Annotated in this window: 50 protein-coding genes, 1 pseudogene and 1 riboswitch; of the genes and pseudogenes, 24 read left to right on the top strand and 27 right to left on the bottom strand. The window is 70.2% G+C overall.

Annotated features, from left to right (window positions below; genetic code table 11):
• The coding region (locus tag CW359_RS46955) for a hypothetical protein (protein WP_232838810.1) at nt 1-185 on the top strand (185 nt) is incomplete at its 5' end.
• A gap of 168 nt (nt 186-353) precedes the next feature.
• Here CW359_RS46955 and CW359_RS40020 read toward each other — a convergent pair.
• The 4 genes from CW359_RS40020 to CW359_RS40035 all read right to left on the bottom strand — a co-directional run bounded on the left by CW359_RS40020 (nt 354) and on the right by CW359_RS40035 (nt 3,287).
• A complete protein-coding gene (locus CW359_RS40020) occupies nt 354-854 on the bottom strand; it encodes a hypothetical protein (RefSeq protein WP_105975166.1) in 501 nt (166 codons plus the stop codon).
• Nucleotides 855-916: 62 nt separating this feature from the next.
• Nucleotides 917-1,834 (bottom strand): SgcJ/EcaC family oxidoreductase, encoded by a 918-nt coding sequence (locus CW359_RS40025; RefSeq protein WP_105975167.1) that lies wholly within the window; start codon nt 1,832-1,834, stop codon nt 917-919.
• Between the two features lie 5 nt (nt 1,835-1,839).
• Complete coding sequence (locus CW359_RS40030) at nt 1,840-2,481, bottom strand: MPN domain-containing protein (protein WP_105975168.1); 642 nt, start codon at nt 2,479-2,481, stop codon at nt 1,840-1,842.
• Nucleotides 2,482-2,711: 230 nt separating this feature from the next.
• The gene (locus CW359_RS40035; RefSeq protein ID WP_105975169.1) at nt 2,712-3,287 is read right to left on the bottom strand and encodes a TerD family protein; all 576 of its coding nucleotides are present in this window, start codon (nt 3,285-3,287) and stop codon (nt 2,712-2,714) included.
• A 195-nt stretch (nt 3,288-3,482) separates the two neighbouring features.
• Here CW359_RS40035 and arfB point away from each other — a divergent pair, with 195 nt between their 5' ends.
• Nucleotides 3,483-3,920 (top strand): alternative ribosome rescue aminoacyl-tRNA hydrolase ArfB, encoded by a 438-nt coding sequence (gene arfB, locus CW359_RS40040; protein WP_105975170.1) that lies wholly within the window; start codon nt 3,483-3,485, stop codon nt 3,918-3,920.
• Nucleotides 3,921-3,939: 19 nt separating this feature from the next.
• On the opposite strand, the gene CW359_RS40045 is transcribed toward arfB, so the two are convergent.
• Together CW359_RS40045 and CW359_RS40050 are read right to left on the bottom strand one after the other, a co-directional pair.
• Nucleotides 3,940-4,431 carry a GNAT family N-acetyltransferase gene (locus CW359_RS40045; protein WP_105975171.1) on the bottom strand — a complete coding sequence of 164 codons (492 nt, stop codon included), beginning with the start codon at nt 4,429-4,431 and terminating at the stop codon, nt 3,940-3,942.
• A 59-nt stretch (nt 4,432-4,490) separates the two neighbouring features.
• The gene (locus CW359_RS40050) at nt 4,491-4,982 is read right to left on the bottom strand and encodes a flavin reductase family protein (RefSeq protein WP_408647575.1); all 492 of its coding nucleotides are present in this window, start codon (nt 4,980-4,982) and stop codon (nt 4,491-4,493) included.
• Between the two features lie 488 nt (nt 4,983-5,470).
• Here CW359_RS40050 and cdgB point away from each other — a divergent pair, with 488 nt between their 5' ends.
• Both cdgB and CW359_RS40060 read left to right on the top strand, forming a co-directional pair.
• On the top strand, nt 5,471-7,219 hold the full coding sequence (gene cdgB, locus CW359_RS40055) for a diguanylate cyclase CdgB (protein WP_105975172.1): 1,749 nt from the start codon (nt 5,471-5,473) through the stop codon (nt 7,217-7,219).
• A 201-nt stretch (nt 7,220-7,420) separates the two neighbouring features.
• The gene (locus tag CW359_RS40060; protein WP_105975173.1) at nt 7,421-8,416 is read left to right on the top strand and encodes a CBM35 domain-containing protein; all 996 of its coding nucleotides are present in this window, start codon (nt 7,421-7,423) and stop codon (nt 8,414-8,416) included.
• An 88-nt stretch (nt 8,417-8,504) separates the two neighbouring features.
• Here CW359_RS40060 and CW359_RS40065 read toward each other — a convergent pair whose 3' ends face one another.
• The 3 genes from CW359_RS40065 to CW359_RS40075 form a co-directional block, all read right to left on the bottom strand.
• Nucleotides 8,505-9,449, bottom strand: a complete 945-nt coding sequence (locus CW359_RS40065) for a 1-phosphofructokinase family hexose kinase (RefSeq protein ID WP_105975174.1) — start codon at nt 9,447-9,449, stop codon at nt 8,505-8,507.
• Nucleotides 9,450-9,484: 35 nt separating this feature from the next.
• Nucleotides 9,485-10,615 carry an N-acetylglucosamine-6-phosphate deacetylase gene (nagA, locus tag CW359_RS40070; protein ID WP_232838811.1) on the bottom strand — a complete coding sequence of 377 codons (1,131 nt, stop codon included), beginning with the start codon at nt 10,613-10,615 and terminating at the stop codon, nt 9,485-9,487.
• Between the two features lie 134 nt (nt 10,616-10,749).
• The gene (locus tag CW359_RS40075) at nt 10,750-11,697 is read right to left on the bottom strand and encodes an ROK family protein (RefSeq protein ID WP_105975176.1); all 948 of its coding nucleotides are present in this window, start codon (nt 11,695-11,697) and stop codon (nt 10,750-10,752) included.
• Between the two features lie 219 nt (nt 11,698-11,916).
• On the opposite strand from CW359_RS40075, the gene CW359_RS40080 reads away from it, so the two are divergent.
• The 4 genes from CW359_RS40080 to otsB all read left to right on the top strand — a co-directional run bounded on the left by CW359_RS40080 (nt 11,917) and on the right by otsB (nt 15,991).
• A complete protein-coding gene (locus CW359_RS40080) occupies nt 11,917-13,167 on the top strand; it encodes an extracellular solute-binding protein (RefSeq protein ID WP_105975207.1) in 1,251 nt (416 codons plus the stop codon).
• Nucleotides 13,168-13,285: 118 nt separating this feature from the next.
• Nucleotides 13,286-14,599 (top strand): extracellular solute-binding protein, encoded by a 1,314-nt coding sequence (locus CW359_RS40085; RefSeq protein WP_232838812.1) that lies wholly within the window; start codon nt 13,286-13,288, stop codon nt 14,597-14,599.
• Nucleotides 14,600-14,647: 48 nt separating this feature from the next.
• Entirely contained in the window at nt 14,648-14,911 is a 264-nt protein-coding gene (locus tag CW359_RS40090; protein WP_105975209.1) for a DUF3263 domain-containing protein, read from the top strand.
• A gap of 234 nt (nt 14,912-15,145) precedes the next feature.
• Nucleotides 15,146-15,991: a trehalose-phosphatase gene (gene otsB / locus CW359_RS40095; RefSeq protein ID WP_105975177.1), complete on the top strand. Its 846-nt coding sequence runs from the start codon at nt 15,146-15,148 to the stop codon at nt 15,989-15,991.
• Here otsB and CW359_RS40100 read toward each other — a convergent pair.
• Both CW359_RS40100 and CW359_RS40105 read right to left on the bottom strand, forming a co-directional pair.
• Nucleotides 15,981-17,477, bottom strand: a complete 1,497-nt coding sequence (locus CW359_RS40100) for an alpha,alpha-trehalose-phosphate synthase (UDP-forming) (RefSeq protein WP_105975178.1) — start codon at nt 17,475-17,477, stop codon at nt 15,981-15,983. The two genes, otsB and CW359_RS40100, sit on opposite strands and share 11 nt — an antisense overlap.
• 89 nt (nt 17,478-17,566) lie before the next feature.
• Nucleotides 17,567-18,511 (bottom strand): glucosyl-3-phosphoglycerate synthase, encoded by a 945-nt coding sequence (locus CW359_RS40105; RefSeq protein WP_105975179.1) that lies wholly within the window; start codon nt 18,509-18,511, stop codon nt 17,567-17,569.
• Nucleotides 18,512-18,672: 161 nt separating this feature from the next.
• A riboswitch (SAM riboswitch) is annotated at nt 18,673-18,821 on the top strand.
• A 17-nt stretch (nt 18,822-18,838) separates the two neighbouring features.
• Between CW359_RS40105 and thrC the strand changes: the two genes are divergently transcribed.
• The 4 genes from thrC (at nt 18,839) to groL (ending at nt 23,173) form a co-directional block, all read left to right on the top strand.
• Entirely contained in the window at nt 18,839-20,146 is a 1,308-nt protein-coding gene (gene thrC, locus CW359_RS40110; protein WP_105975180.1) for a threonine synthase, read from the top strand.
• A gap of 116 nt (nt 20,147-20,262) precedes the next feature.
• Nucleotides 20,263-20,538 (top strand): MoaD/ThiS family protein, encoded by a 276-nt coding sequence (locus tag CW359_RS40115; RefSeq protein ID WP_105975181.1) that lies wholly within the window; start codon nt 20,263-20,265, stop codon nt 20,536-20,538.
• Nucleotides 20,539-20,980: 442 nt separating this feature from the next.
• Nucleotides 20,981-21,187 (top strand): cold-shock protein, encoded by a 207-nt coding sequence (locus tag CW359_RS40120; RefSeq protein ID WP_019057200.1) that lies wholly within the window; start codon nt 20,981-20,983, stop codon nt 21,185-21,187.
• 363 nt (nt 21,188-21,550) lie between these two features.
• Nucleotides 21,551-23,173 carry a chaperonin GroEL gene (groL, locus tag CW359_RS40125; protein WP_105975182.1) on the top strand — a complete coding sequence of 541 codons (1,623 nt, stop codon included), beginning with the start codon at nt 21,551-21,553 and terminating at the stop codon, nt 23,171-23,173.
• 113 nt (nt 23,174-23,286) lie between these two features.
• Here the strand turns inward: groL and CW359_RS40130 are convergent, their stop codons facing one another.
• A complete protein-coding gene (locus tag CW359_RS40130; RefSeq protein ID WP_105975183.1) occupies nt 23,287-25,608 on the bottom strand; it encodes a coiled-coil domain-containing protein in 2,322 nt (773 codons plus the stop codon).
• Nucleotides 25,609-25,788: 180 nt separating this feature from the next.
• Between CW359_RS40130 and CW359_RS45615 the strand changes: the two genes are divergently transcribed.
• The 3 genes from CW359_RS45615 to CW359_RS40145 all read left to right on the top strand — a co-directional run bounded on the left by CW359_RS45615 (nt 25,789) and on the right by CW359_RS40145 (nt 29,363).
• The gene (locus CW359_RS45615) at nt 25,789-25,935 is read left to right on the top strand and encodes a hypothetical protein (protein WP_157968733.1); all 147 of its coding nucleotides are present in this window, start codon (nt 25,789-25,791) and stop codon (nt 25,933-25,935) included.
• Nucleotides 25,936-26,497: 562 nt separating this feature from the next.
• The gene (locus CW359_RS40140; protein ID WP_105975185.1) at nt 26,498-27,628 is read left to right on the top strand and encodes an NADH:flavin oxidoreductase; all 1,131 of its coding nucleotides are present in this window, start codon (nt 26,498-26,500) and stop codon (nt 27,626-27,628) included.
• A gap of 238 nt (nt 27,629-27,866) precedes the next feature.
• Nucleotides 27,867-29,363: a subtype B tannase gene (locus CW359_RS40145; RefSeq protein ID WP_332875049.1), complete on the top strand. Its 1,497-nt coding sequence runs from the start codon at nt 27,867-27,869 to the stop codon at nt 29,361-29,363.
• Here the strand turns inward: CW359_RS40145 and CW359_RS40150 are convergent.
• The 5 genes from CW359_RS40150 to CW359_RS40170 all read right to left on the bottom strand — a co-directional run bounded on the left by CW359_RS40150 (nt 29,351) and on the right by CW359_RS40170 (nt 32,948).
• Entirely contained in the window at nt 29,351-30,031 is a 681-nt protein-coding gene (locus CW359_RS40150) for a Uma2 family endonuclease (RefSeq protein ID WP_232838813.1), read from the bottom strand. The two genes, CW359_RS40145 and CW359_RS40150, sit on opposite strands and share 13 nt — an antisense overlap.
• Nucleotides 30,032-30,089: 58 nt before the next feature.
• A complete protein-coding gene (locus CW359_RS40155) occupies nt 30,090-30,917 on the bottom strand; it encodes a helix-turn-helix domain-containing protein (RefSeq protein WP_105975187.1) in 828 nt (275 codons plus the stop codon).
• 281 nt (nt 30,918-31,198) lie between these two features.
• Nucleotides 31,199-31,801, bottom strand: a complete 603-nt coding sequence (locus CW359_RS40160; RefSeq protein WP_105975188.1) for a hypothetical protein — start codon at nt 31,799-31,801, stop codon at nt 31,199-31,201.
• A gap of 114 nt (nt 31,802-31,915) precedes the next feature.
• On the bottom strand, nt 31,916-32,125 hold the full coding sequence (locus CW359_RS40165) for a DUF397 domain-containing protein (protein ID WP_105975189.1): 210 nt from the start codon (nt 32,123-32,125) through the stop codon (nt 31,916-31,918).
• On the bottom strand, nt 32,106-32,948 hold the full coding sequence (locus CW359_RS40170; protein ID WP_105975190.1) for a helix-turn-helix domain-containing protein: 843 nt from the start codon (nt 32,946-32,948) through the stop codon (nt 32,106-32,108). The genes CW359_RS40165 and CW359_RS40170 overlap by 20 nt, the downstream gene beginning before the upstream one ends.
• A gap of 119 nt (nt 32,949-33,067) precedes the next feature.
• Between CW359_RS40170 and CW359_RS40175 the strand changes: the two genes are divergently transcribed.
• From CW359_RS40175 to CW359_RS40190, 4 genes are all read left to right on the top strand, one after another.
• On the top strand, nt 33,068-33,280 hold the full coding sequence (locus CW359_RS40175; RefSeq protein ID WP_105975191.1) for a hypothetical protein: 213 nt from the start codon (nt 33,068-33,070) through the stop codon (nt 33,278-33,280).
• Nucleotide 33,281: 1 nt separating this feature from the next.
• Nucleotides 33,282-33,476 (top strand): hypothetical protein, encoded by a 195-nt coding sequence (locus CW359_RS40180; RefSeq protein ID WP_105975192.1) that lies wholly within the window; start codon nt 33,282-33,284, stop codon nt 33,474-33,476.
• A 71-nt stretch (nt 33,477-33,547) separates the two neighbouring features.
• Nucleotides 33,548-33,754 (top strand): type II toxin-antitoxin system VapB family antitoxin, encoded by a 207-nt coding sequence (locus CW359_RS40185; RefSeq protein WP_105975193.1) that lies wholly within the window; start codon nt 33,548-33,550, stop codon nt 33,752-33,754.
• Nucleotides 33,745-34,164: a PIN domain nuclease gene (locus tag CW359_RS40190; protein WP_105975194.1), complete on the top strand. Its 420-nt coding sequence runs from the start codon at nt 33,745-33,747 to the stop codon at nt 34,162-34,164. The genes CW359_RS40185 and CW359_RS40190 overlap by 10 nt, the downstream gene beginning before the upstream one ends.
• Before the next feature lie 26 nt (nt 34,165-34,190).
• Here the strand turns inward: CW359_RS40190 and CW359_RS40195 are convergent, their stop codons facing one another.
• Entirely contained in the window at nt 34,191-34,940 is a 750-nt protein-coding gene (locus tag CW359_RS40195) for a TetR/AcrR family transcriptional regulator (RefSeq protein ID WP_105975195.1), read from the bottom strand.
• Nucleotides 34,941-35,050: 110 nt separating this feature from the next.
• Between CW359_RS40195 and CW359_RS40200 the strand changes: the two genes are divergently transcribed.
• Nucleotides 35,051-37,330: an MMPL family transporter gene (locus CW359_RS40200; protein ID WP_105975196.1), complete on the top strand. Its 2,280-nt coding sequence runs from the start codon at nt 35,051-35,053 to the stop codon at nt 37,328-37,330.
• 86 nt (nt 37,331-37,416) lie between these two features.
• Here CW359_RS40200 and CW359_RS40205 read toward each other — a convergent pair whose 3' ends face one another.
• From CW359_RS40205 to CW359_RS40225, 5 genes are all read right to left on the bottom strand, one after another.
• The gene (locus CW359_RS40205; RefSeq protein ID WP_105975211.1) at nt 37,417-38,250 is read right to left on the bottom strand and encodes an aldo/keto reductase; all 834 of its coding nucleotides are present in this window, start codon (nt 38,248-38,250) and stop codon (nt 37,417-37,419) included.
• 92 nt (nt 38,251-38,342) lie between these two features.
• The gene (locus tag CW359_RS40210; RefSeq protein ID WP_105975197.1) at nt 38,343-38,933 is read right to left on the bottom strand and encodes a hypothetical protein; all 591 of its coding nucleotides are present in this window, start codon (nt 38,931-38,933) and stop codon (nt 38,343-38,345) included.
• Between the two features lie 84 nt (nt 38,934-39,017).
• On the bottom strand, nt 39,018-39,551 hold the full coding sequence (locus CW359_RS40215) for a GNAT family N-acetyltransferase (RefSeq protein ID WP_105975198.1): 534 nt from the start codon (nt 39,549-39,551) through the stop codon (nt 39,018-39,020).
• A gap of 38 nt (nt 39,552-39,589) precedes the next feature.
• Nucleotides 39,590-40,558, bottom strand: a complete 969-nt coding sequence (murQ, locus tag CW359_RS40220) for an N-acetylmuramic acid 6-phosphate etherase (RefSeq protein ID WP_105975199.1) — start codon at nt 40,556-40,558, stop codon at nt 39,590-39,592.
• A 133-nt stretch (nt 40,559-40,691) separates the two neighbouring features.
• Entirely contained in the window at nt 40,692-41,657 is a 966-nt protein-coding gene (locus tag CW359_RS40225; RefSeq protein ID WP_198655564.1) for a MurR/RpiR family transcriptional regulator, read from the bottom strand.
• Nucleotides 41,658-41,713: 56 nt separating this feature from the next.
• On the opposite strand from CW359_RS40225, the gene CW359_RS40230 reads away from it, so the two are divergent.
• Nucleotides 41,714-42,112: a hypothetical protein gene (locus tag CW359_RS40230; protein WP_105975200.1), complete on the top strand. Its 399-nt coding sequence runs from the start codon at nt 41,714-41,716 to the stop codon at nt 42,110-42,112.
• Nucleotides 42,109-42,381, top strand: coding sequence for a DUF4031 domain-containing protein (locus CW359_RS40235; RefSeq protein ID WP_105975201.1), 273 nt, complete (start codon nt 42,109-42,111; stop codon nt 42,379-42,381). The genes CW359_RS40230 and CW359_RS40235 overlap by 4 nt, the downstream gene beginning before the upstream one ends.
• 22 nt (nt 42,382-42,403) lie before the next feature.
• Here CW359_RS40235 and CW359_RS40240 read toward each other — a convergent pair whose 3' ends face one another.
• Together CW359_RS40240 and CW359_RS40245 are read right to left on the bottom strand one after the other, a co-directional pair.
• Nucleotides 42,404-43,498, bottom strand: a complete 1,095-nt coding sequence (locus tag CW359_RS40240; RefSeq protein ID WP_105975202.1) for a GNAT family N-acetyltransferase — start codon at nt 43,496-43,498, stop codon at nt 42,404-42,406.
• 40 nt (nt 43,499-43,538) lie between these two features.
• Complete coding sequence (locus tag CW359_RS40245) at nt 43,539-44,261, bottom strand: HD domain-containing protein (RefSeq protein ID WP_105975203.1); 723 nt, start codon at nt 44,259-44,261, stop codon at nt 43,539-43,541.
• 46 nt (nt 44,262-44,307) lie between these two features.
• On the opposite strand from CW359_RS40245, the gene CW359_RS40250 reads away from it, so the two are divergent.
• Together CW359_RS40250 and CW359_RS40255 are read left to right on the top strand one after the other, a co-directional pair.
• Complete coding sequence (locus CW359_RS40250; protein ID WP_105975204.1) at nt 44,308-45,039, top strand: maleylpyruvate isomerase family mycothiol-dependent enzyme; 732 nt, start codon at nt 44,308-44,310, stop codon at nt 45,037-45,039.
• A 95-nt stretch (nt 45,040-45,134) separates the two neighbouring features.
• Nucleotides 45,135-45,827, top strand: coding sequence for a copper homeostasis protein CutC (locus CW359_RS40255; RefSeq protein WP_105975213.1), 693 nt, complete (start codon nt 45,135-45,137; stop codon nt 45,825-45,827).
• 412 nt (nt 45,828-46,239) lie between these two features.
• Here CW359_RS40255 and CW359_RS40265 read toward each other — a convergent pair whose 3' ends face one another.
• Together CW359_RS40265 and CW359_RS40270 are read right to left on the bottom strand one after the other, a co-directional pair.
• Nucleotides 46,240-48,321, bottom strand: a complete 2,082-nt coding sequence (locus CW359_RS40265) for a HelD family protein (RefSeq protein ID WP_105975205.1) — start codon at nt 48,319-48,321, stop codon at nt 46,240-46,242.
• 251 nt (nt 48,322-48,572) lie between these two features.
• Nucleotides 48,573-48,680, bottom strand: a pseudogene (locus CW359_RS40270) (IS5/IS1182 family transposase); the annotation flags it as partial.

The following is a 48,680-nucleotide window of genomic DNA, read 5'->3' on the forward strand; positions in this document are numbered from 1 at the left end:
CTTTTCTTCGCCCCCGCCGCCCCTCCCCGTCCCACCCCCGGGGGCTGCCGCCCCCGGACCCCCGCTTTGTCCTCAAACGCCGGACGGGCTGGTGGGTGGGCGCCTGGGGCGGGTGGGCAAAGCGAGGACGCGCAGGTGTGCAGACCGCGCTGAACGCGCTCGTCCTCAAACGCCGGACGGGCTGAGCAATGCCGACCTGGGCTGCATGGCGCCAGCCAACGCTTGACTTACCAGCCCGCCCGAGGCCTGGCTTTTTAGCCCGTCCGGCGTTTGAGGACGAGCGGGGGGTCTGGGGGCGGCAGCCCCCAGGGATGGGTATGGGTAGGGGCGGCGGGGGCGAGGGGCTGTTCTGGTTACGGGATTCTTGGGAAGCGGGACTGGAGGGTCCAGATCGCTGGGTTTTCCGCCAGGGGTTCGTGCAGGTCCGTCAGGTCTGCCAGGACGTCGTGGAGGAAGTCCCTTGCCTCTCTGCGGAGTTCGGTGTGGGAGAAGCTCAGTGGGGGCTCCTCCGCCGACATCCAGTCCGACTCGATGTCCACCCAACCGAAGCGCCGCTCGAACAGCATGCGGTCGGTGGACTCGGTGAAGTCCAGTTCCGCGTACTGGGGGCGGGCGGCGCGGGAGCCCGCGGGGTCCTGGTCCAGTTGCTCCACGATGTCGCACAGGGCCCACGCGAAGTCCAGCACCGGCACCCATCCCCAGGCTGTGGACAACTCCCGGTCCGCCTTGGTGTCCGCGAGGTACACGTCGCCGCAGAACAGGTCGTGGCGGAGGGCGTGGACGTCCGCGCGACGGTAGTCGGTCTGCGGGGGGTCCGGGAAGCGGTTGGAGAGGGCGTAGCCGATATCGAGCACGGGGGTGATGGTGTCACGGCGGGATCGCCGCCCGTGAACCCGGTTTCGACCTGCCTCCGGGCCTAGGCGTCGGCGGGTGGGCGTGGGCCTCCGAAGCCGTGTTCCGAGAGGTCGAACCAGTTGCCCTCCGGGTCCATCGCGCGGTACTCCGCGAAGGGGCGGTTCGTGAAGCGTTCCGCCGGTTTGTCGGCGCCTCTTTCGACCAGTGCCGCCGACGTGGCCGCCGTATCGGCTATGTGGAAGCCGAAGTGGTTCATGCCGAGGGGGGTGTCGCCGTCCAGCCGGTGCTTGATGAGGGCCAGGGAGAGGTGGCCGTCGGAGAGGAAGCAGCTGCCGTCGGGGTCACGGTGGAACAGTTCCATCGAGAAGACGGAGCTGTAGAACTCGGCGAGGTTCTCCGGGTCGCGGGCCACGATTGCGAGGTGCCGCAGCTTGGGGTGAGCCGGGTGGGTGGGGTGAGCGGGGTGAGTGGGGTGGGTGGGTTGCGTGGGGGTGCCTGCCGTCTCCTTGGCGGGCTCGGTCGGGGCTTCCGGTTCGGGCTTCGGTGTTGGTGTCGGGTTTTGTGTCGGTGTGAGCATGTTGTTGTGGAAGGCGATTATCTGCCACAGGTCCGGGCCGTTGTGTGTGCCCGTTCGTTCCGCGATCGCCAGGGCGTGGGTCGATGCCAGCGGTGTGCCGTCCGTTGCGTGGATCGTGGACTCCGCCTCCACCGTCGCCAGGCCCGGGCGCAGGTGGCGGATCGCCGTCACCCGGGCGTCCAGGCGGGTTCCGGCGTACTGGGTGCGGAAGAGGGTGGCGTGGCCTGCCTCGATGCCCGCGCGGCCCGGCGGCTTGTCGCCGCGTACGGTCGTGAAGTCGCAGTCCTCCGCGAAGCTCGCGGCGAACAGGGCCGCGTCGCCCGCCGCCCAGCCGCGGGCCATCGTCTCCCACAGGGCGCGGATCGCTTCCTCGGCCGTCGCGCTGCTGGTGTGTGTCGTCATCGTGGTTACACCCCGACCTTGGTTCGTGTGCGTGCGCGTGTGCGGATGCGTAGGGGGAGTTCCGTGCAGTTCGAGTCCGGGGCCCAGGCGGCCAAGGCGTGGTAGAAGACGTCTTCCCGGCGTTCCAGGTAGCAGACGATGTTGATGGGCCAGGCCGTGTTGCGGAACGTGTGTTCGTCCATCGGGGTGGGGCGTTCGCTGAGGACGAGGGTGCGTTCGTGCGGCGGGCCTATCCGGTGCCAGTCGGGGTGCATGTGGATGGAGCCGAGCAGCTCCAGGCCGAGCGCCTCGGCCTCGTGGGCGGCCTTGAGGAGGTCGCGCGAGTCGATCCACCAGCCGCGGTGCTCGTTCTCGTACGCCGGTCCGAACCGGGGGACGATCGTCTCGCTGAACTCCAGGCGGGCCGCCGGGTCGGAGGCGCGGGCGTTGCGGCCGAAGGCGACGCGTTCGACGTGGAGGGTGCCGGGGCCTGGGGTGCCGAGGAGGAGGGCGAAGCAGGGGAGCGGGGCCTCGGGGGTGAGCAGCTGGTACTCGCCCACCGCTGCGGTGAGGAACTCGTCGAGGGCCTGGTTGTCCATCAGGACGGTGGGGGGAGCACTGCCGGGGCTGATTCCGGGCTGACAGTGTTCGTCCGATAAGGACGGCATGGGTGGCTTTTCTCCGTTCTCGTGCGAGTGTTCCGTACGGGACACTCGTTCGGGGGCTTACGAGTTCGGAGCGTAGGGGGGCTGTTCTTGAAGTTTCTAGCAGCTGTTCCCTAATCTGGGGTTATCCCTATGTGCGAGCCGTGTCCGGGCATGCGAAAGCCCCCGGACCAAGCGCCAACTCGCGCTCGGCCGGGGGCTTTTCAGCCGCAGTGTGCGACGGCTCGGACGACTCAGACGTTGACGCCGAAGTCCTGGGCGATGCCCACCAGGCCCGAGGCGTAGCCCTGGCCGACCGCGCGGAACTTCCACTCCGCGCCGTTGCGGTACAGCTCGCCGAAGACCATCGCCGTCTCCGTCGCCGCGTCCTCGGAGAGGTCGTAGCGGGCGATCTCGGCGCCGCCCGCCTCGTTCAGGATGCGGATGTACGCGTTGCGGACCTGGCCGAAGTTCTGCGAGCGGTTCTCCGCGTCGTAGATCGAGACCGGGAAGACGATCTTCTCGACGTCGGCCGGGAGGCCGGCGAGGTTGACCTTGATCGCCTCGTCGTCGCCCGCGCCCTCGCCCGTGCGGTTGTCGCCGGTGTGGACGATGGTGCTGTCCGGGGTCTGCTTGTTGTTGAAGAAGACGAAGTGGCCGTCCGAATAGACCTTGCCCTGCGGGTTGACCGCGATCGCCGAGGCGTCGAGGTCGAAGTCCGTGCCGGTGGTGGTGCGGACGTCCCAGCCGAGGCCCACGGTGACGGCGGTCAGGCCCGGAGCCTCCTTGGTGAGCGAGACGTTGCCACCCTTGGACAGGCTTACAGCCATTGTTGGGAGTCCTTCCCTCGTATTTGGCGTACGTGCGAGCGTGCGGTGCGGAGCTTCGTACGGGACGAAGCTACCCTCACCCCCTTGAACGCCGACCACGGTCCCAAAGGTTCCGCGCGCCTTTACTTTCTTTACCTGAGCCGATGACGCGTCGTGGCGAAAACGGGGTGACGTGGACCGGACAGCCGCGCGACCATGGTGGGCATGTCCGGTCCCTACCTCATCCGTGGCTCCGTCTCGCTCCCCGAGGCCGAGCTGATGTGGCGTTTCTCGCGGTCCGGCGGGCCGGGCGGGCAGCACGTCAACACCAGTGACTCCAGGGTCGAGCTGAGCCTCGACCTCGCGAACACCGAGGCGCTGCCCGACGTCTGGAAGCGCCGCGCGCTGGAGCGCCTCGCCGGACGGCTCGTCGACGGCGTCGTCACCGTCCGCTCCTCCGAACACCGCTCGCAGTGGCGCAACCGGGAGGCAGCCGCCGTACGCCTGGCCGCGCTGCTCGCCGAGGCCACCGCGCCGCCGCCCAAGCCGCGCACGCCCACCCGTATCCCGCGCGGAATCAACGAACGCCGTTTGCGACAGAAAAAGGCCCGCGCGGATGTGAAGCGCGGCCGTACGGGACGGGACTGGGGTTAGGGGTCCGGGAGCCCGGCGCTCACGTCAGTTTCAGTACCCCGACCGTCTGGCCGCCGCTCGTCTCGCCGGTGGGGGTGAAGCCCAGGGCCAGGTAGAAGGGTTCGGGGCCGGTCGGGCCCGGGTGCCAGGTGACGTAGAGGTCGGTGCCGCCGCGGCGGCGGATCTCCTTGGCCACGGACTCGACGGCGAAGCGGCCGTAGCCCTTGCCCTGTTCGTCGGCCGCGATGTTCAGGCGCCAGAGGCCGGAGCGCAGGTCGGCGCCGGTGCCGTCCCAGGCGATGTCGAAGAAGGCCATCAGGAAGCCGACCGGCCGCTCGCCGTCGAGGATCAGGCGGGGCCAGGCGGTGCGCGCGTGGACGTATGCCTCGGCCAGGGATTTCACGACCGGGTCGACCGCCTCCTCCTGGTCCGGGCGGACCCGGACGGCGACCGCCGCGTCGAAGTTCTCGGAGCTGATCCGCTCCAGCCTGAGCGAGGCGTTCGTCACGTTCGGCTTCGGCGCGTTCGTCATACGGGCAACCTAAGCCGCCCGACACCACCGTGACCAGCGAGTTTCGCGTCAGCCGGGCTTCAGCCCAACTGGCGGTAGCGGCCCCGGAAGTACGCCAGCGGGCCGCCGTCCGCGCTCGGGGTCGTCGACGTCAGGACGCGGCCGATCACCAGGGTGTGGTCGCCCGCCGGGACCCGTTGCTCGGTACGGCACTCCAGGGTCGCCAGGGCGCCGCCCACCAGGGGAGCGCCGGACGCCTGGCCCCTGACGTACGGGATGTCCGCGAAGAGGAGGCGGTCGCTGATGCGGCCCTTCATCGCGAAGCGGCCCGCGATGTGGCGCTGGCTCTCGGCCAGGACGGAGACCGCCCACAGGGGCTGTTCGGCGAGCAGGTCGTCCATCCGGGAGCCCTCGCGGACGCTGACCATGACCAGCGGCGGGTCCAGGGAGACCGACAGGAAGGAGGTCGCCGTCATGCCCACGTCCTCGCCGCCGGGGGCGTGCGGGTCGTCCGGGTCGAGGGACGCCTCCTGTGCGGTCACCAGCACCACCCCCGAGGCCAGGCGGGACATCGCGGCGCGGAAGTCGTCGTTGCTCACGCCCCCAGGATGCCCGCCGGGCACGGAGACGGGGGCGACTGGGGTGGCGGAGGCGACTGGGGTGGCGGGGGTGGCTGGAGAGACCGGGGTGGCTGGGGGAGTCGGCACATGGGGAACGTATGCGTCGGCCGTGCCCCGCCGCATCGGGCCAGAGCCCGAACCGGGACCTAGGACTCCCGACGGACCGCCGCTCGCCGTCCGGCCGGTGGTGTCAAAGGGTGGTAATGATCGGGAACGGCCCCGCCGACTTCCGCGCCCCCGTATCCTCGCTCGTAGTATCCGCACAGATACAAAGATTTCGTTCAGTAAACGCATAGGAAGAACCCAGAAACTCCACTCAATTGCTCATCTTTCGCTGTGACTTGAGTCACAGGAGCCCCTTTTTGTTGACCCTGTGTACCGAGTGGGCAGCGCGCTGTGATTCAGTGGCGGGGATGGTGGGACCGGCGGAGGGAGGGCGAATGGAGACCGACCAGGAGCCGTACGTCCGTCTCGCGACCTTGCGGCAGCTGCACCAGGTCATGGCGGACATGAACACCGCGCGCAGTCTGGCGGACACCCTCCAGACCGTCGCCGACGGAGTCGTGAACGGCCTCGGTTACGAGCTGGCGTGCGTCAATCTCGTCCGCCCCGACGGCGACCTCGTCGTCGCCGCCTTCGCCGGGAACTCCGCCGCCGAGGCCCTGATCACCGGCCGCGTCGGCTCCCGCGACTCCTGGGAGCGCCGGCTCGCGATGGGCGAGACCTGGGGCGACCTGATCTTCATACCGCACACCGAGGGCTGGGTCCTCGACGACGACGACGTCCCGCAGTGGTACACCGACGGCCCTGCCCCCCGCTTCGAGGACGAGTGGCATCCGTCGGACCGGCTCTTCGCGCCCATGTTCACGCCGGGCGTGCCCGGCGGCAGCTGCGGCGAACTGATCGGCGTCCTGTCCGTGGACCGGCCGCGCAACGGCCGCCGGCCGGGCGCCTGGGGCAAGGAAGCGCTCCAGATGTACGCGTTTCAGGCGGCCATAGCCATCAGCAACGCACGTCTACGCGCGAATATGCAGCGGGCACTGGTCAGACTCGAACGCGAGCAGCAGGCGCTGCGCGCCAGCGAGGAAAGCTTCCGGCAGGCCTTCGAGTACGCCCCCTCCGGCATGGCCATCGCCGAGATGGGCGGCGACCAGCACGGGCGAATACTCCGGAGCAACGACGCCCTGTGCCGCCTCCTGGGCCGCACCGCCTCCACGATGCGCCGGTACGCCTTCTCCGACCTCGTGCACCCCGAGGACATCGGCACCCTGCTGCGCACCTCCGCCGAGGGCGGACGCGCCGAACTCCGGCTCGGCCGCCGCGACGGCTCGTACCTGTGGGTGTCGCTGCGCAACTCCGTCGTCGCGGACGCCACCGACGGCCCGCGCTTCCTGCTCACCCACGTCGAGGACATAGAGGAGCGCAAGCGCCGCGAGCTGCAGCTCGCCCACCGCGCCTCCCACGACTCCCTGACCGGCCTGCCCAACTCCGCCGAGCTGCGCGCCCGGCTCAGCTCCCGCCTGTGCCAGCGCCCGCAGTCGACGGTGCCCGGGGCGGCCCCCGGCCTGGTCGAGTCGGTCGACGCGGCCTACGGCCACGCCCAGGTGGACGCCTACGGCACGCACGACCAGTACTCGGCGGCCCCCGTGCCGGTGCCGGTGGCGGACAGCGGGATCCAGCCGTACGACGTGAACGGCCACGGGTTCGACTTCCGCGGCGTCCCCGAGGCGTACGGCGCCTACGACCACCATGTCCACGCCGTGGCCCCCGAGGGCGACCACGACGACGGGACGAAGGGGCTCGCGGTGCTCTTCTGCGACCTCGACGGCTTCAAGTCGATCAACGACCGCTTCGGGCACAACGCCGGGGACGCGGTGCTGATCGAGGTGGCCCGGCGGCTCGGCCGCGCCGTGCGCGACGGTGACACGGTGGCCCGGCTCGGCGGCGACGAGTTCGTGGTCCTCGCCGACGGCCTCGGCCGCGCCGACGCCCAGGATCTGGCCGTACGCCTGCGCAACGAGATCATCCAGCCCGTCCGGGTCGACGGCCGCGCGATGCGGGTCGGCGCGAGCTTCGGCATCGGGTGGGCGCAGTGCGGGATGACGGCGGACGAGGTACTGAAGTCGGCGGACGAGCGGATGTACGTCGAGAAGCGGTCGCGTCCCAAGCAGCACCGCCGCGCCGGCTGACCACCGGCTGACCACCGACCGAGCACCGGGTAAGCGCCCTGTAGCGATCTTGTAGCCGCTCTGTGCCACCGGAGTCACCCGTTTGGGTCAGTGGGAGCGGGTAGGCTCGTTATTCGCATTGCATGTTTTGCAGGACCGCGCAAGATCTCGCGGTCCTGCCCCCGCACCAGTCCCACCCGTACCTGTTGAGGAGACCAAGGGATGACGCCCGGCAACAGCGGCGCGAGCACGCCCGAGGACGACGATCCGTTCGGCTACCTGTACGAAGACGGCCGGGCCAACGGCGCCCAGCCGCCGAGCAGCGGCTACGGCTACCCGAACTCGGTCGGCCGGACGCGGCCGGTCGGCGAGCGCCAGTACAGCCCGCCGGCGGCCCCGGCCCAGCAGCAGCCCGCGTACGGCCAGACCGCCCCGACCGCGCAGTACGGCCAGGCGGTCCCGCAGCAGCAGGGGGTGTACGGCGGCCCGAACGCCCACTACCAGGCCCCCGAGAACTTTGGCGGCCCCGGCGGCCCCACGGCTCCCCAGCAGCACGCGTACAGCGGTGGCAACGGCGGCGGCAGAGGCGGGCGGGGCAGCGGCCCCAACACGAAGGGGCTGCTGATCGGTGCCATCGCGGTCGTCGCGGCGGTCGTCATCGGCATCGGCGTGGCCATGATGGGCGGCGACGACGCCAAGGACACGGGCGCCGACGCCAGCGCGTCCCCGTCGACGGGTCAGAGCGCGTCACCGTCCGCGTCGGCCAGCGCGTCGGCACCCGCCGAGGGGGAGCTGCCGGCCATCGACGCGAAGGCCCTGCTGCTCGGCGGCGGCGCGGCGACGACGTCGGACGTCGAGGGCGCGACAGCCGCCGGCGGTGTGTATGTCGGCAACTTCAACAACGTGGGCGCTTCGGCCACCTGGAACGTGAGCGGGATCGCGAAGGCGGGCGAGTACCGGCTGTACGTCAACTACGGCGTACCCGGCAAGGACGCCACCGCGACGCTGACGGTCAACGGCACGGCCCAGTCCCGTCCGCTCAACATGGAGAACTTCGCGAAAGCGGCGGAGGGCGACTACGCGAAGGGGTGGACGAACACCTGGGCGTCGGTCCGGCTGAACAAGGGCACCAACACGATCAAGATCTCCTGCGAGCAGGGGAATCAGTGTGATCTGAATCTGGATCAGCTGTATCTGACGGGTGCCGCCGGGAACTGACCGGCTTCCGCGCGGACTTCGGGTGCGGGTTCGGTGGGGGCCTGTCGCGCGGTTCCCCGCGCCCCTGAAAGCCAAAAGCGGGGCACGCTCACGCTGCTGTTGCCTCAAGCGTCACTGTCACCCGGTCCAGCAGCTGCTCATACGCCGCCCGGTCGAACTCGCCCGCCACCGGCGCCAGTACGGTCGCCGCCGCGAGGGCTGTTGCCCTGGCCAGGCGTTCGGGCCACGGGAGTCGGTCCACCAGGCCCGCGAGCAGGCCCGCCACCACCGAGTCGCCCGCGCCTGTCGGGTTGCCTCGGACGCGGGCCGGCGGAGTTGCCCGCCAGTGGCCCTCCGGGGTCGCCGCGAGGAGGCCGTTCGGGCCCAGGGAGGCGACCACTGCCCGTGCGCCGCGTCCGCGGACGTCCTGGGCGGCCCGTGACGGCTCGTGGGAGCCGGTGAGTTCGGCCAGTTCGGCGGCGTTCGGCTTGACCAGGTCGGGGCGGGCCGCGACCCCGCGCCGCAGCGGCTCCCCGCTCGTGTCGAGCAGCACCGGCACCCCCGACGCCCGTGCGACACGCACCAGTTGGGCGTACGCGCCCACCGGAACACCCGGCGGCAGACTGCCGCAGAGGGCCACCGCGGAGACGGACGGCAGCAGTTCCTCGTACACGTCCTGGAAGGCGGACCACTCGGCCGGGGTGATGTGCGGGCCCGGTTCGTTGAGGTGGGTCGCGTCCGTGGCGTTCGGGGCTCCGGCGCCGTCGTCGACAACCGTTATCGTGCGGCGAGTCGAGCCCGACACCGGGACCAGGGCGTCCAAAACCCCTGGCGTGGCCGTGAGTTGCTCCTGCACCGCCCGGCCGGTCCGGCCGCCCGTGAAGCCGGTGACCGTCACCTCGTGGCCGAGGGCGGCCAGGACACGGGCCACGTTCAGCCCCTTGCCGCCGGGGTGTTCGGTCACCGAGGTGACGCGGTGGGAGGCGTAGGGGCGTAACTCCCCTACGCGGTACGTGATGTCGAGCGCGGTGTTCAGCGTGACCGTGAGGATCACCCGGCCGACCTCCCCCCCCGTATCGCCCTTGCGAATCAGGGCAGTTGGGGTTTCACTACCCAACTCCCCTTGCGCATCACTCCCTTGACCCTGAAGTCCGCGTCCAGCAGTACCAGGTCCGCGTCCTTGCCCGGTTCCAGGGAGCCCACCCGGTCGTACATGCCCAGCAGGCGGGCCGGGTTGGCCGACAGGGCCGTCACCGCGTCCGGTACCGGGATGCGGTCGATCGTGACCGCCCGGCGGAAGGCGCGGTCCAGGGTCAGGGTCGAGCCCGCGATCGAGCCGCCCTCCACCAGCCGTGCCACGCCCTCGCTGACCTCGACCTCCAGCGGGCCCAGCAGATAGCGGCCGTCGCCGAAGCCGGCCGCGTCCATCGCGTCCGTGATGAACGCCACCCGGTCCGCTCCCGCGTGGTGGAAGGCGAGTTGGAGCGCCGCCGGGTGCAAGTGGGTGCCGTCGTTGATGAGTTCGACCGTCACCCGGTCGTCCTCCAGGAGGGCGGTGATCGGGCCGGGGTCGCGGTGGCCCAGCGGCGGCATCGCGTTGAAGAGGTGCGTGGCGACCGTCGCGCCCGCGTCGATGGCGGCCACCGTCTGCTCGTACGTCGCGTCCGTGTGCCCGATCGCCGCGATGACGCCGTGCTCGGCGAGCAGCCGTACGGAGTCGAGGCCGCCGGGGAGTTCGGTCGCCAGGGTGACCATCCTGGCGTGGCCGCGCGCCGCGTCGATCAGTTTCCTGACCTCCGCCGGGTCCGGGTCGCGCAGCAGCGCCTCGGAGTGGGCGCCCTTGCGGCACGGGGAGATGAAGGGGCCCTCGAAGTGGACGCCGGCGAGGTCGCCCTGTTCGGCCAGTTCGGAGAGGAGGCCGGCCTGGGCGGTGAGGGTGTCCATGTCGCCGGTGACCGTGCTGGCCACGAGGGTGGTGGTGCCGTGGAGCCGGTGGGTGTGGATGCCCTTGAGTACGTCTTCCGGGGTGCCCGAGGTGAAGGAGGCGCCGCCTCCGCCGTGGTTGTGGAGGTCGACGAAACCGGGGATCAGCCAGTGGTCCGTTACGTCGATCTCGTGGGCGTTCTCGGGGGTGTGGGCGGTGAACTTGGTTCCCTCGACGGCGAGTTGGGTGCCGGTGGTGATTCCTGTGGGGAGTACTACTCGGGCGCCTTTGAACACCAGGTTGTGTGTTCGGTGCGGGTCGGTGGGGGCTTGTCGCGCAGTTCCCCGCGCCCCTGAGTGGGTTGCCGCTGGGTGCGTTGCCAGTGAGCCGGTGTCCCCTGGGTGGGCTGTCGCTGGGTCCGTCGTGTGCATCAGGCGGATACCTCCGTGGGGTCGAGGTCGGTCGTGGTCAGGAGGTCCCAGGCCAGGAGGCCCGCGCCCAGGCAGCCTGCCGTGTCGCCCAGGGCCGCGGGGACGATGTCCGGGAGTTTCTGGAAGGTGATCCGCCGCCGCACGGCCGTGCGCAGCGGGGTGAACAGGGTTTCGCCCGCTTCCGCCAGGCCGCCGCCGATGATCAGGGTGCGGGGGTCCAGGAGGGTGAGGGCGGTCACCAGGCCGTCGGCCAGGGCGTCGATTGCCGTCTGCCAGACCTCGTGGGCGCGCGGGTCGCCCGCGTCCACCGCTCGGGCGCAGTCCGCCGCGTCCGCCCCGGGGGTGCCGGTGGCCGTCGCCCACGCCTCGGTCACCGCCGCCGCAGACGCGTACCGCTCCAGGCAGCCGCGCTGGCCGCACGGGCACGGGGTGCCGTCCGGCCGTACGACGATGTGGCCGATCTCGCCCGCGAAGCCGTGCGCGCCCGCCTCCACCCGGCCGTCGACGCCGATCGCGCCCGCGATGCCGGTGCCCAGGGCGATGAAGAAGAAACGGTCGGCGCCCCGGCCCGCCCCGATCCGGCCCTCCGCCAGGCCGCCCGTGCGGACGTCGTGGCCGAGGGCGACCGGCAGGCCGAGCCGTTCGGTGAGCAGGTCGCGCAGGGGTACGTCGCGCCAGCCGAGGTTGGCCGCGTAGACGGCGAGGCCGCGGTCGGCGTCCACGATGCCGGGCACGGAGACCCCGGCCGCGGCGGCGCTCTCGCCGAGGCGGTCGATGCCGTGGGCGCGCAGGTCGGCGGCGAAGCCGAGGATCGCCTCGACCACGGCCTCGGGGCCGCGCTCGCGCCCGGTCGCCCGGCGTGCCTGGTGGAGCAGGGCGCCGTCCGGCCCGATCAGGGCGGCTTTCATCGCGGTGCCGCCCACATCGAGGGCGATGACATGTCTCACGGGGACAGTGTGGCCCGTCGACCCGGAAGAGGTCTAGTCCACTCGCGTGGTGTAGACGTTGAGGGTTCAGATCAATGAACGTACCAATGGACACATGTGTGAACGACTAGTGGAGTTACTGCGTTGCAGCGGCACGGGACAGGGCACGGGACAAGCCATAGGACGGGTCGTAGGGCAGGCCGTGGGACAGGCGTGATCGCGGCGTTGTCCGCGCTCGGGATGACGGCCGTGCTCGGGGGCTGTGGAGCCGCCGGCTCGGGTGATGTCACCCTGAGACTGGTCGCCGCCGACTACGGCGACTCCGACGCCAACAGCTCCCGGAAGTACTGGGACAAGCTGGTCGAGGAGTACGAGGACGGCCACCCCGGGGTGAAGGTCGACGTCAGCGTCTACTCCTGGAACGACGTCGACCGCGAGGTCAAGGAGATGGTCGCCGCCGGTGACGCGCCCGACCTCGCCCAGATCGGCGCGTACGCCGAATACGCGGCCGACGGCGAGCTGTACCAGGCCGACGACCTGCTCTCCATCCCCACCCAGGCCGACTTCGTCGCCCAGCTGGCCGACGCGGGCGAGGTCAGGCGCACCCAGTACGGCATGCCCTTCGCCGCCTCCACCCGCCTCCTCTTCTACAACAAGAAGCTCTTCACCGAGGCCGGTCTCACCCCGCCCGGCACCTGGAGCGAGCTGGCCGCCGACGCCGCCGCGCTGAAGGAGGCGGGCGTGGAGTATCCGTACGCCCTCCCGCTGGGGCCCGAGGAGGCGCAGGCCGAGACCATGCAGTGGCTGCTCAGCGGCGGCGACGGCTACACCACCGCCGTCGGCACCTACGGCATCGACTCCCCGCAGAACGTCGAGACGTTCACCTGGCTCAAGGACGAACTCGTCGACAAGGGCCTGACCGGTCCCGTCGCCCCCGGCAGGCTCAACCGGGCCGCCGCCTTCGCCGCGTTCGCGCGCGGGCAGGTCGGCATGCTCATCGGGCATCCCTCGCTGATGAAGACGGCGCTGGCGCGGGGTGTGGACGTCGGCATGGTGCCGATGCCGGGGCGGGAGCGGCCGACGCGGGCCGCGATGGGCGTCGCCGACTGGATGATGGCGTTCAGGAAGAACGGCCACCGCGCCGAGGCCGGCGACTTCCTCGACTTCGTCTACGAGGAGAAGAACGTCCTCGCCTTCTCCCGCGAGTACGACCTGCTGTCGGTCACCACCTCGGCCTCCGCGACGATGGCCACGGCCGCCCGGGACAAGGACCTCGCCCCCTTCCTCGCGGAACTCCCGGCCGCCCAGCTCTACCCCGTCGACAAGACGTCCTGGGCCCAGGTCAACGCGGACATCAAGGCCCGTATCGGCACGGCGTTCGCGGCGAACGGCAGCCCGGCTGCGGTGCTGGGGGAACTGCAGACGCGGGCCAACTCGGCGCAGAGCGAGGCGGAGAACGACGCGGAGAACGAGGCGGACGGCGCGGAGTAGCGCTCGGAAATGTTGCATGGCCGAAACGCCCGGGGCATTGGACCCGGCCGCCCGGTGCGGGAGGCTCTACGCGCGTCCACGAACGTGACGCGTGTGCCTCCCTGAGGAGCGGTCTGCCGTGCGAGAAGTGTGGGGCGGGTTTCGGGTACCGGTCTTCGCCGCCGTGACGGCGCTGAGTCTGGGTACGGTCCTGGCGCTGGGCGGCTGCGGCACCGGCGAGGGCGGTGAGGGGTCCGGCGGTGTCACCCTCACCGTGGTCGCCACCAACTACGGTGACGACGTCGTCAAGAACTCGCAGTCCTACTGGGACCGCATCGACACCGCCTTCGAGGCCGCCCACCCCGGTATCCGGATCGACGTCAAGGTGTACGAACCCGCCGAGGCCGAGGCCCAGGTCGCCAAGATGGTCGCGGCCGGCGACCCACCTGACATCGCCCAGATCGGCAACTACGCCGACTACGCAGCCGACGGCCTCCTCCACTCGGCCGACGACCTGCTCTCCATCCGCGTCCAGGGCAACTTCCTGCCCAACCTCGTGGACGCGGGCACGACGAACCGCACCCAGTACGGCCTGCCCTTCCTCGCCTCGACCCGCCTCCTCTACCTCAACAAGACCCTCTTCGCCGAGGCGGACCTCGAACCCCCCACCACCTGGGCGCAGTTGAGAAGCGCGGCGGAGGTCCTGGCCGAGCGGGGCGTGAAGTACCCGTACGCCCTCCCGCTGGGCCCCGAGGAGGCCCAGGCCGAGACCCTGCAGTGGCTGCTCGGCGGGGGCGGCGGCTACACCGGTGACACCGGCCAGTACGACATCGCCTCCGCCCGCAACATCTCCACCCTCACCTGGCTGCGCGACCGCCTGGTGGCCGAGGGCCTGACCGGCCCGGTGCCCCCCGCCCGCCTCAACCGCGAGGCCGCGCTCCAGGCCTTCGTGGACGGCGACGCGGGCATGGTCAGCGCGCCGGCCGCGCTCGTACGGGAGATCGCGCGGTCGGTCGATCCGGTGGCGTACGAGGCTGTCCCGATGCCGGTGGGTACGCCGGGGGCGGCGACGGCGTCGGCGACGGTCGGTACGTCGGACTGGATCGCGGCGTTCCGGCACGGGGGCCATGCGGAGGAGATCGGTACCTATCTGAACTTCCTGTACGAGGACCGGAACATGGTGGACCTCGCGGGCACGTACCAGCTGCTGCCGGTGACGTCGTCGGCGTCGGTCGCGATGCGGGCGAACAGGAAGTACGAGGACCTGTGGGCGGGGCTGGACGCACTCGGCACGGCCCAGCTGTACCCCCTGGGCAAGCCGTCGTGGACGGCGACCAGTCGGGACATTCAGGAGCGGGTGGGTGGGGCTGTGGGGGTGGGTGGGGATCCGGGGGCGGTGCTGGGGGCGATACAGGGGGCGGCGGCGGTGGCGGAGGAGACAGGGGACAAGTGACGTGACGGCGCCGGGTGGGTGTCGGTGGCTGGGGCTACGGTTTCTCTCATGGGTGTGGACGGGGATGGGGAACGGCTGGGTGGGCCGGGGGAGCTGGGGCGTCGGGAGCGGGACATTCTCGCGCTGGAGCGGCGGGGGTTCTCGGGGCCCGGGGCGAAGGAGCGGGCCATTCGGGAGGAGCTGGGGCTGGTGCCTGTGCGGTATTACCAGCTGCTGAATGCGTTGCTTGATGATGAGCGGGCGTTGGCGTGTGATCCGGTGACGGTGAATCGGTTGCGGAGGGTGCGGGAGGGGAGGCGGGGGGAACGGTAGGAGTTTTTCGCCCCCGCCGCCCCTACCCGTACCCATCCCTGGGGGCTGCCGCCCCCAGACCCCCGCCAATTGCGCTGAACGCGCTCGTCCTCAAATGCCGGACGGGCTGAAATGCCAAGCGCCGGCCGGCGTTTGAGGACAAGCGGGGGTCTGGGGGCATCGCCCCCAGGGGTGGGACGGGTAGGGGCGGCGGGGGCGAGGGAAAAGGGTCCGCCCGGCGGATAGGCTCGGGTCATGGACTCCCTGCCCACGCCCGTCACGTCGGCCGGCCGGGACGGGCTTGGTGCCGTTCTCTCGCGGGCTGCCCGTGCCATCGTCGTCCTCGACTTCGACGGCACCCTCGCCCCCATCGTCGCCGACCCCGAGCAGGCCCGCGCCCACCCCGACACCCTCCCCGCCCTCACCTCGCTCGCCCCGCACGTCGCCTCCGTCGCCGTCCTCACCGGACGCCCGCCCGGCGTCGCCGTACGTCTCGGAGGGTTCGCCGGTGTTCCCGGGCTGGAGCATCTCGTCGTCCTCGGCCACTACGGCGCCGAACGCTGGGACGCCGCCACCGGCGAGGTCACCGCCCCCGCCCCCCACCCCGGTGTCGCCGCCGTCCGCGCCGAACTCCCCGGATTCCTCGACCGGTTCGGGGCCTGGCAGGGCACCTGGATCGAGGAGAAGGGCCGGGCCGTCGCCGTGCACACGCGGCGTGCCGCCGATCCGCAGGCCGCGTTCGAGGCGCTGCGCGAACCCCTCGCGGACCTCGCCACCCGGCACGGCCTCATCGTCGAACCGGGGCGGCTCGTGCTGGAGCTGCGCCCGCCCGGCATGGACAAGGGCGTCGCCCTCCAGAGCTACGTCCGCGAGACCGGCGCCACCGCCGTCCTCTACGCCGGCGACGACCTCGGCGACCTCCCGGCGTTCGCGGCCGTGGAGAAGCTCCGGCAGAACGGCGTCCCGGGGCTGCTGGTCTGCAGCCGCAACAGCACCGAGGAGGTTACGGAACTGGTCGAACGCGCCGACCTCGTCGTCGACGGGCCCGCAGGCGTCGTACACCTGCTGCACACCCTCGGGGAGACCCTCGCTAGCCGTTGAGCGCGTTCAGCTGGTCCAGGAACCACTGGGCCGGCGGCAGTGCCGTCGCCGCCGCGGCCAGGCGTTTCGTGCGTTCCGCGCGCTCGCCCGGCGCCATGTTCAGCGCCTCCTCCAGCGCCCGTGCCGTCTCGATCACGTCGTACGGGTTCACCGCGATCGCGTCCTCGCCCAGCTCCTCGTACGCCCCCGCCTCCCGCGACAGCACCAGCGCGCAGCCCTCGTCGGAGACCACCGGGATCTCCTTGGCGACCAGGTTCATGCCGTCGCGGATGGGGTTGACCAGGGCCACGTCCGCGAGGCGGTAGGCCGCCAGGGAGCGGGCGAAGTCGTCCTTCACGTGGAGGACGACCGGGGTCCAGGTCGGGGTGCCGTACGTCGCGTTGATGTCGTCCGCGACCCGCTGCACCTCGGCCGTGTAGTCGCGGTAGACCGCCAGGTCCTGGCGGGACGGGTACGCGAACGCGACGTGGACGACCCGCTCGCGCCACTCCGGGCGGTCCTCCAGCAGCTGCCGGTACGCCAGCAGGCCCCGCACGATGTTCTTCGACAGTTCGGTGCGGTCGACCCGGACGATCGTCCTGCGGGGAGAACCGGCGTCCCCGCCGATCTCCGCCCGCAGCGCCGCCATCCGCTCCGCCACGTCCGGCTCGTGCGCGCGCCTGCGCAGGAAGTCCGCGTCCGCGCCCAGGCCGTGCACGCCGAGCCAGGTCCGGTGACCGGGCCCCTTCCAGTCGGGCACGTACTGGAACGCCTCGGGCACTCCCGACTGGGCCAGACGCGGAACCGCCTCCACGATCGTGTCCCTGACGCACGCCGCGAAGGCCGCCGACCACCGGTGGGTCAGGAAGCCCAGCCGGTCCGCGCCGAGCATGCCCAGGAGCAGCTGCTCACGGATGTCCTGCGGCAGCATGCGGAAGTAGTCCGGCGGCGCCCACGGGGTGTGGGAGAAGTGGCCGATCTTGACGTCCGGGCGCAGGGCGCGCAGCATCCCCGGCACCAGGCACAGGTGGTAGTCCTGGACCACCACCGACGCCCCCTCCGCCGCCTCCTCCGCCAGCGCCTCCGCGAACGCGCGGTTGTAGGCCTCGTACGACGCCCACTGGCGGCGGAACTCCGCGTCGAAGACCGGCTCCAGCGGGGTCTGGTACAGCATGTGGTTCACGAACCACAGGACCGAGTTCGCGATGCCGTTGTACGCGTCGGAGTGGACGGTTTCGTCGATGTCCAGCATCCGTACGTGCTGCCCGCCGGTCGCGTCCACGGACAGCCGCCGTCCGCCGTGCGAGCGCCGTACCGCCTCGCGGTCGCCGTCGGACAGTGCCGAGCACACCCACAGGGAGCCCGCGTCGGGGCCGATCGCGGACAGGCCGGAGACCAGCCCGCCGCCGCCGCGCCTGGCGGCCAGCGAGCCGTCCTCCCGCACCTCGTACGAGACCGGGCCGCGGTTGGACGCGACCAGTACCTGCATGGAAGCCGTGGAAGCCATACGCCTCAACCTAGCCCGGCCCGGAAACAATCAAACGTACGCACGTATGCGGCAGCCGTATACAAGCCCCTGCGAGGCCGCTGCGCGTGCTACGCCGCCTTCCTCCGCGCGTACTCCGCCACGTCCGCCATCGGAGGCCGTTCCTCCGTGTCCACTGAGTACGTGCGTGGCTCGAAACCGTCCTCCCCGCGTTCGAACTGGGTGAGGGACGGGCGGATCAGGTGGCCCCGGGCCAGCCGGAGCTGGGCCGTGCGGTAGATCGCGGCGGACATCCGGCCCAGGGCCTGGCCGTCCTGGTGGCGGTGCTTGCGCACGCCCACGTCCACCTGGGCCAGCGCGTCCAGGCCGACCAGGTGCAGGGCGTCGATCAGCATGCCCAGCTCGACGCCGTAGCCGACGGGGAACGGGAGCTGTTCGAGGAGCGAGCGGCGGGCCGCGTACTCGCCGCCGAGCGGCTGGACGAAACCGGCCAGCTGCGGCCAGTGCATGTTCAGGAGGGGGCGGGCCATCAGTTCGGTGACGCGTCCGCCCTGGCCCGCCGCCTGGCCCAGCGGGCGGTCGTACATCGCCTTCACGAGGTCGACGCCGGGGTCGGTCAGCAGCGGGCCCACTATCCCCGACACGAAGTCCGACGAGAACTCCTTCAGGTCCGCGTCGATGAAGCAGACGATGTCCCCGCTGGTGACCAGGAGGGAGCGCCACAGGACCTCGCCCTTGCCCGGTACCGCCGGGAGGCGCGGCAGGATGTCGTCTCGGTGCACGACCCGGGCGCCCGCCGCGGCGGCCACCTCGGAGGTGCGGTCGGTCGATCCCGAGTCGATGACGACGATCTCGTCGACCAGCGGGGCGTTCAGCATCAGGTCGCGGCGGATGACGGCGACGATCTCGCCGACCGTCGCCTCCTCGTTGAGCGCGGGCAGGACGACACTCACGGTGGCGTTCGAGGAACGCTTCGCGGCGATCAGCTTCTTGAGCGGGCGGTCACCAACGGACCAGGAGCGCGTGCTCAGCCAGCGCTCGACGTCTTCCAGCACGTGCGGCTCTCCCTTACGTTGCATGGGGGGAAGCGCGATCTTCTATCTCGCGGTTCGGACGGCTTCCACCACCATCCAAGCCTTCGGTTACAGTCTTGAACAACGCGGATGACCATCGCATGTCGTAGGTCGTCGGTGTTCACAACCTCACAACTTCATACCGCTCATCCAGAGGGGCAGAGGGATACGGCCCGATGAAGCCCCGGCAACCCTCCAGCCGGTCTTGACGCATGTTCGATGCGCGAGGCTGCCGGCTCGGGAAGGTGCCAAATCCGTCTCACGGCGAGATGCGTCGTGAGGAAGATGAGGAGAAAGGGCCTCCCCTCCATGGCTGCGCAAACTGTCGAGAGCGCCACGAACAGCTCCGTCACCCCTGTCGATCTCGGTCCCGCCGTCGCGCTCTCCTGTCGGGAATGCGGCCACCGCGTCCCGCTCGGCCCGGTCTTCGCCTGCGAGGAGTGTTTCGGCCCGCTGGAGATCGCCTACGACTTCGGCGTCGAGTCGGCGGCCGACACCGAGGAACTCCGCAAGCGCATCGAAGCGGGCCCCGCGAACATCTGGCGTTACGCGCCTCTCCTGCCCGTCCCTGCCGACGTGGCCACCAAGCCGAACATCAACCCCGGCTGGACCAAGCTCGTCCAGGCCGACAACCTCGCCCGTGCGCTGGGCGTCGACGCCGGCAAGCTCTTCGTCAAGGACGACTCCGGCAACCCGACCCACTCCTTCAAGGACCGCGTCGTCGCCCAGGCCATCGAGGCCGCGCGCGCTTTCCACTTCACCACCCTCTCCTGCTCCTCCACCGGCAACCTCGCGGGCGCCGTCGGCGCCGCCGCCGCCCGGGCCGGCTTCCGCTCCTGCGTGTTCATCCCGCACGACCTGGAGCAGGGCAAGATCGTCATGGCCGCGGTGTACGGCGGTGAGCTGGTCGGCATCGAGGGCAACTACGACGACGTGAACCGCTTCTGCTCCGAGCTGATCGGCGACCCGGCGGGTGAGGGCTGGGGCTTCGTCAACGTCAATCTGCGGCCGTACTACGCCGAGGGCTCCAAGACCCTGGCGTACGAGATCTGCGAGCAGCTCGGCTGGCGGCTGCCCGACCAGCTCGTGGTGCCGATCGCCTCCGGGTCGCAGCTCACGAAGATCGACAAGGGGCTCCAGGAGCTGATCAAGCTCGGGCTCGTCGAGGACAAGCCGTACAAGATCTTCGGTGCGCAGGCCGAGGGCTGCTCGCCGGTGTCGGTGGCGTACAAGGCGGGGCACGACGTCGTACGGCCGCAGAAGCCGAACACGATCGCGAAGTCGCTGGCGATCGGGAACCCGGCGGACGGGCCGTACGTCCTCGACATCGCCCGGCGTACGGGCGGGGCCGTGGAGGACGTCAACGACGAGCAGGTCGTCGACGCGATCCGGCTGCTGGCGCAGACCGAGGGGATCTTCGCGGAGACCGCCGGTGGGGTGACCGTGGGGGTCGCGAAGAAGCTGATCGAGAACGGGCTGCTTGACCCGACGCTCACGACTGTCGTGCTGAACACCGGTGATGGGCTCAAGACGTTGGACGCGGTTGCCGATGTCGGGCTGACCGCGACGATTCGGCCCAGTCTTGAGTCGTTCCGGGACGCTGGGCTCGCGTCTTAAGAGGTTGTTGTTCGTCTGCGGGTCTGTGGGGGCTGGCCGCGCCCACGCGGCGGTAGCCGCAAATTCGGCACAGCCCCGCGCCCCTAGGTAAGTCACCCGACCGGAGGTTGGAAGTCATGAGCGTTAGCGTCCGCATCCCCACCATCCTGCGTACCTACACGGGCGGCCAGGCCGAAGTGAGCGCCGAAGGCGGGACCCTCGCCGAGGTCATCGCCGATCTGGAGAAGAACCACGCGGGGATCGCCGCCCGGGTGCTCGACGATCAGGGCAAGCTGCGTCGGTTCGTCAATGTGTACGTCAATGACGACGACGTCCGGTTCGAGCAGGGGCTGGAGACGGTGACGCCGGACGGTGCCGGGGTCTCGATCATTCCCGCTGTCGCGGGTGGTTGATACCCGTCGGTAGTAACCGTCGGTAATATCGATTACCGAGAGTTCATCGAATTGCCCCCTCCGTGAGAGAAGCGGAGGGGGCAATTCTGTATGGTTGAGCGCGGTACAGTTGGGGAAGCCGCACCACTTCGCTTGCCGCACGAGTATTAATTCCTGCCGCGCACCCATTGAGAAGTAGCCAAAGTGTGCAGGCTTTTTGCGTTTTTTGCTCCATTTGTGGGGCCCGACTTGCCCTGAATTCGCGTGAATTCTCCGCATATTCCATGACCTGGTGTGCCCGGATTTCTCGTCCGATTGACCTGTTGCAGAGGGCAGTTGGACAGATACATTCGGCCGCGGTCGACGCGTTCCGGCGCACACTCCCACCGGTTGGGGGGGTGAGGTCTGACCCGGATTCGCGAAGTGCGGATCCGTGCAAGGGCCAGTAATAGGGGAGTTAGGCATGGCTCAGGGCACCGTCAAGTGGTTCAACGCGGAGAAGGGGTACGGCTTCATCGCGGTCGACGGTGGTGCGGATGTTTTCGTCCACTACAGCGCGATTCAGATGGACGGCTACCGCACCCTCGAGGAAGGTCAGCGGGTCGATTTCGAGATCTCGCAGGGCCAGAAGGGGCCGCAGGCGGACATGGTCCGTCTGGCGACCAGCTGAAGCACGCGCCGGCGCACCGCAGCGACGTTCTTCTTCCTTCATCGCTTCATCGAAGGATTCGAAGGGCTCGTACCCCGTGGGACCTCACGGGGTACGAGCCCTTCGGCGTGTCCGCCCAGTGGCCTACCGGCCCGTAGGTGTCCCCCTGTTCACCTGCGGATCTTCGAGAGCCGCTTGCACTCGGCAGGGGCGAGTGCTAATCATTGGCGTTAGCACTCTGAAGGTGAGAGTGATAACGAAGGACCGGGTGGGTGAGGCCCGCAGGCCAGGTGGTGCAAGGAATCACCGAGGCAGGCAGGCCGTCCGTCGCGGGCGCCAGCGCGGTCCGGAGCAATCCACCCCAGTCCGGGAGGACCACTTCACATGGCCAAGATCATCGCGTTCGACGAGGAGGCACGGCGCGGCCTCGAGCGCGGCATGAACCAGCTCGCGGACGCCGTCAAGGTGACGCTCGGCCCCAAGGGCCGCAACGTCGTCCTCGAGAAGAAGTGGGGCGCCCCCACGATCACCAACGATGGTGTCTCCATCGCCAAGGAGATCGAGCTCGAGGACCCGTACGAGAAGATCGGCGCCGAGCTGGTCAAGGAAGTCGCGAAGAAGACGGACGACGTAGCCGGTGACGGCACGACGACCGCGACTGTCCTGGCCCAGGCGCTGGTCCGCGAAGGCCTGCGCAACGTCGCGGCCGGTGCGAACCCCATGGCCCTCAAGCGGGGCATCGAGAAGGCCGTCGAGGCCGTCTCCGGTGCGCTGCTCGACCAGGCCAAGGAGGTCGAGACCAAGGAGCAGATCGCTTCGACCGCCTCCATCTCCGCCGCCGACACCCAGATCGGCGAGCTGATCGCCGAGGCGATGGACAAGGTCGGCAAGGAAGGCGTCATCACCGTCGAGGAGTCGCAGACCTTCGGTCTCGAGCTTGAGCTCACCGAGGGCATGCGCTTCGACAAGGGCTACATCTCGGCGTACTTCGCGACCGACATGGAGCGCATGGAGTCCTCGCTGGAGGACCCCTACATCCTCATCGCCAACTCCAAGATCTCCTCGGTCAAGGACCTGCTCCCGCTCCTGGAGAAGGTCATGCAGTCGGGCAAGCCGCTGCTGATCATCGCCGAGGACGTGGAGGGCGAGGCCCTCTCGACCCTGGTCGTCAACAAGATCCGCGGGACCTTCAAGTCCGTCGCGGTCAAGGCCCCGGGCTTCGGCGACCGCCGCAAGGCGATGCTGAACGACATCGCGATCCTCACGGGTGGCGAGGTCATCTCCGAGGAGGTCGGTCTCAAGCTGGAGAACACCTCCCTGGACCTCCTGGGCCGTGCCCGCAAGGTCGTCATCACCAAGGACGAGACCACGATCGTCGACGGCGGCGGCTCCGCCGACCAGGTCGCCGGCCGGGTCAACCAGATCCGCGCCGAGATCGAGAACAGCGACTCGGACTACGACCGCGAGAAGCTCCAGGAGCGCCTGGCGAAGCTCGCGGGCGGCGTGGCCGTCATCAAGGCCGGTGCTGCGACCGAGGTCGAGCTGAAGGAGCGCAAGCACCGCATCGAGGACGCCGTTCGCAACGCGAAGGCGGCCGTCGAGGAGGGCATCGTCGCCGGTGGTGGCGTGGCCCTGCTGCAGGCCACCTCGGTGTTCGAGAAGCTTGAGCTGACGGGTGACGAGGCGACCGGCGCCAACATCGTGCGTCTCGCCCTGGAGGCCCCGCTCAAGCAGATCGCCGTCAACGGTGGTCTTGAGGGCGGCGTCATCGTCGAGAAGGTGCGCAACCTTCCCGTCGGCCACGGCCTCAACGCCGCGACCGGTGAGTACGTCGACATGATCGCCGAGGGCATCATCGACCCGGCGAAGGTGACGCGCTCCGCGCTGCAGAACGCGGCGTCCATCGCCGCGCTCTTCCTCACCACCGAGGCCGTCATCGCCGACAAGCCGGAGAAGGCGTCCGCGCCGGCCGGCGGCGGCATGCCGGGCGGTGACATGGACTTCTGATCGACCCCGGTCGATCACCGTCCTACGTTCCACGTTCCGAGGGCGGCACCCTTCTCCTTACGGGGAGGGTGCCGCCCTCGGGCGTTGCGGTGTGCGGCGCGACACCGGCCGGGTCACTGGGCGGGCTGGACGGTCTCGTCCTGCCAGTGGTCCCCGAGGGTCTGGGAGAGGCCCCTCCGCTCGTACCGGGTGCGCTCCTTCTTCAACGCGTTCTTGAAGTGCTTTCCGTGTGCGGTGGTGGCGTTGGAGATGAGGATATTGGCGTACGCTGTCCGGCTTGTCGCCTCCAACGCGCTGGTCAGGGCCGCCTGGTCGGCGACGGAACAGGTGCGCACCACGTGGTGCAGGACACGCGAGACGACGTACCAGGCCAAAGGCTTCTTGTCATCGAGTGTGTCCAGATCCAGCAGCAGTTGTGCCACCCCCGTCGCTGACGACTGCATGCACACGCTGTGCACCACGGCGTCGAGCCGCTCGTTCAGCGAAGCTGATTCGAGGGCCAGCAGCAGCCTCGCGACCTCCGGCACCAACGCCGCACCGGCCCGTTCGCACAGGGCCTCCCTGCCGACGTAACGTGATCCGGCCTGGTCGAGAGCGCTCAGAAACTCCCCCAGGTGTCTGATGCCGTGCTCCATCATCGTCTGCTGGAAAACGGCCTTGGCGTGGAAGGGCAGCTCGCACCTTTCCAGGCAGATGAGGAAGGCTGCGACATCCTGCGGTTTGCTCGTCCTGGCCGCTGTCCGCACTATCGACCGCGAGCCGGGGAAGACCCGGTCCAGCGCGCTGATCAGCTCACGGATCTGGGACGTGCTCCTGGCCTGCACGGCGAGGACCAACAGTTCCGCCGCGTTCTGGTGACGTCCCGTGCCGTAGAAGTCGGCGATCAGAAAGACGATGTCTTCGGTCGGGCGGGTTTCCGCGGCGCGGCGCAACACCGTCCACGCGTGGTCGTAGCGGTGTGCCTGAAGCAGTACGTAGACGAACGCGACCAGATGCGCGACACCTCTGCTCTGTGTGCTGGCGAAGACGTTCTCGGCGTCCTGGTTCAGCCCTAGCAACGACAAGGAGTCCGAGAGGCGCACGACGTCCGAGGCGGATCGCTCGGCTGCGGCCGTCAGTTGAAGGGTGTCGGCGAACTGGTCCAGACGTGCCTCGCGCAGCGCGTGGCTCAGCTCCGAGAGGTCGGCGACGTCGCGCCGGCCGGCGGCTGTGGACATGGCCGCTGTCATGGCGACATCGAGTTCGCTGTTGGCCAGAGCCCTGGTCGCGGCGACCAGATCGTCGACCGGCCTGACCGTGGCCACCGCGCCCAGCAGGCTCTCGGCGTGCTCGTGGAGTCCGGCACGATGCAGTGCCAGGCCGAACGCGGCCACGTCTTCGGCCTGGTGGTACTCCACCGAAGCCCGTAAGAGGGTCAGGACAAATTCCTCCAGCTCCTCCCGGAACAGCGCCCGGGCCAGGGCACTGGTGTCGTCGACGGAGCGTGCCATCACCATGGCCGGTAGCGCGGCCTGAACATGCGCCTCGAACCCTGCCTGCTGGAGTGCGGCCAACAGACCCGCGACCTCTTCGATCGTGCGGGACTGACTGGCAGACCTCACCAGCTCACTGGCCATGGCCTTCCGCGTGCGCAGTTCGAGGTCCCCGACGGCCTGCACCAGTTCGGGCACCGAGGCGGTACGGTCCGCCTCTTCGAGCACGAACATCAGTGAGGGCGTTCCGTCCTGGTCGAGCTTCTGGAGGGTCTCCAGCCGTGTCTCCAGCTGGTGGCACTCCTCTTCGGCGGCGATCAGTTCGGCCCGGGTCTCCGTCAGCGCAGCCTGAAGGCAGTTCACCTCCTGCCTCAGGTCGTCGCACTCCTCCTCCAAGCGCCTGTACTCGCCCTGCCACACCTCGATCTCGGCGGACTGAGCGAGTTGCTCGCCTTCCAGCCGCATTTCGAGGTTCCGGCACCGGCCCTGGGTCTTCGCCAGCTGTGCCTGCCGGTCGTGCAGAGCTTCCTCCAGCACTCGCTGCCGGGTCCCTATGCGCCGGGTCTCCTCGTCGGCCTCCGCCAGCTTGTCCTGGAGCACCTGGACCTCGCTGACGCGCCGACCGGTCTTCTCGGCCGCGCGGTGCAGGTCCCGGAGGGTCGACTCGGCCGCGGGGGTCAGCGGAACCCGGTCCTCCTGTAGGTCCGCGACGACACCGGCGACGAAGCTCCAAGGCGGGACCCGGTCGCCGCTGAGGTATCGGGTCACCGAACTGGCATCCAGGTGCCGTCGTGCGGCGTAGCGGCGCACACTGATCCCCAGTGAGAGGAAGACACTGCGCAGGTCTTCCGCGAACGCCCGCCTGGTCGGGGGCAGACCGTCCTTCAGCGGAGCCAGCTGTGGCTTCCGCGCCGCGCAGCCCACGGACGCCTCGTCGGCATCCGGCACCTGTCCGTTGTGCATCCGGCCAGTATCGCGGTGCCGCAACTTCATGGGGGCGAAAGGCTGTTGCCACCTCGGTTGGCAACAGGAGTCTGTGCTGCCGCTTTGAACGGCAACGCCTGATCCGGTCCCGAAGGTTCACCGCTCGGCCACGATGAGTTCGGGGCGCACGCCCAGACCCTGAGCGGGAGGACATCCGGTATGACCATCTCCGAAGAGGACACGACGCGGGATCCCGCACGACGGCCGTTCTGGCGCCGTCTCGTCGGCCAGGCCGCCCTTGGGGCAGCTGGAGCCATTGGTTCGGCATTCGTCACCGGACTGCTGTGGTGGCTGCGCGCTCGCTGACGACTCGGCGAACCTCCGCCTCCACCAACCAGAACCACCGGTGCAGAAGGCGGCACCCTTCTTCCAAAGGGGTGCCGCCCTCGGGCGTTTGCGGGAGCTTGGACGGGTGCTGTTCGGGGGGTCACCGACCGTGGCCGGGACGGGGACTCCCCGGGCTACCGCCAGGGCCTGTCCGGCGGATCAGGCCGGAGGACAGCTGCGGTGCCGAACAAGCGCAGACGGGCGTGCCAAGCCTCACGTCGGACCGTGTACCGGTGCCGTCGGACGGCAACGTCTGCCTTCTGAACAACCGGCACCGCATTGTCGTCCTCTGCAACACGAATGCCTCGAAGATGGAGGGCACTGCATCGGCGTGGGCGGCGGTGTGGGCCGCAGCAGCGGACGAGGACTCCCTGGACTGGTAGGCCCGTCGAGGCCTGTGGACGTGGCCGGGATCACACCAGCCCCGCCCCCGGTGTCGGAATGAGCGGGCGCTCAGTGGCCGTTGATGTGCATGCGTATGCACACAAGCGCAGGTTCTGACCACTCCGACCGCTCTGTCCCCTTCCCCAGGAGCCCCCACGTGACAGCCCCCGCCCCCGCCCACACCTCCCGCGCTGCCCAGGTTCTCTCCCGTCCCCTCTCGATCAACGGTCTGACCGTGTCGAACCGGATCGTGATGGCGCCGATGACGCGTGCGTTCTCGCCCGGTGGTGTTCCCGGGGCGGACGTCGCCTCGTACTACTCGCGTCGGGCCGCCGCCGGTGTGGGGCTGATCGTCACCGAGGGGACGTACGTCGGGCACGACTCCGCCGGGCAGAGCGACAGCATCCCGCGGTTCCACGGCGAGGAGCAGCTCGCGGGGTGGGCGAAGGTCGCCGAGGCCGTGCACGCGGCCGGCGGGAAGATCGTGCCGCAGCTGTGGCACATCGGCATGGTCAGGCAGGCCGGGCAGCCGCCGTACGCCGATGCCCCGGCGGTCGGTCCGTCCGGGCTGCGTCTCGACGGCAGCGCCGGCAGCGGCAAGGAGATGACGCAGGACGACCTGGACGACGTCATCGACGCGTTCGTCGAGGCCGCGGTGGCCGCCGAGCGCATCGGCTTCGACGGGGTCGAACTGCACGGCGCCCACGGCTACCTGCTCGACCAGTTCCTCTGGGCCGGCACCAACCGCCGCACGGACGCGTACGGGGGTGACCTGGTCGCCCGTACGAAGTTCGCGACCGAGATCGTGGCCGCCGTACGCGAGGCGGTGTCCGCGTCCTTCCCGATCATCTTCCGTTACTCGCAGTGGAAGCAGGAGGCCTACGACGCCCGGCTCGCCGAGACTCCGGAGGAGCTGGAGGCGCTGCTGGCCCCGCTCGCCGCGGCCGGGGTCGACGCCTTCCACGCCTCCACGCGCCGCTACTGGCTCCCGGAGTTCGAGGGCTCGGACCTCAACCTGGCCGGCTGGACGAAGAAGCTGACCGGCAAGCCCACCATCACCGTCGGCTCGGTCGGCCTCGACGGCGACTTCCTCCGGGGCTTCGCGGGCGAGGGTGCGCCCCTCAAGAGCGTCGACGATCTGCTGGACCGGCTGGAGGGCGGGGAGTTCGACCTCGTCGCGGTCGGCCGTGCGCTGCTCCAGGACCCGGAGTGGGCGGCGAAGGTGCTGGCGGGCCGGACCGGTGAGCTGAAGGCGTACGACGCTGCGGCGCTGGGTTCGCTGAGCTAGAGCCGGTAGTAGCTGGATCCGTACCCGTCAGGGGGGTGGGTCGGTCGCCCGTAAGATTTCCGCCAAAATTGCTGACAATTTTGCGGGCGATTGGTTCGCTTTGCTGGTTGCTTGCCGGCCAGCCCCTTCCAGCGTCACTGGAGACACACAGACGGTCTTAAGAAACTGCTGTTGAACTGTGCGGCGTCCGAACGAGCCGTGAAGACAGGAGACAGCAGTGAAGCGCAGGTCAGTGGTCATGGGACTCACCGCCGCGGCCGTCGTGGTGCCCGGGATACCCGCGATACCGGCGGTCGGACTCCCTTCCGGCGCCCGAACCGCAGCGTCCCTCGTCTTCGACCCGTCCGCCCACACCGAGCAGACGATCAGCATCACCGACACCACCGGCACCGCCCACGAGGTCGTCTACCGCTTCTACAAGGTCGCCTCCTACGTGGCGAACCCGGTCGACGCGACCTACCAGTCCCTGAACATCTGCGAGCCGGTGAGAATCGACGGCGCGGCGGTCGACGCGAGCGGGGCGCCGATCCTGCTCGCCAACGCCGTCGGCGGCTACGCGCCGTCCTCCGTGTCGGCCAGGACCGGGATCACCGCCACCGGCATGGGCGGCGCCACCACCCGCCAGGCGCTCGCGCTCGCCGCCGGGTACGTGGTCGTGGAACCGGGTGCGCGTGGCCGTACCCTCGTCGACGCGACGACCGGGGTCTACTACGGGGTCGCGCCCGCCGCGATCGTCGATCTCAAGGCCGCCGTACGGTACTTGAGGGCCAACAAGGGGCGGGTGCCCGGGAACGTGCGCCGGATCGTGTCGTCCGGTGTGAGTGCGGGCGGGGCGCTGTCGTCGCTGCTCGGTGCCTCCGGTGACAGCCCGCTCTACGAGCCCTACCTGGAGGCGATCGGGGCCGCCGACGCGAGCGACGCGATCTTCGCGACCGGGGCCTGGTGTCCGATCACGGACCTCGAACACGCCGACATGGCGTACGAGTGGTGCTGGGGGACGAACCCGCTGGGCGGCGGCGCGCAGGTGGACCAGACGCTGTCGAACGAGTTGAGCACGGCGTACGGCGAGCATGTGGCGTCGCTCGGGCTGCGGGCGAAGGGGTACGGCAGGCTCACGGCCCGCAATCTCGACGACTATCTGCTGAAGACGTTCATGGAGCCGTCGGCGACGAAGTACCTGGCGGGGCTGTCGGACGAGGCCCGCGCGGCCTATCTCGCCGCGAGGCCGTTCATCGACTGGTCCGGCGGCCGGGCCCGCTTCACCTGGGCGGACTTCCTCACCCACGTCGGCGCCCGCCGCAAGAACGTGCCCTCCTTCGACACCCTCGACCTGGCCAGCCCCGAGAACAACCTCTTCGGTACGGGGACCACGCGGGCCCGTCACTTCACCCTCTGGAGTCTCCGGCACGCGAACGGCGACAGCGCCCGTCTCGACGAGGACATCCCGGAGAAGCTCGCCCTGATGAACCCGATGCACCACCTGGTCGGCAAGGCGAACGACCGGCGCTCCAAGCACTGGTGGATCCGCCTCGGGACAAAGGACACCGACACGTCCCACACGGTCGCGGGCAACCTGCACGCCCGGCTCGATCAGCTGGGCGACGACGTCGACACGTCGTACTACTGGGACGCGGGGCACGGGGCGGACCAGGACCCCGGGGAGTTCGTGAAGTGGATCGGGGAGGTGTCGGGGTATTCCGGGGGCGGGGGGCGAGCGGCGGGTCAGTCGGCGTAGTCCTTGAGCTTCTCGGTGTCGAGGGTGATGCCCACGGGGTGGGGGATCGCCACGGCGGCCCCCCACGGGTGGGACGAGGACTGCTGGTACCGGCCGTCCTTCGGCTCGCTGAACACGGTGACGGTGTTGTTGTCGCGGTCGACGAGGAGGTAGACGGGGATGTCGGCCGCCGCGTAGCCGAGGGGTTTGTCGACGCGGTCGCGCTGGTCGGTGTCCCGGTCGTGGGAGGTGATCTCCACGGCCATGAGGGCGCCGTCGGGGTTGGACCACTCGCGGTGGCCTGTGAAGTGGTCCACGGGCGCCAGGAAACCGTCGGTGCGGGCGCGGCCCTTGCGGTAGGCCTCGGCCTTGACGCCCCGTTCGGGCGCAAGGTCGAGGTCGGGGCGCTGTTGCATGCACTGGCGGAGCAGCCACATGAAGATCGATGTGTGGGTGCCGTCGGGCATGGCCTTGACCTTTACTTTTCCGTTGATGTACTCCAGCCGCACGGTTTCGGGAGCGACGGCGGCAAGCTCCTCGAATTCGTCCACGTCGAGCGGACCGTGGCGGATGCACAGCCTTCCGCCGAGGAACTCCAGCCGGTTCCGCAGCTCTCGCGGAGCCCTGCGGACGAGTTCTTCGAAGTCCTCGACGGACATCTGCGGGCGGTCGGCGGTGTCAGGGGTCATGGCATTGCCTCCTTCCTCACATCGTGCCCTGGAGTGGCCTTGGCGGACGTTGGAGCCGTCATACGAGTGGCCTTTCTTGCTTCTTGTGGGCCATCGCAGCGCGGATTTCCGCAGCACGGGCGTGGATTGTCGGTGCGGGCAGGGGCGCACTGCTGTGAGCGGGGGCGTACTCGCCCCGGCACTCCCCGCACACGCCCCCCGGCAGCGCCTCCGCCCGCCCCGGCGCCCCGCACTTCGCGCACTCCAGCATTCGCAGCGCTGGCCGTGCGGGGGCGGGCCTCGGGGGGAGTTTGCCGGTCAGGCGGGTGCGGACCAGGGCGAACGGGGAGTGGACCGGGTTCGGCAGGCCGACGGTCAGGGCGTGTCGTACGGAGTCCTCGTCCGCGCCTCGCTCGAACCACTCCGCGACCAGCGGGGCCAGCGTCGCGCACTCCGCCTCGGAGAGGGACAGCGCGGAGGCGGTACGACCGAGAGCGGCGAGCAGGATGAACGCGCGTGAGCGCGTCTGGTGGCCCCCCTGCCCGTGCCGCTCCGGGGACTCCGCCGGTACGTCGCCCCGCGTGAACGTCGCCCACCAGTCGTCGTCCCGTGCCGTGCGGGTGAACCACGTTCGGGTGATCCAGAGTTGGCTTCCGGTGCCGGTCAGGTGTTCGCGGCCCCGGCGCAAGTGGCCTGCCCGCTGGAGGTTGTTGAGGGCGGTGCGGAGGGCGCACTGGCCGTACGTCATGTGCTTGGCCAGCGTCTTTACGCTGACGTCCGCCCCGTTCGGCAAGCGGTCGATGTACGAGGCCACCGCGGCCTCGCGGGGCGGGAGATGTGCGAAGTCGTGGTTCGTGCGGGGGCGTTGGCCGGGGGCGTCGCGTTTGCCGTAACCCGGATTGGCCATCGGGTGGGGCGGGGTCGCGTGCGCGGGCGGGACGGCAGCACTAAACTTGGCTTCAGCCACGGGATCGTCCGTTCGATCTTTGAGGTCAGGCCCCCGCAGGTGTTCCAGCACCTAGCGGGGGTTCGTTCTTTGGGCACGCTAGCCCCTCGTGACTCTGCGTGGCAAGCCGAACGCGTCAAGTCAACAGGTGGGGAGGGAGGGCGGGTTGAGACCCGCCTCCCATTCCAAAGAAGGAGGGCTCGGAGCTGGCCGCTTGAGCTTCGGGGCGCACCCGGCAGGGGTCAGCCGGCCACGTCCACGTGCACGTTGAAGCGCACGCCGTTGATCTTCACCAGCAGGTTGCCCTGGACCTGGCGTGTGTCCAGCGTGGCGCCGACGTTCCCCTTGCCCAACGCGGCCTTGTCCTGCGGGGGATGGCTCACGAACTCCGTGAACACCCCGGCGCCGCCGGCGTACGTGGCGATCTCGGTCCAGAGGGCGCGCAGGGCGTCGTAGTTGGTCGGGGACATCTTCTTCTTGCCGCCGAGCCCCAGAGCGAGGTTCACGCGCTCGCCGCCCACGTAGGCGTCGGCGCAGAGTTTCAGGGCCGTGTGGGCGAGGGTCTCGTTCAGCTCGGGATCCCCCGTGATCGTGTCCAGCAGGTTGTCGGTGTCGGCGGTGAGGGCCAACTTGCGCTTGGACTTCGCCACGCCTCCGGCGATGTCGAGCATGTCCTGCTGGATCGTCCTCTCGGCGTCCTCCAAGCCGAAGTTCCCGTCGCAGGCGATGTCGATGGTGGTCTCCCACTTCTTCGTGGTGATCCACTCCGGGTCGAAGCCGAGGTCGGCGCAGTACTTGGTGAGGTGGGTGTTGGCTTGTTCGCGGCTCTGGGCGATGGTGGGCACCGTGAACCTCCTCCAGGCGGTCGGTTGGTGCCCAAGCTCGCAGCGCGGGGGCGGGTCGTCACCGGGTAGCGCATGTTCCGGTGGCAAATACGCCCGATGAGGTCGGCAGTCGGTTCAGCCCTGCTTGAGGCTCCCTACGAACGCCGTCCAGGCACCCGCCCGGAACGCGAGCTTCGGCCCCCGGCGGTTCTTGGAATCCCTGATGGGCACGAGGGTGGGGTGGCCGGCGGCGACTTCGAGGCAGTCGCCGCCGTCGCCTGCGCTGTACGTCGACTTGTACCAGGTGGCCGAACTCAGGTCGTACTCACGGGTGCTGTTCTTCATGCTCGTAATCCTGCGCCACGGCCTCGATGAGGGCCAGTGAATCCTGAGGCGAGAGTGCCGCCGCCTGGAGCAGGCTGAACGTGAGGCTGTGGCGGGCGACCTTGGCCGGGTCGTCGATCAACTTCCCTGTGTCCAGCCCTTCGACGAAGCAGAGCGGGGGAGCGTCCGTGAACTCCATGAGCTTCAGGGAGCCGCCCATCGCGGCGTGTGCCCCGGCACTGAACGGCAGCACCTGCACGATGATCCGGTGACGGCGTGCCATGTCCACCACATGGCGAAGCGCCTTCGCCATCGTTGCTGCTCCGCCGACCGCCCGACGGAGCGCTGCTTCGTCCAGGATCGTCCAAAACAACGGGGTTGTTGGATCGTCGAGGAGGCGAGTGCGTTCCACGCGGATCGCCACCAGTTCCTCGATCTCGGACTCCGGGGCCAGCGGCCGGTAGGTGCGGAACAACGCCGCCGCGTATTCCGGCGTTTGCAGCAGGCCGGGGATCAGCAGCGGGAGGTAGTGCCTGATCGTCGTTGCGATCGCCTCCGCCTCCGCTGCCTCCGTGAAGTTCTCGGGGTATTTCGACTTGGCGAGCGCTGCGCAGTTGCGCTCGAAGAAGTCCTTGGTGTCCAGCATCTTGTCGAACTGGATGGCGTACTCGTGCATCATCCGCCTTGTACCGGCCTCCAGTTGGCCGATGAACGAACCGCTGACGAACAACGGTCGGCCCAGTTGGTCCTGGCTCATGCCCGCCGCCTCGCGGGCGTGGCGCAGCTCCGCGCCGAGGAAGGCCCGGGGTGAGGAGGCCGGGTCGAGGTCCTTCGGTCCTGCCATGGCAGCAACTCCCTGTCGCACACATGGGGTTGTTGGGATTCCGCTTCTGGCCAGGTTAGACACGTACCCGCCACTCTGTGTGGAGAACGCGAACACTCAGAGTGGAGAGGTGCGGACGGATGCAGACGACCGACGAAGTGGTGATCCGGTTGCGGGCGGCGTTGAGGGAGGTCGGCGTCGCCCTGCCGTCGCTGGGCGTCGACCCGGTGACCGGCGCCAGCGACGAACCCTTCGCGCTGGTGCGCCTCGGGCGCTGCAACGTCCGTACGGCGACCCGGCTGGCCGAGGTGCTGGAGGGCGTGACGGTGGGCGTCGGCGGCGACGGTGAGTGAGGTGTCGTACGCCCTTGATGTGCGCGACGGGCGGATCGGCGAGGTCATGGGGCGCGAGGGCGGGTACGTACAGCTGCGGCCCATCGGTGGGGGGTGCGAGTGGGACTGTCCGCCGGAGGCGTTGGGGGAGGCGGCGCCGGGGGAGGTGCTGCGGGCGCGGGTGCGGCGGGTGAACCGGGAGGGGCGGCTGCCCTGAGTGATTTGGACACCACTATCAGTGGAATCCATGCATACTGGTAGAAGGGAATTGTGTGTCTGGAGGATGCCATGTCGCGTACCATGATCGACCTCGATGATGCACTCATTGCCGAGGCCGCGGAAATACTGGGCACCACGACCAAGCGAGCCACGGTGAACGGTGCCTTGGCGGAGTTCGTGGCGGCGGCGAAGCGGCAGCGGTTCATGGACATGCTGGAGGACGGGGTCTTCAGCGACCTCGGGGATCCGGAAGTGATGGCGAAGGCGTGGCGGTAAAGCGGTATCTCGTCGACAAGAGCGTGTGGGCGCGTACCGGAAACCCGTCGGTCAGGGCTGTGCTGATGCCGTTGGTGCAGCGGGGGCTGCTGGCGACGTGCGCTGTTGTCGACCTTGAGATCCTGTTCAGCGCTCGGAACGGGGAGGAGCACGCGGCGGGACGGTCGGTCCGCAAGGGTTTCGAGTGGCTGCCGCTCACCGACGAGATCGGCGCTCGGGCCATCGAGGTCCAAGGACTGCTGGCGGAGAAGGGCATGCACCGCGAGGTGTCCATCCCGGACCTGCTGATCGCCGCCACGGCTGAGCGGCACGGGGTGACGGTGCTGCACTACGACGGCGACTTCGAGCGCATCGCCGAGATCACCGGGCAGCCCGTCGAGTGGGTCGTGGAGCGTGGGTCCGTGCCCTGAGCGGGGCTGCTTCGGTCAGTGACTCGTCACGGCGCGGGGATTCGGGCGTGGACCTCCCGGAGCACGTTCCGGATCGCCGTGCGGAAGATCTCTGCCTGGTGGTCGCCGAGGAAGTCCGTGTGGCCGAAGACCTCCAGGATGACCAGGCCGTGCAGTTGGCCCCACGCGATGAGGAAGAGTGTCGTCGCGGCGGGTGGCAGGGCCCTTTCCGGGGTGTCCGCCGGCATCTGGTCCAGGTGGGCCCGGAGTGCCGGTGAGAGTGGGGGCAGGTCGGCCCCGGTGAGCTGGGCCGTGGTGTAGCCGGCGAACAGTTCGCGCTGGAAGGTCGCCGCCATCCGGCGTACCGCCTGGGTCGTCGGGCCGTCCTCGGGGGCCTCGTAGTACCGCAACGGCGTGCCGTAGAGGAGCTGGAACCGCTCGGGGTTGTCGATGGCCCAGCGGCGGTAGCCCTCGGCCGCGGCCAGCGCGCCCGGCAGCGGTGTGCCGTCCGCTTCGGAAACCCCGGTGTGCACGGCGGCTTCCACCGCGTCGGCCAGGTCGTCGTACGCGTTCGTGATCAGCGCCGTGACCAGGGCGTCCCGGCTCGGGAAGTAGTGGTAGAGCGCCTGCACGGTCATGCCCAGGCCGCGGGCGATCGCGCGCAGGGACAGCGCGTGCGGGCCGTGTTCCGCGAGGTACTCCTCGGCGGCGTCCAGGATCTCCCGCACGGCGGTGGAGCGGCGGCGCTCGCGCAGGGAGGCGGGTTCGGGCCGGGCAGGGCTCTCGTGTGCGGGCATGAAGAAAATCTAACACTGCCAAATCTTTTTGCCTCCCGCTAACTTCGGTTGTGGCGCGCGCCGGTCACCTCTCTTCCTGTCAACTCCCTCCCCCTTCAAGGAGAACGGTCATGTTCGACCGCATAGCCGAGCTGGCGATCCGCCGGTCCCGGCTGGTCCTCGTCGTCGCCGTCCTGGTCACGGCCCTCATGGGCGCCCTGGGCGCCGGCGCGTTCGGCAAGCTGCTCGGCGGCGGCTTCGACGACCCCGCCTCGCAGTCCACCCGTGCCGCGAAGGTCATCGACGAGAGGTTCGGCGGCGAGACGAACCTGGTCCTGCTGGTCCGGGCCCCGGACGGGCCCGTCGACGCCCCGGCCGCCGAGCGGAGCGGCCGGGAACTCGTCGCCGACCTGCGCGCGGAGAAGAGCCTCGCCAACGTCGTCTCGTACTGGGACACCGACCCCGGCAGCCCGGACCTCCGCTCCCGGGACGGCCGCGAGGCCATCGTCCTCGCCCATGTGAAGGGCGACGAGACCCAGCAGCAGGAGAACGCCCGCGCCGTCATCGACGCCTACACCGGCACGTACGGGAAGAAGGGGGAGGCCCTTGCCGTGCGGGCCGGAGGGGGCGCCGCAGTGGGCGGTGACATGTCGAAGCAGGTCGTCGACGATCTCGTCCTCGCCGAGGCCATCGCCGTCCCGCTGACCCTCGTACTGCTCCTCTTCGTCTTCGGCAGCGTGGTCGCGGCCCTGCTGCCGCTGGTCATCGCGGTCATCGCCATCCTGGGCTCGTTCGCCCAGCTCTCCCTCCTCGGCAGCGTCACCGACGTCTCCGTCTCGGCGACCAACCTCACCACCGCGATGGGCCTCGGCCTGGGCATCGACTACGCCCTGCTGATGATCAGCCGGTTCCGGGAGCAGCTCGCCACGGGCGCGGGCGTGGAGGACGCGGTACGCCGGACCGTGCACACGGCGGGCCGTACCGTCGCGTTCTCCGCCGCGACCGTCGCCGCCGCGCTCGCCGCGCTGCTGGTGTTCCCGCAGTACTTCCTCCGCTCGTTCGGCTACGCCGGGGTCGGCGTCGTCGCCGTCGCGGCCGTCGGCACGCTGTTCGTGATGCCCGCGCTGTTCGTGGTCCTGGGACACCGGGTCAACAGCGGACGGCTGCCCTGGCTGAAGGAGGCGCGCACCACCGCTCGTACGTCCGTGTGGGGGCGGCTGGCCCGTACCGTCATGCGGCGGCCCGCGCTCACCGCGCTGCCCGTGCTCGCGGTTCTGCTGGTCGCGGCGAGTCCGCTGCTCGGCATCACCTTCGGCACCCCCGACGAACGCGTCCTGCCGACCGGCGCCGAGAGCCGCCAGGTCTCCGTGGCCCTGCGCGAGAACTTCAACGGCAACGACGAGTCCGCCCTCCACGTCGTGATCGACGGGCCGGTGGCGCAGGGGCCCCTGGGCACGTACGCGGCCGAGCTGTCCGGGCTGGCGGGCGTGGTGCGGGTCGAGAGCAGTGCCGGTATCTATGCGGAGGGACGGAGGTCCGCCGATTCGCCCAGCTCCGCCCTCGGGCGGCCCGGTGCGCAGCGGATGAGCGTCGTGAGCGACCTGACACCGCGGTCGGACGAGGCGCAGGACCTGGTCCGCGCGGTGCGGGCCGTCGACCCGCCCGCCGGGTCCGACCCGCTGGTCGGCGGTGTGGACGCCGTACTGGTCGACTCCAAGGACTCGATCAGCGGCCGGCTGCCGCTCGCCGTGGCGCTGGTCGCCCTGACGACCTTCGTCCTGCTCTTCCTGTTCACGGGGAGCGTGGTCCAGCCCCTGCGCGCGCTGCTCCTGAACGTGATCAGCCTGGGCGCGACCCTCGGCGTCATGACCTGGATCTTCCAGGACGGCCACTTCTCCTCCCTGCTCGGCTTCTCGGCGCAGCCGATGGAGGTGTCGATGACGGTGCTGATGTTCTGCATCGCCTTCGGCCTGTCCATGGACTACGAGGTGTTCGTCACCAGCCGCATCAAGGAACTCCACGACCTGGGCGAGGACAACGAGTCAGCCGTCGCCAACGGCCTCGGCCACACCGGCCGCATCGTCACGGCGGCGGCCTGCCTGCTGGCCGTGAGCTTCTTCGCCTTCGGCACCTCGAAGATCAGCTTCATGCAGATGTTCGGGCTGGGGAGTGGGCTGGCGATCCTCATCGACGCGGTCGCGGTGCGGGGGGTGCTTGTCCCCGCGGCGATGCGGCTGCTGGGCGGCGCCGCCTGGTACGCGCCCGGGTTCCTGCGTGCGGTGCACGGGCGGTTCGGGCTCAGTGAGGGGGGCGAGGGGGGACCTGCGGCGGCCTCCGTGGCCGCGCCGGGGGACGGGGCGGAGGCCGAGGTGCAGTCTCCGTACGCGAAGAAGACGACGACCGGGGCTTGAGCCTCGGGCCGACCAGACCACGCGAGAGGCCCCGGGCGCCGAAGCCAACTCTCAGTTCTCAGCTCTCAGTTCTCAGGAGTGATGGCTCAGGACTCGGGGTTCTCCGCAAGGCGGTCCAGGTGGTTCAGAGGGTCTAGGCGGTCGAGTCTCTTCTTGTGCGCCGGGGGCAGTTCGACCCGGCGCGCCGCCACGTTCTCCTCCAGGTGCGGGAGCCTCGCCGTGCCCGGGATCGGGAGGATCGCCGGGGAGTGGTGGAGGAGCCAGGCCAGGGATATCTGGGTCGGGGTGGCGTCGAGTTCGCGGGCGATCGCGGCGATCGTCTCCTGCTCGCCCGTCGAGCCCCACGCCACCGTCCGCCACGGCAGGAACGCGATGCCCGCCGCCTCGCAGGCCCTGAGCACGGGCTCGTGCTCGCGGTCGAGCAGGTTGTATCTGTTCTGGACGCTCGCGATGTCGACGATCTCGCGGGCGTCGGCCAGTTCCGCGACCGTCACCTCCGAGAGACCGATCCGGCCGACCTTGCCCGCCGACCTCAATTCCCGCAGCGCGCCCAGCTGTTTGGGGAGCGGGACCTCCGGGTCCAGGCGGTGCAGCTGGAGGAGTTCGAGGCGTTCGACGCGCAGTCGGCGCAGGGCCTCGTCGACCTGTGTACGGAGGCTGTCCGGGCGGCCGTCGTTGCGCCACTCGCCGGACGACGGGGAGCGGGTGAAGCCGACCTTCGTGGTGATCAGCAGGTCGTCCGGGTAGGGGTGCAGGGCCTCGGCGAGGAGTTCCTCGTTGGCTCCGCCGCCGTAGAGGTGGGCGGTGTCGATGAGGGTGACGCCCAGTTCGACGGCCCGCCGGGCCACGGCGACGGCGTTCGCGCGGTCGGCGGCCGGTTCGGTGGGCAGGTGCATGGCGCCGAAGCCGAGCCTGTTCACCGTCAGGTCTCCGGCGATACGGAACGTGCCGGATGTGTCGGAGGTGTTGGATGCGTCTGAGGTGCCGGATGCGTCGTAGGTGCCGGACGTGCTCACAGGTTGCCCATCGGCTCGATGTCCACCTTCACCGGCGTACCCCAGATCCGCAGCACTTCGTAGTCGGTGAACTCGTGGACCAGGCGGTAGGCGATTCCGGGGCGGGGGCCGCGGCGCTCGGCGGAGAGGTAGCGCTCGGCCTCCAGGCGGTCGCGGCGCGGGGTGCCGCAGAGCTGCCAGACCTGGCCGGTCCAGACCTCGGGGAGCCAGCGCTGCTGGGCCTGGGGGCGGTCAGGGCGGATGCCGTACCGGGACATCGTGCGCTCGGGGGACGTCGACTCGGGGTCTGAGGGGCGGGACTGCGGGTAGCCGCCGTTCTGCTGGCTGCGGCGGGCGCTGCGGCGGCGCGTCTCGCAGAGCAGGCACAGGTCGACGGCGTCCTCGTCGACCGGGCCGTTCGGATGCTCGGCGCAGCGGGTCGTGGGCGCCGAGCCGCTCACCGTGTCGTCCAGGATCGCCAGGGCCCGCTGGAGGTCGGCCTTGATCTCGTGCAGTTTCGTGTCGGGGGTGTCGGAGCCGAGCGCGTCCCCGTGCTCGCCGAGGACGCGCAGGGCTCGCCCGAGAGCGGTCAGCTGGGCGTGGTTCACGTAGGTCGTCCCTTCGGCGAGCGGTGTACTGAGCAACACCAACCGTCGCACACGCCACTGACAACGCGAGTAAGTGCGAGGTGCCTACGCCTCGAACTCCGTCAGGTCGATCGCGTGGACGAACAGCTGATGGCCGTACACCGGATGTGTCGTCACCCGTTCCTCAGTGAGGCCCAGCTTGCGGATGATGTTCTCGGAGGCGTCGTCGCCCGCCCTGCTGACGCTGACCACGCGGTCGAGGCCGCGGTCCTGGAGGGCGAACTCCAGGGTGGCGTGGGCGGCCTCGGAGGCGTACCCCTGGCCCCAGAACTGCGAGCCGAGCAGCCAGCTGATCGCCACGTCGTCCGCGACCTCCGGCAGGAACCCGGGCACGAACAGGCCTACGGCGCCCGCCAGTTCACCCGAGGCGAGCAGTTCGACGGCGAAGATGCCGAAGCCCTCCTCGTCCCACTCCTCCTCCCACCGCTCGATGGTCTCCGCCGTGTACTCCAGGTCGCGTACCGAGCCGTCGTCGATCCAGCGCATGACCTGGGAGTCCGCGTGGATCTCCGAGAGCGGCACGAGGTCGTCGTCGGTCCAGCGGCGGAGGAGGAGCCGGGGGGTGTGGATCTCGGTCATGGCGCCCATCCTGCCCGACGGGAGGACGGGCCCACGCATCAGTGGGGTGCCGCTGCGAGCGCTGCCCGCAGGTGACCGTCGCTCTCGGCGAGGAGCCGGGCCGCCGTGGGGCCGTCCACGCCGCCCAGGACGACGAGGATCGCGTTCTTCGTCTCGCCGTCCGTCGCCGCGAGCGCCGCCTCGATCTCCTCGTCGCCCGCCCCGGTCGCCAGCGCCACGATCCGCCGCGAACGGGCGCGGAGCTTCTCGTTCGACGCCCGTACGTCGACCATGAGATTCCCGTACGTCTTGCCGAGCCGGATCATCGTGATCGTCGACAGCATGTTGAGGACCAGCTTCTGCGCGGTCCCCGCCTTGAGCCGCGTCGACCCGGTCAGCAGCTCGGGCCCGACGACGATCTCGATGCCGTGGTCGGCCGCCGCCGCGAGCGCGCTGTGCGCGTTGCAGGACAGCCCGATCGTCAACGCCCCCTGCGCACGGGCGTGTTCGACGGCTCCGATCGCGTAGGGCGTACGGCCGGAGGCGGACACCCCGACCACCGTGTCCAGGGCGGTGACGCCGAGCGCGTCCAGGTCGTCGGCGGCCAGCTCCCTGGAGTCCTCGGCGCCCTCGACGGAGGTGACCATGGCTGCCGGTCCACCCGCGATCACGCCCACGACCCGCGCGGGGTCGGTGTTGAAGGTGGGCGGGCACTCGGAGGCGTCCAGCACGCCGAGCCGGCCGGGGGTACCGGCGCCCGCGTAGACCAGCCGTCCGCCGCGTGCCATCCGGGCGGCGAGTGCGTCGATCGCGGCGGAGATCTCGGGGAGCCGTGCGGCGACGGCGGCCGGGACGGTGGTGTCCTCGGCGTTCATGAGACGGGCGATGTCGAGGGTGGGAAGCCGGTCGATGTCGGCCAGCTCCGGGCGGAACGCCTCGGTCGTCAGCGACTCCAACTCCTCTTTGAGGTCCTTTTTGAGGTCCTTCAGGGCGCGGTTGTTGGAGGAGGCGTCAGCGGTGGAGGTCATGGCGTGCGGCTCTTTCTGGTCTAACGGTCCAACGGCCTAACGGTCTTTCGATCCACGGTCTTTCGATCCACGGTCTTTCGGTCCAACGGTCTTTCGGTCCAACGGTCTTCAGGTCTTTTCAGGTCTTCCGGCGCTACCGGCGGGATGTCGTGTTGTTGCCGCTGCGCGGGGTGTGACGGTGGGCCAGGGCCTCGTAGGAGGCGGAGAGGGCCGGGGCGGCGGTCTCGTACGTCTTCTGCGCCACGCCTATGAACAGGCAGTCCACGACGAGGAGTTGACTGGTCCGGGAAGACATGGCGGCCGGGCGCAGCTCGCTCTCGCGGGCCGTGGAGGTGGTGAGGATGTGGTCGGCGTACTGCGTGACGGGCCCGTCGGGCCGCCCGGTGATCGCGACGGTGGTGGCCCCGCGTTCGAAGGCGACGCGGAGCGGCTCGATGACGTCACCGGTCGACCCGGAGTGGGTGATCGCGACGGCGACGTCCTTCGCGCGCAGCTGCACGGCGTTGGTGACGGCGAGGTGCGGGTCGCTGTGGGCGTGCGCTATCAGCCCTATGCGCAGCAGCTTCTGGGTGAGGTCCTGGGCGACCAGACCGGAGGCGCCGACGCCGTAGATGTCGATGCGCCGGGCGGCGGCGAGCGCGCCGACGGCGGCGGACAGCTGGGCGATGTCCAGCCCGGCGGCCGTGTCGGCGAGGGTCTGCTGCTCGTCGTACGCCAGTTTCGCCACGACGTCGGCGAGGGGGTCGTCGACCGCGATGTCGGCGGTGACGGCGGGGGAGCGCCCCGACTGCTGCTGGGCGGCGAGTCCGGCGAGCGCGAGCCGCAGATCGCGATACCCCGGGTAGCCGAGCAGCCGTGCCGTACGGACGACGGTCGCCTCGCTGGTGCCGGTGAGTTCGGCGAGCCCGGTGACCGTGAGGGCGGCGCAGCCGGCCGGGTCGGCGGCGACCGCCTCGGCGACGCGCTGCATGGAGCGGGTCATCGTGGGCGCGAGCGTCCGCACCTTGGCGGCGAGGGCGGCGGGCGCGGGCGGGGTGACACCGAGCCCGCTGGGTGCGGTGGCGGCTGATCCGAAAATTTCCTTCACTTCGTGGGTCACATGATGAAAGATATTTTCCATTCGGACCTGTGGTCAAGAGTGCGCACAATGGGTGCATGACCCCCATCACCCCCTTGGAGCAGGCGCTGCACACGGCCCGCGCGCTCGTCCTCACCGACCTGGCCGAGGGCGAGGTCGCCGAACCGGACGTCGTGTCGATGGTGGAGGCGTCGGTGGCGGAACGCCGCTGGTGGGTCGAGCAGTGGCCCGAGGGCTCGGAGTACGTGGCGGGCCTGATCGCCCAGGACGTCCAGGACGCCCTCCTGGAACGCCACGGCCGCTGGCCCCTGTGCCCGGTCTGCGGCTCGGGCGACCCGCACGCCCTGGACGTGGAACCGGAACTGGGCCCCGACCCGCAGTGGGTGTGCCACAAGGCGGGGGTACGGGTGGCGGCGCTGGGCTCACTGGGCACGGCGACCACGGGCGGCCCCGACGAAGGATTCACTTCATCGTGACGGTCTACATAGACCCACCGGTCTGGCCGGGCCACGGCAGGCTCTGGTCCCACCTGGTGAGCGACGAGTCGTTCGAGGAACTGCACGCGTTCGCGGAGGAGTTGGGGGTTCCTCGACGGGCCTTCGAGCGGGACCACTACGACATTCCGTCGCATCGGTACGGGGATGTGGTGGGGGCGGGGGCGGTGGAGGTCAGCAGCCGCGAGGTCGTACGACTGCTGCACGGGGCGGGGCTGCGCAGACGTAAGGCGGCGGGCGGGTCACGCTGACCAGTACTGACAGGGAGCGGGGTCAGGGGCGCAACTCGTAGGCCTGGAGCCCCTCTTCGTCCAGTTCCTCGCTCACCTTCGTGAATCCGGCGCGGGCGATCACCGCCTGGGACGGGGTGTTGTGCGGCTCGACGGTCGCGAAGAGGGACCTTACGTCGTCCCGGGCCAGTGCCCACTCCGCCAGCTTGCGCAGGGCCTCCGTGGCGTAGCCGTTGCCGCGGGCGGCCTCCGCGAGGTCGTAGCCGATCTCGGCCTTGCCGTCCTCGTCCGGGACGCCGTGGAAGCCGATGCCGCCGACCGCGCGGTCGTCCTCGCGGCGTACGAGGACGTACAGGCCGAACTCCGGGCGGTGCACGCCCGCTTCGTACGCCTTGCCCACCATCCCGGCGGCCTCGCGGGTGCCGTCGAAGGGGCCGCCCTCGATCCAGTCGAAGCCGCCGGTGCCGCCCGTGCTCAGGTCGGCCGCGGCGGCCGGGCTGACGCCCTCCAGGCGGAGGCGGGTGGTGTCGAGGACGTGGTTGTTCGTCCAGTGCCACTCGGTGAGTCGGGGCCGGCCGGGGAGGTCGGCGCGGCCGGTCGCCCAGAGGAGGGTCTGCCAGGGGTCGGGGCCCGGGCGGACCTCCGGGAAGATGCGGGTGAGGACGAACTCGGCGAGGTGGGCGGGGGGTTCGTAGGCCAGGTCCAGGCCCTGCGCGATGTCGTACGCGTGCAGCAGCACTTCGGCGATACCCATCGCCGCGAAGCCCTCGCGGTTCGCGCTGCGGAAGGGGTACGGGTGGAAGCCGCGCGCGTTGCGGGGGGCTGTGCGGACGGCGGCGCCGAGCAGGGCTCCGGTCGTCGTGAGGACGTCCAGGATGCCCGCGTTGTCGGCGGGGGCAAGACCGCCCTCACGGCCGTCGATGCTGATGAGGAAGGGGACGTACGCGCTCTTCGCCTGGCCTGCCAACTGCCCGGCGTACGCGATGAGATCGCTGGCGATGTGCTCGGCCGTCCGTCGGCAACTCCACTCCAGCGGCCCGGCGCCGGTCTTCGCCCAGTCGCGGTCCAGCGCCGGTCGCAGCAGCGCCACCAGGCCCGCGACCGCCTCGGTTACTTCGTCTCCACCCGTGCTCAGCATGCGGTGAGGATAGGGGGTGGGGTGGGCGTACGGACACGCATTAAATCGGCCCGGGCGCTGCTTCCAACCGCTTCAGCTCCGCCGTGATGTTGGCGCGCGCCGGTTCCTCCCAGTGGTCCGTTCCGTACGGCGTGCGGAACAGCCTTGGCAGGGCGAGGAGTTGGTGCAGTACCGCCGCCCGGCCCTCCCGGAAGGCGTCCGGGGGGATGAAGGAGTACTCCTCGCGGACGGCGGCCGTGTAGGCGGCGTACGTCTCCTGCGGCGCGGCCAGGATCGCGAGGTCCGCGTCGCACAGGACCTGGCCGTTGCGGTCGTCGGGTGCGGGGTCGTGGGTGACGGTGAGGCGGACCAGGCGGGCCACCTCGGCGGTGTCCGCCGCCGAGAGCCCGGCCTCGGGGAGCGCGCGCTCGGCGAGACGGGCGGAGCGTTCCTCGTTCTCGGAGCGGTCGGGGGCGTAGACGGCGTCGTGGAACCAGGCGGCGAGGCGGACGGCATCGGGGTCCGCCGCGTGGCCCTCCAGTACGTCGATGTGGTCCAGGACCGCGGTGAGGTGGGTGAGGGTGTGGTAGCGGCGGTGGGGTTCCTGGTAGCGGGTGAGGAGGTTGTCGGCGTAGGGGGTGGGGTCGGGGGTGGGTTCCTGGGGTTCCTGGGGTTCCCGGGAGTCTGTGGCTTGGGCTGCTCTCAGGGCTTGGGTCCAGCGGGTGCGGAGGGCGTCGAGGGCGTCGAGGGCGTCGAGGGTGTCTGGATCGGCTTGGTCGGGCATGTGGGCATTCTCCCGGTCGGCCGCTTCCGCCCCTAGCGTGGGAAGCATGACTTCTTCTGCCGATGTACGTGACGTACGTGACCCCGAGCTGCCCGGGCGGCTCCTGATCGTCGAGCGCGACGCGCTGATACCGCTGCTGCGGGCCCGGCCCGAGGCCGACTTCGGGATTCTGACCGCTGGATGCCCCGAGTGGACCGTGCGGGATGTGCTCGCGCACTGTTCGGCCGTGCTGCTGAGGGTGGTGGAGGGGCGGCTGGAGAAGGGGGCCTTCTCGCCCGAGTCGAACGCCCGGGACATCGCCGAGCGGGGCGACTGGACGAACGCGCAGGTCCTGGACGAGCTGGAGCGGGTGATGGGCGAGGCCGGGGCGGTGATCGCCAAGGCCGGGGGGAGGCTGGACGGGGCCGCGCTGGGGGAGTGGGTGCACGCCGGTGACGTACGGGAAGCCCTTGGCGAGCCGGGGGCCTATGCGGGGCCCGGGCTGCCGTACGCGCTGCCGCTGCTCGCTCGGTTGAGCCGTGAGTACCGGCTGGTGCCGCTGCATGCCGACGTCGATGAGCTGGACGAGCCGTTGCGGCTGGGGGATGTGTCGGGGGCGCGGACGCCGGGGCGGTTCATCGGGGGTGCGGCGACGCTGGTGCGGTTGTATGCGGGGCGGCCGGTGGAGGGCTCGGGGGCAGGGGTGGGGGCTGGAGCTGGGTCTGGCTCTGGGGCGGGGGCAGGGGCGTATGAGTTGGTGGGGGTGGAGGAGCGGGAGTTGAACATGTTCGGGGGGTGAGCGGTGGGGTGGGGGCCGGGGCGGGGCGGGCGTACTCTTGGGTCAGATTGGACTAGACCTGTTGTAGCCGCTCCGAACGGAAAGGTGTGGACCCGATGAGCCAGCGCGCAGTCCTGGAGGTGATCGCCCTCGACGTCGAGGACGCCGTCGCTGCCCAGGAGGGAGGTGCGGACCGGTTGGAGCTGGTGGCCGACATGGCCGCCGACGGGCTGACTCCGTCGGTCGCCGTTTTTGCCGCGGTTCGGGGCGCTGTCGATATTCCGGTGCGGGTGATGTTGCGGCTGGTGGACGGGTTCGGGGCCGGGGATGTGGAGGGGCTGGTTCGGGTCGCCGGGGAGTTGCGGGGGGCCGGGGCGGAGGAGTTCGTGCTGGGGTTTCTGGGGGCCGACGGGGGTGTCGATCTCGGGGCCGTCGAGCGGGTGGTGGCCGGGTTGGACGGCTGCAGGTGGACGTTCCATCGGGCGATCGACCATGCCGCCGACCGGGATGCCCTGCGCAAGCAGCTCGACGGGTTGCCGGGGCTCGATACCTACCTCACCGCCGGGTCGGCGGAGGGGGTGGATGCGGGGCTTCCTGTGCTGGTCGCGGAGGCGGGGCGGGGTGGGGAGGCCGGGTATGAGCAGCGGTTGTTGGTGGGGGGTGGGTTGCGGCTCGATCATGTGGCGGGGTTGGTGGCTGTGGGGGTGGATGCGTTTCATATCGGGGGGGCTGCTCGGCCTGGGGGGTGGGGGAGGGCGGTTTCGGTGGGGGCTGTTGCGGAGTGGCGGGGGGTGTTGGACGGGGGGTGAGGGGGGATTTTCCTTCGCCCCCGCCGCCCCTACCCGTCCCATCCCCGGGGGGGGGGGCGCCCCCCCCGCCCGCCCCCCCCCCCCCCCCCCCCCCGGCCGGGGGGGGGGGGGGGGGGGGCCGGGGGGGGGGGGGCATAGGGTGGGCCGGTGGGGGGGCGATCGGCCTGGACGGCCTCGTCCTCAAACGCCGGACGGGCTGGAGATGCCGGCCTGCGCTGAAAACCCGAGCCACGGCCTGCACCCTCAAGCCACGGCCGGTAACCACTTGCAGCCCAGCCCGGCACCCTCAGCCCGTCCGGCGTTTGAGGACGAGCGCGTTCAGCGCGATAGGCGGGGGTCTGGGGGCGCAGCCCCCAGGGATGGGTATGGGTAGGGGCGGCGGGGGCGAAAAAACTCCCCCCGACCCCTCAGCTCAGCCCAACTCCCCCGGCAACACCCCCACATGCGTAACGATCAACCCCGACACCGCCCTCGTCAGCGCCACATACAGCCGCCGCAACCCCGTCCGCTCGTCCGGCTCGCCGTCCACCACCGCCCTGGGCTCGTCCAGGACCACGTAGTCGTACTCCAGGCCCTTCGCCAACGACGCCGGTACCAGGGTCAGTCGGGTTTCCTCGGTCGTCTCCTCGCCGGGGGACAGGAAGCCGATCCCCGCTGCCCCCAGCGCCTCCGCCAGCGCCGGGATGCGCGCGTCCGCCGCGATCAGGCCCGTCGAGCCCTCGTTGCGCAGCAACTCCTCGCAGGCGGCCACCACTTCTGCATCCGGAGCGGCCGTCCCGCCGATGTCCCGTACCTCGAAGAAGCCCGGGTTCTCGCGGACCGACGCCACCGGCGTGAGGCCCGGGGCGATGTGCGGCAGCAGCCGTGACGCGTACGTGATCACGTCCGTCGGGACGCGGAAGCCCGCTGTCAGTTCCTCCACCACCGCGTCCGACTTGCCCAGGTGACCCAGCGCCTCCTCCCAACTCCGCGTCGCCCAGGGCGTGGTGCCCTGCGCCAGGTCGCCGAGGACCGTCGCCGAGCCCGTCGTGCAGCGGCGGCCCACCGCGCGGTACTGCATCGGGGAGAGGTCCTGCGCCTCGTCCAGGACCACATGCCCGAGCGAGTGCGTGCGCTGGACCAGGTCGGTCGTCTCGTCGATCAACACCGCGTCCGCCGCCGACCACTTGGCCGACTTCACCGAGCGGATCGGCTTCGCCCAGAGGATCTCCTTCTGCTCGTCCTCGGTCAGGACCTCCGCCGCGTGGACGGCCAGGAAGTCCGCGTCCGTCAGGAGGCGGAGGACCAGTTTCGCGGGGTCGACCGGCGGCCAGAGCGTCTTCACCGTCGCCTTCACCGCCGTGTTGCGGGCCACCGCGTCCTGGACGCGGTCGTCGGGGGCCTCGCCCGAGCGTTCCATCTGGACCAGGACCGCGTGCGCGATCCGCTGCGGCAGAGCCTCGCGGGCGGCGCCGTAGCGGATGCCACGGTCCAGCAACTCCCGGACGATGACTTCGAGTTCGTACGCCGGGACGCGCCAGCGGCGCGAGCCCCGTACCACGACCACGGGTTCCGTCGGCAGGGTGACGTGGGAGTACACCGCCCTGCGCAGCACCTCCGCCATCCTCGCGTCGCCCTTGATGACGGCCGCCGGTGCCGGGTCCGTGCCGCGTACCTCCACATGGGCCACCAGGTCGTCGACCGTGGCCTGCTTGACCTCCAACTCGCCCAGTGCGGGCAGCACTTGCTCGATGTAGTGGAGGAAGGAGCTGTTCGGGCCGATGACGAGGGTGCCGGTGCGGGCGAGGCGCTCGCGGTGGGCGTAGAGGAGGTAGGCGACGCGGTGGAGGCCGACCGCCGTCTTTCCGGTGCCGGGACCCCCTTGCACGCACACCGAGCCGCCCAGCCCACTCCGTACGATCTCGTCCTGCTCGGGCTGGATGGTCGCCACGATGTCGCGCATCGGGCCCACGCGCGGGCGCTCGATCTCCTGCTGGAGCAGCTTGCTGGTGGCGGCCGTCTCGGCGGGGTCGGAGAGGTGCTCGTCCTCGTAGGCGGTCAGGTCGCCGGCCGTGTAGCCGAAACGGCGGCGCAGGGCGATGTCCAGCGGGTCCTTCTTGGAGGCCCGGTAGAACGGCTGGGACACCGGCGCGCGCCAGTCGATGACCATCGGGTCGCCGTCGGCGTCGTGGACGTGCCTGCGCCCGATGTAGAAGCGTTCCCCCTCCGCGCCCTCCGCCTGGTCGGCGCCGGGGGCGTGGAGGTAGTCGAGGCGGCCGAAGAAGAGGGGGGTGTGGCTCAGGTCGGCGAGTGCCTTGATCCGTTCCTCGATCTGGCGGGAGAGGACCGCCGCGTTGACCCAGTTCGCGGTGACGTCCTTGATGTCGAGGGCCTCCGCGTCCTCACGCATGGCGCGCAGGGCCGCCCGGGAGTCGGTGAGGTGGGAACGTTCGCGGCCGAGGGGGTCGTCGGCGGGTGTGGGGGCGGCGACGGGGACGGGGACGGAGCTGGACAAGGGGGGTGCCTCCGGATGCGGGCCGATACCTGCTGCGTAGCCGCGTATCGGCTTCTGCTGCTGGGTGTGACGTCGGGAGCCGACCGGTTTCCGTCCGGGCGGCGGCACTCCGTGAGGGGGAGGCGGGCAAGAGCGGAGATCCTAGAGGAGGGGAACGGGTGGAGGCCAATCATTTTCGGGGCCCACGCGGTGGACCACCGCCCACGCCACCGCCTACGGCATCCGTCGTCCCCTAGGTCGTGTCCGCAATGTCAGGGGAGCCAGAGTCGTAGGCAGGCGATGGTGACCAGGGCTTGGTAGTGGCGGGCGCGTTTGTCGTAGCGGGTGGCGAGGGCTTTGTTGTGCTTGAGCTTGTTGAA

Origin of the sequence: Streptomyces geranii (assembly GCF_002954775.1) — a bacterium.
Classification (GTDB): domain Bacteria; phylum Actinomycetota; class Actinomycetes; order Streptomycetales; family Streptomycetaceae; genus Streptomyces; species Streptomyces geranii.

What these genes read in the sequence shown, in the direction of transcription:
- CW359_RS45615 (WP_157968733.1), top strand. Translation starts at nt 25,789, where the DNA reads ATGACCATCTCCGAAGAGGACACGACGCGGGATCCCGCACGACGGCCG.
- thrC (WP_105975180.1), top strand. Translation starts at nt 18,839, where the DNA reads ATGGCTGCGCAAACTGTCGAGAGCGCCACGAACAGCTCCGTCACCCCT.
- CW359_RS40230 (WP_105975200.1), top strand. Translation starts at nt 41,714, where the DNA reads ATGACCCCCATCACCCCCTTGGAGCAGGCGCTGCACACGGCCCGCGCG.
- CW359_RS40080 (WP_105975207.1), top strand. Translation starts at nt 11,917, where the DNA reads ATGACGGCCGTGCTCGGGGGCTGTGGAGCCGCCGGCTCGGGTGATGTC.
- CW359_RS40115 (WP_105975181.1), top strand. Translation starts at nt 20,263, where the DNA reads ATGAGCGTTAGCGTCCGCATCCCCACCATCCTGCGTACCTACACGGGC.
- CW359_RS40120 (WP_019057200.1), top strand. Translation starts at nt 20,981, where the DNA reads ATGGCTCAGGGCACCGTCAAGTGGTTCAACGCGGAGAAGGGGTACGGC.
- CW359_RS40170 (WP_105975190.1), bottom strand. Translation starts at nt 32,948, where the DNA reads ATGGCAGGACCGAAGGACCTCGACCCGGCCTCCTCACCCCGGGCCTTC.
- CW359_RS40150 (WP_232838813.1), bottom strand. Translation starts at nt 30,031, where the DNA reads ATGACCCCTGACACCGCCGACCGCCCGCAGATGTCCGTCGAGGACTTC.
- cdgB (WP_105975172.1), top strand. Translation starts at nt 5,471, where the DNA reads ATGGAGACCGACCAGGAGCCGTACGTCCGTCTCGCGACCTTGCGGCAG.
- CW359_RS40050 (WP_408647575.1), bottom strand. Translation starts at nt 4,982, where the DNA reads ATGTCCCGCCTGGCCTCGGGGGTGGTGCTGGTGACCGCACAGGAGGCG.
- CW359_RS40185 (WP_105975193.1), top strand. Translation starts at nt 33,548, where the DNA reads ATGTCGCGTACCATGATCGACCTCGATGATGCACTCATTGCCGAGGCC.
- CW359_RS40175 (WP_105975191.1), top strand. Translation starts at nt 33,068, where the DNA reads ATGCAGACGACCGACGAAGTGGTGATCCGGTTGCGGGCGGCGTTGAGG.
- CW359_RS40165 (WP_105975189.1), bottom strand. Translation starts at nt 32,125, where the DNA reads ATGAAGAACAGCACCCGTGAGTACGACCTGAGTTCGGCCACCTGGTAC.
- CW359_RS40090 (WP_105975209.1), top strand. Translation starts at nt 14,648, where the DNA reads ATGGGTGTGGACGGGGATGGGGAACGGCTGGGTGGGCCGGGGGAGCTG.
- CW359_RS40030 (WP_105975168.1), bottom strand. Translation starts at nt 2,481, where the DNA reads ATGCCGTCCTTATCGGACGAACACTGTCAGCCCGGAATCAGCCCCGGC.
- CW359_RS40035 (WP_105975169.1), bottom strand. Translation starts at nt 3,287, where the DNA reads ATGGCTGTAAGCCTGTCCAAGGGTGGCAACGTCTCGCTCACCAAGGAG.
- CW359_RS40195 (WP_105975195.1), bottom strand. Translation starts at nt 34,940, where the DNA reads ATGCCCGCACACGAGAGCCCTGCCCGGCCCGAACCCGCCTCCCTGCGC.
- CW359_RS40025 (WP_105975167.1), bottom strand. Translation starts at nt 1,834, where the DNA reads ATGACGACACACACCAGCAGCGCGACGGCCGAGGAAGCGATCCGCGCC.
- otsB (WP_105975177.1), top strand. Translation starts at nt 15,146, where the DNA reads ATGGACTCCCTGCCCACGCCCGTCACGTCGGCCGGCCGGGACGGGCTT.
- CW359_RS40130 (WP_105975183.1), bottom strand. Translation starts at nt 25,608, where the DNA reads ATGCACAACGGACAGGTGCCGGATGCCGACGAGGCGTCCGTGGGCTGC.
- CW359_RS40215 (WP_105975198.1), bottom strand. Translation starts at nt 39,551, where the DNA reads ATGACCGAGATCCACACCCCCCGGCTCCTCCTCCGCCGCTGGACCGAC.
- CW359_RS40100 (WP_105975178.1), bottom strand. Translation starts at nt 17,477, where the DNA reads ATGGCTTCCACGGCTTCCATGCAGGTACTGGTCGCGTCCAACCGCGGC.
- arfB (WP_105975170.1), top strand. Translation starts at nt 3,483, where the DNA reads ATGGTGGGCATGTCCGGTCCCTACCTCATCCGTGGCTCCGTCTCGCTC.
- groL (WP_105975182.1), top strand. Translation starts at nt 21,551, where the DNA reads ATGGCCAAGATCATCGCGTTCGACGAGGAGGCACGGCGCGGCCTCGAG.
- CW359_RS40250 (WP_105975204.1), top strand. Translation starts at nt 44,308, where the DNA reads ATGACTTCTTCTGCCGATGTACGTGACGTACGTGACCCCGAGCTGCCC.
- CW359_RS40200 (WP_105975196.1), top strand. Translation starts at nt 35,051, where the DNA reads ATGTTCGACCGCATAGCCGAGCTGGCGATCCGCCGGTCCCGGCTGGTC.
- CW359_RS40245 (WP_105975203.1), bottom strand. Translation starts at nt 44,261, where the DNA reads ATGCCCGACCAAGCCGATCCAGACACCCTCGACGCCCTCGACGCCCTC.
- CW359_RS40255 (WP_105975213.1), top strand. Translation starts at nt 45,135, where the DNA reads ATGAGCCAGCGCGCAGTCCTGGAGGTGATCGCCCTCGACGTCGAGGAC.
- CW359_RS40045 (WP_105975171.1), bottom strand. Translation starts at nt 4,431, where the DNA reads ATGACGAACGCGCCGAAGCCGAACGTGACGAACGCCTCGCTCAGGCTG.
- CW359_RS40240 (WP_105975202.1), bottom strand. Translation starts at nt 43,498, where the DNA reads ATGCTGAGCACGGGTGGAGACGAAGTAACCGAGGCGGTCGCGGGCCTG.
- CW359_RS40155 (WP_105975187.1), bottom strand. Translation starts at nt 30,917, where the DNA reads ATGGCCAATCCGGGTTACGGCAAACGCGACGCCCCCGGCCAACGCCCC.
- CW359_RS40145 (WP_332875049.1), top strand. Translation starts at nt 27,867, where the DNA reads ATGGGACTCACCGCCGCGGCCGTCGTGGTGCCCGGGATACCCGCGATA.
- murQ (WP_105975199.1), bottom strand. Translation starts at nt 40,558, where the DNA reads ATGACCTCCACCGCTGACGCCTCCTCCAACAACCGCGCCCTGAAGGAC.
- CW359_RS40060 (WP_105975173.1), top strand. Translation starts at nt 7,421, where the DNA reads ATGACGCCCGGCAACAGCGGCGCGAGCACGCCCGAGGACGACGATCCG.